We start from the raw sequence: 57,671 nt of genomic DNA, 5'->3' as shown, positions 1-57,671 counted from the left end.
AATCCATAATGTAAACGAATGACCCTACCAAAGCCACCTGCATAAGAAATGGCTCTGTTTAATGATTGCTCATTAATTATTTCTTCTTTTACAGGATGGTAAACGAATAAATCTTTCTTAAAGATTCCGATATACCCTTCTTTCATACCACGTAGTACAAAATCAGTTTCTTCTCCTGCTCCATAAATTGTTCCAGAACCTACACCTAAATCTTCATCAAAAGTTCCTACAGTTTGTACAAATTGTTTCGTGAAGAATAACGTAAAGGATGGGCCCATAAATCCGTATTTGTTATTTAAAGTGATATCCGTTTCTGGAGCGTGCACTAATGAGCCTGTGCCTTCAATGTTTGTTGTATTAGTAGAGATGAATTGGATATCTTTATTATTTTGAAATGTTGTTGCGATTGTTTCTAATACGTTTGCTTCATAAATGCAATCGTCATCCGGGAAAGCGATATAATCACCATCCGCTACTTTTAACCCTGTATTACGTGCACGAGACAACCCTTTAATAGGTGTATAAATATAGTTAATAGCAAATTTTTCTTTATAGTCCTCAAATAAATCAGAGATTGGTGTATCATTTTGATCCACAACAATCAATTCGAAGTTTTTATATGTTTGCTTTTCAAGTGAGTTTAATAAATCAAGAATATCATCACGTCTGCCACAAGTGGCCATGATTAAAGAGAATTTCAACAAGAACAGCTCCTTTAAAATGTTTCAGCTAAGCATTATGCTTTTTTGAATTTATTTCTTACTTTATCTAAAAACAGGTTCAGAATTTCATCTTTTGTTATAAACAAGATGATTGCATAAGCCAATATGTTTACTAAAATTGTTATTGCTGTAAACGGTATTGGGTCTTTGAAAAATATGCTTACGACATATGTTAACGGAATGAATGGTAAAGAATAGAATAGATATTTTAGTTTATCTATATCAAAGAATGTGTAATTTACTTTTAAGTTTCTTTTTACGTAAACATACTCTAAAACAATCAATACACAGTTTGAAATGGTTGTTGTTAAAATCGCTGTTGCCGGTGTAAATACGTCAAAGTAAATTAAAGCGATATTTAATACAAGGTTTATAGCTCCACATATGAATAAGAAGCGAACTAAAATATGTTCTTTCTTTTTTACATAGATAATTTGGTTTGCGAGGATGGACTCAAGACCTAATGAAACCATGTACAATGCAAAAATTGCTAATGTATCTCCTGCGTATGCAAACTCTGCTCCCCCATAAATAACAACGGCACTATGTGCAATTAAAATTAAACCAAGTGCAGATGGGAACAGTGTAATGAAATATACTTTTGAAATTTTGTTTAATAGTGTTTCGTATTCCCGTTCATTCGCATTCCCGGATAAATAAGATAATCTTGGGATTGTAACTTGAATTACGCTCATCATTAGCGTATTAATAATGGTCATCATTTGAAATGCCATCACGTAAAAGGCAACATATTTGGGACCTAAATATTCGAATAGTAAAAAACGATCTAACTGTGTGTATAAAATGTTTGCGTTTGAAAAAATAACAACAAGTAGTAACGGCTTTAAATGCGGGATAATTGTAATGTTTGAAAAATCAAATCTCACCCTGCGTTTAATATAGACGAAACTAATGAAATGATTTAAAAATGTTGAAAGTGCTAATAGCCCTGCAAATTGCATGTAATCTTCTGATGTATGTACAAGAAGAAATAGCAATACAACATAAGTTAATCGTACAAATATCGTTTTAATTGTGATAAAGTCATAATTTTCATGGGCTTCATTTAACCATTCAACATAAAACATGTTTGAAATGAAATTAAAACCGAAAATAACTAAAACTGGAAATACTGCTTCGTTACCGTAACCAATGTAACTGAATGACAAAAATGCAACTAGTGCGAGAAGACTAGTTGTTATATTAATCATATATAGGCTTGTAAATAGCTGATTTACTTTTTTAGTGTCATGCTTAATTAAGCTTACTTCACGTAATCCATATTGATAGATGCCAAATACAGCAAAAATATAGAAATAGTTAAAGATTGTATCAGCAGAGTTTACAGTCCCCATTGATTGAGCTCCTAATGCGCGGTACGCGTATGGACCAACAAGTAGGGGGAGAATAACGTTAAAGATATTCAGCGTAATTTTATACAAAATATTTTTGAAAATTGATTTTTGCATAACTGGACCCTTCTCTATAATTTAAATTGAAATATATTCTACATTTTGTAATTATACGATTGATTTCCTATTGGGAGCAAATTTTTGTGAAAAGAACGTGCAATCACATTAAAAATGATAGAGGAGAAGGAATGAAGTATAGGCCGTTCTCTTCCTTACATGTAAGAAAGAGAACGGCCTAATTGTTTTTACACATTCCAAGGTTTGTTTAATGTCAATACTTCAGCCATTTCTTTACTTTTGACGCGGTTTAGTTTCCTCTTTTCTGCTCGGTCCTTACCTGTTTCGTATAACCAATGTTCTTCTTTTGTTTCCGCGATAACACCAGGAACAGCAGACGGTTTTCCATCTTGTAAGGCAACAAAAGTAATAAAACAAGTAGCAGCAATGCGGCGATCCCCTGATAATAAGTTTTCAGCAATAACTTTTACGAAAACTTCCATAGAAGATTTGCCTGTGTAGCATACAAATGATTCATAGCAAACGGAATCTGTTTGATGAAGAGGAGTTAAAAAGTCGACAGAGTCAATAGAGGCTGTTACACAATGTTTACGGCTATGACGAGCTGCTGCAATTGAAGCGATGCTATCAATTTCTGATAATAACTTCCCACCAAATAATGTTTGATGATTATTTAAATCATTTGGAAATACTCTAGTTGTTTTTATTGCTCTTGATTCTCGCATGAATTTTTTGTTCATAATAGTTTACTCCTGTTGTTTCTATTTTTGTATAGGATTATTCCTTTGTGAAAATATAATTTGAAGATTTTTTTATAAGTACGGTGAATGGTTCATATGTAGTGTAGTTTAAAAGAAAATTTACTTATATTGCAAGAGAAAGGTAATTTATATTTTACTTTGTTAGTTATTGTTTCTTATAAAACGAGGAAAGATGTCTCAATTGGGTTCTATTCTTATTTTATCTCGCTATTTTTAGACTCTAAGGCCTTTTGTTTAAAACCTAAGGGAAATGAAGAAGTTTAGGTGGGAGTTTTCAATCAGCGGGAGGGAAGAAACCCCCACCGATTGAAATTTCAATTTGTAGAAAAGAGTCCGCTTTTTCTTATTTTTCTTGATGTAGCTGTACCATCAGGTTATCAGCTGTTGAGGCAATCTTTAACGAAGCTTCTTCAATATTTTTAATCACATGTGTTATCGTTTCAAGTTCATCTTCAATTTTTTCATTTTGTTCTTTGGAACAGTGCATATCTTCTACAATTTTTTCAAAGTATGTATCAGTTTCTTTCATGCTACTTGTACCTTCTGAAACGAATTCATTGATTTTTTCTACAGAAGAAGAGACATGTGTAATTTGTTCATTTGTTTTTTTGATGAGACCTGTAACATTAGAAATCGATTCTTTTGTTTGCTCCGATAATTTACGAACTTCACCAGCAACAACTGCAAATCCTTTTCCAGCTTCACCAGCACGTGCAGATTCAATAGCTGCATTTAGAGCAAGTAAATTTGTTTGATCAGCAATAGATTTAACAATATCAATAATTTCGTTAATTTGTTTTGAGTTTGCCAGAAGCTCGTTTGTCTCCTTAATAATCGAATCCATATTCTGCTTCATATTTTTCATTTGTTCGTGCTGGACATTCAATTGCGTTTTTCCATTGTTTGCTTTTTGTTCAGATTGAGTTGCTAATGATGTTCCTGTTTTTGCTATTCCTACAATGGTTTCTGATTGTAATAATAATTGTTGGACAGAAGCACTTGTTTCTTCGGATAAAGCTGCTAATTCTGTAGCGACATGACTCATCTTCATTTGGGAGTGTTTCTTTTCTTCCTCATGTTGAAGTCTAATCTTTTCATATTCTGCTTCATAGGCTGCAATTACAATTTCTTGTTCTAAGGAAAAGAGCTTATTTAATACTTGGATTACATGTGAAAAATCTTCAACCTGTAAGATTTTTGTTTCAATAATTTTAATGATTGAGCGAAATAGTCCTTGGTAAGCCGCTGTATACCACTTACGATGTAGACCAATCTTTACATGCATTTTTGCAATAGCGATGCGATGAGAGATAAAAGAGTCATCTATCACACCGTCAAATAGTTGCATAATATGCTTTTTTAGTGTTTGCTTCAATCGAGGGATAGAACTGTGTGTTTCAATAATTTCAAGTAAGTTTGGTTGATCTACAATACCTTCGTAAAATTGCTCTGTTATCCAATCTATTTTTTCATATATGAAGGGTTGTAACACTCTTACTACTTGTAAATTTTCTTTTGTAAAACAAGATAATTTTAACTGGGCCTCTAACTCTGAATTCTTTGTTACATTGAAAGTGACCGATTGCTGTTTACAAAGTGCATTTAAGTTAAGTTTGTTATCTTTTGTTTCCGTTGTTTTGAATAGTCCTAACAAAACGCTCTCTCCTCTTAATTTTCCGAATTTTTTTAAAAAACTTACTTCATTATAAATATTGTTAAGATAAATATCTATAAATTTCTATTTCTATATAAATTAATTATATATGAGTCATTAGGACTTTAGTAACTGTAATAAAATGAAACACCAATTAATGGGAGTTTTCCAACTTTATGGATTGTAAGCCTATAAATACGGGATAAAAACAAAAAAGAGAACTCAAATTTGAATTCTCTTGGAGTATGATATTATGAATGTCCTTTAGGTGTTTTCTCATATGTTTTGAAGAAAACAGGGAAATGAACATTGTATATAACCGTAACGACACGTATTGTAAAGGTTACGAAAAGACAAATGTAAAATGCTAGTACTTGCGCCCCCATTTCATATGTAATGAGGAAGCTAATTGCTCCTAGAATAGAAGCAACTGCATATACTTCTTTTCGGAATACATAAGGAATATCTTGTGTGCAAATGTCGCGTAAAATGCCACCGCCAATTCCTGTAATTACGCCCATAGAAACAACTAAGAACGAAGCTTCCATATGATGATCCATCGCAGCGTTTGCTCCAATAGCCGTAAAGACGCCTAGGCCAATTGCATCTGAAAGCATAATGACAGTTTGAAGCTTGTTAATACGTTCAAAAAACATACAAGTAAATAGAGCGGTTAATACGCTAATAAAGAAATAAATGGGTTGTATAAATGCAACAGGAGGTAAGTGACCAATTAAAATGTCACGAATAATACCGCCGCCAAGAGCTGTGGTAACAGCTAAACAAAGAACACCAAACAAATCTAGCTCCTTTTTTAAACCAACTAATGTGCCAGAAATAGCAGCTGCAATAATACCAAGAAACGTAAACACTTCAATTAAAAACATAGCCCCTAATCCCTTCCTCTGAAAGATATTCCAGAGAAAAAATATACACTAAAGTTATCAAAATAACAATTATTGTTTTGTTACATGCAGAAAAAACAAAACAATAAGAAAAGAAAGCGTTTGAAGGTACGTTATTTAAAGGTTACAGTAAGCGGTTTGATCCCGCATTAATAGCTCGTAAAAGCCCGATTGTTAGTTGAACTTTATTACTTTTCTTTTTATATAAATGAAAAGGTTAAAAATAGAAAGTAGTTTATTGATAAATTATGTTATAATAAGTGTTTGAGACGACTGAGATTCTATATTAGTATGACATAAATTAGGATAATGTAATGACACTTATGGGGGTTTGAGATGTTAGGGAACAATAGTTTAAGTAATAAATTTGAAAATTTTATTCTCATTTTTATTTTACTACAGCCAATTATAGACTTGCTAACGTCACTTAGCATTCAAGTATTAAAAATTAATACAACAATTGGCGTCGTATTCCGTTTATTTGTTATGGCACTTGCTGGAGTATACATTTTACTTCAGGCGAGGGAAAAAGAAAATCGAAAATATGTTATCTATTTACTGATAGTTGCAGTGGTATTATCTATCGGTTTTATAAATAACTTCTTCATTAAATCGCCAATTTTATTAGGAGAAGAATTAAAGTTTTTAGCGAAATCTGTTTATCCTTTAGTCATGCTAACTTGTTATATCTTTGTATTTAAGTCTGTAAAGGCAAAACAAGATATATATTCGAAAACAAAGAATTATATTATGTATGCGGCATTAGTGATTAATATTGTAATGGTTGTTTCAATTGCAACGAACACAGATTTTAAAAGCTATGAATGGGTTAAGCTTGGTTCTCGCGGTTGGTTTTATGCTGGAAATGAATTAGGAGCTATTTTAGCGATTGCTTTCCCGATTGTAATTTTATTCTCGATTCAAAAAACAACAAGTATTAAAAAGTTGTATTTTTGGATTCCAACTTTACTAACAATTTTCTCTCTATTTGCTATCGGTACAAAGGTAGGGTATGCGGCTATTGTTGGAGCTCTTGCTGTTGCAGTATTTATGTGTTTTGTACAAGCATTTATGCAAAGAAAAGATCCTAAAAAGAAGCTATACCTATTAAATGGTTTAATTGCGACAGTTGTTTTTGCTGGTGTTTTAGCATATACGCCATTTTCTCCAGCCTTTAAGAATATTGGATTCCATTTCCAAATTATTGATTATGAAGAAGATGTAAAAGAAGCGAAAGAGAAAGAAGAAGGTAAAGTAAAAGAAGAGCCTAAAACTGAAGAAGAAATTCAGCATCAAAAAGAAGTAAAGAAAGAAGAAGAAAAGCAAGCACTCATTTTCAGTGGACGTCAGTTATTCCAGCAAATGTACAAAGAATACTATGCTGAGGCTCCGATGTCTCAAAAGCTAATGGGTATGGGTTATTCAGGGAACTTCGAAGAATATCCAAAGTTAATTGAAAGGGACTTCCATGATTGGTTCTATGCTTTTGGAATCATCGGTTTTGCACTTATGTTAGTTCCATTCTTGTACTTTGGTATCCGAATCCTATGGGCGTTAATAACGAGATTTAAAGAGATATTTACAGTAAAGTATGCATTATTAGGATCTGCCTTAGGACTAGCGCTAGGGATGGCATTTATGTCAGGACACGTACTAACTGCTCCTGGTGTAAGCATTTATTTTGCTGTAATTTTAGCATATTTAATTGTTGATTTAGAAATTGAATGATAGAAAAATAAAAGCTAGCGTCACGTTAGCTTTTATTTTTTGTTATAGTAAAGAGAAGAGAACATGATGATGGAGGAAGAAATAGATGAAAGTGTTGCATATGAATGCTGGAGCAGAAGAAGGCGGCGGGAAAACGCATATTATTGCACTTTTGTCGCAGTTTCCGAAAGACGAAGTAGAATTAGCAGTATTTGAAGAAGGTGCAATTGCTAAAGAAGCAAGAGAACTCGGAATTAAAGTACATGTTTTTTCGCAATCATCTCGTTACGATATATCTATTCTTTCAAAAATACGCAAATTTATTAATGAAGAGCGTTTTGATATTGTACACACACATGGCGCAAGAGCCAATTTTTATATGTCCCTTGTAAGAGGCAAGATAAATGCTAAGTGGGTAACGACCGTTCATAGTGATCCAACGCTTGATTTTATGAAGCGTGGTTTAAAAGGTTGGATTTTCACAAAGTTAAATTTGCGTTCTTTTAAGAAAATAGATTTATTCTTTGCGATTACTGAACGCTTTAAGAACAATACAGTATCACTTGGAGTTCCGGAAGAAAAAATATGTACAGTTTATAATGGGATTGAATATGACAATGCACCAGCAAAACCGTATGATAAAAAAGAAGAATTTGATATAGAAGATGGTACATTCACAGCTATTCAAGTTGCACGTTTGCATCCTGTAAAGGGACATGAAATTTTATTTGAGGCGCTTGAGCGTATCAACATTCCAAATATAAAAGTATTATTAGCTGGTGATGGTCCAATCAAAGAGGAATTAAAAGAAATTGTGAAGCAAAAATCTTTAGAGGATAAAGTACTATTTTTAGGCCATCGTACAGATATAAAAGAATTATATGCATCTGCACATATTAATTTGTTAACATCGTATAGCGAGAGCTTCCCACTGGTATTATTAGAAGCTGCAAATCAGCGTGTACCTGCTATTGCGACTGATGTTGGTGATATGGAGAAATTAATAGTAGATGAGACATATGGATGGATTACTCCAAGTGGTGATGCGAGTGCTTTAGCAAGTGCATTACAGGAAGCGTATGAAAAATGGAATTGCGGACAGCTAGCGGAGATGGGTGAACGTCTATACGAGCATGCTTCTACTAATTTCTCGTTGCGAAATTTATACGAAGATACGCATCACGCGTATGAAAGGTTATTGTTAAGTACAGAAAGATAAGAAATAAATTGAAACTTTTGGGGTATCCCCTGCCGATTTTTATCCCGTTAATACGGGATGAAAATTATGTCATTTTGGACAAGAAGATATTTGAAATAGAGAGGGTTGTACAGATGGGATTACAAACAGTTGATATTTTAGGTGTTCCTTTTTCAACGATGACGATGGATGAAACGGTTCAATATTTAGTAAATGAGTTAGAAAAGGAACAAGCCCATACATTTCAAGTCGTAACAGCGAACCCAGAAATTGTAATGTGTGCCAAAAAAGATTCAAGCTTCCATAAAACTTTATTAGAAGCAAATTTAATTACGCCAGATGGTATTGGGGTTGTAAAGGCTAGTGCAATGCTAGGGGCACCACTTAAGGAGCGTGTAGCTGGTTTTGACTTAATGAACGAGCTATTTGCAGCCTTATCAAAACAAGGTAAAAAAGCATCTGTCTTTTTATTAGGAGCAAAGCCGCATGTTGTGGAAAGAGCTGCTAATACACTAACAGAAAAATATTCGGCGGTATCTATCGTTGGAACGCAAGATGGTTACTTTAAACAAGAGCAAGAAGAAGAGATTGTAGCACGTATTCAAGAGGCAAAGCCAGATCTTCTACTTGTTGCACTTGGATTCCCAAGGCAAGAGAACTTTATTCAAAATAACAAAAACCGTTTAAATACAAAACTAGCTGTTGGTGTTGGTGGAAGCTTAGATGTTTGGGCTGGAGAAGTAAAACGTGCTCCAAAATGGATCCAAGCCGTTCATTTAGAGTGGTTTTATCGTTTGTGCAGTAACCCAACACGCTGGCGTCGTCAACTTGTTTTGGCTGAGTTTTTAAAAGAAGTAGTACGTACAAAAAAATAGTTTTTACGTAAAAAGCGCCTGCGTATGAGGCGTTTTTTTTGTGGGAAAAGTAATGCTTGTAGAAACGATGTAAATACGTAATAAAGTATTTTACTTATATAATATACATGTGTAAAATAAAGTGTAAAGACACCTGTGTAAGGAGGGAATCTAGTGGAGAAAAATATAGGGATTTCCAACCGTAAGCTTTTAGGAATTGCTGGTCTGGGCTGGCTATTCGATGCGATGGACGTTGGAATCCTTTCATTTATTATGGCGGCACTGCAAAAAGATTGGGGTTTAACTGCTGAGCAAGTTGGATGGATTGGAAGTGTTAATTCAATTGGAATGGCAGTTGGTGCGCTTGTATTTGGAATATTAGCAGATAAAATTGGCCGTAAATCTGTATTCATTATTACGCTCTTATTATTTTCTGTTGGTAGTGGTTTAACGGCCTTTACAACAACATTAGCGATGTTTCTTCTGCTGAGATTTTTTATTGGAATGGGACTTGGGGGAGAGTTACCAGTTGCTTCAACACTTGTATCAGAAAGTGTTGCGCCTCATGAACGCGGTAAAATCGTTGTATTATTAGAGAGCTTTTGGGCTGGAGGTTGGCTCATCGCAGCGCTTATTTCTTACTTCGTTATCCCGACATATGGTTGGCAAATGGCAATGATCTTAAGTGCATTACCGGCTTTTTATGCATTATACTTACGATGGAATTTACCGGATTCACCTCAATTTGAAAAAGTAAAGCAACGACCATCTGTATTAGAGAATATGAAATCTGTTTGGTCAGGAGAATACAGAAAAGCAACGATTATGCTGTGGATTTTATGGTTCTGTGTTGTCTTTTCATACTATGGGATGTTTCTTTGGTTACCGAGTGTCATGGTGCTAAAAGGATTTAGTTTGATTAAAAGTTTTCAGTATGTATTAATTATGACATTAGCCCAGCTGCCAGGTTACTTCACAGCAGCTTGGTTTATTGAGCGTCTTGGTCGTAAATTTGTACTTATAACATATTTACTTGGCACAGCAGGTAGTGCTTACTTGTTTGGAGTGGCTGATTCATTGGCTGTATTACTAACAGCAGGTATGTTATTGTCCTTCTTTAACTTAGGAGCGTGGGGAGCCCTTTATGCATATACACCGGAACAGTATCCAACGGTAATTCGTGGAACAGGTGCAGGAATGGCAGCATCCTTTGGCCGCATTGGTGGTATTTTAGGGCCGCTATTAGTAGGTTATTTAGTTACAACAAACGCACCCGTTTCTGTAATCTTTACGATTTTTTGTGTCGCTATTGTTGTTGGTGCATTAGCAGTACTTATACTTGGTCAAGAAACAAAACAGCGTGAGTTAGTATAAAAGAGAAGCGAGTAGCTTCTCTTTTTTTATGTAGTAAAAAAATGTTATATTTTATATGAATATACTATTAAGAAAAGGGATTGTTTACCAAGAGGGCGAATGTATACAACAAAGAATATGGAGAATTAGGTGGTTGGGGAGTAATGAAAATTTTACTTGTAACAGAGTCAGAAGAAAATAGGAAACAATTACGAGAACTGTTTACAGAAAATATTCGAAATATAGAATGTTTTGAAGCGAAAACAGGAATGGAATCATTACAGATGGCAAAAAGGTATGTTCCTGATTTTATTTTTTTAGATGTCCATTTAGCAGATGGAACAGGCTTTGAAATTTCAGGTTTATTACATGATATATCTTCGCATACAAAGTTTGTCTTTATAGGTGCAAATGTAGAAGAGGCAGTTGCATCGTTTCGTTTTCATGCTTTTTATTATTTATTACAGCCGTTTGAACAAGAAGATTTGCAATTTTTACTGCATACAATTGAACAAGAAAAAGAGAAGAACGAGAAGAGTCGTTTAAGAAAACTTCCAATTGAAATGCATGATGGAATTTCTTATATCTTTCCAAAAGACATTGTGTATGTGAGCAAAAATAAAGAAAATAAAACAGTTTCAATTTATACAACGAATAACCAATACATTTCAACATATACGCTTCAGGAATTAGAGGGGAAATTAGCGGTATATGATTTTTTACGCGTGCATAAAAGCTATCTCATTAATGTGACTTATGTACAAGATTTAAAACCATATTGTAATGGAACATATAATTTATATTTAACAAAATATGATGAACAACCAATACCAGTTAGCCGTAACTATGTAAAGAGGCTCCGAAATAAAATTGAGTTATAAAATGAAATTACCATAAGGATCTTCTTATGGTAATTTCATTTTATGGATGAATTTGAACATGTTGGAAATGAAATGGTTCATCATAGGTTGTATATAATTAAAATATTTAGAAAATTTAGTATAATTCCCACTAAGGCATCTTATTAGGGGGGATTCGTAGTGAAGGCATTAAAGTCGATTTTACTTTGGGGGCTTATTGCGGCAGTAGGAGCAGCAGGATTTGCAGTATTAGCGTTATCACGAGGAGAAACGATTAATGCAATTTGGTTGTTAGTTGCAGGAGTTTCTGTATATGCAATTGCCTATCGATTTTATAGTAAATTTATCGCACAAAAAGTATTTGAGCTAGATAATAAACGGAAAACACCAGCTGAAGTTTTAAATGATGGAAAGGATTATGTACCAACAAATAAATGGGTACTATTTGGCCATCATTTCGCAGCAATTGCTGGAGCAGGCCCGTTAGTAGGTCCAATTTTAGCAGCACAAATGGGATATTTACCGGGGACACTTTGGATTATCGTTGGGGTAGTATTAGCTGGAGCGGTCCAAGATTTCGTTATTTTATTTGCTTCTACTCGTCGTAACGGAAAATCATTAGGAGAGATGATAAAAGAAGAGATTGGCCCTGTAACAGGGTTCATTGCAATGGTTGGTATTTTAGGAATTATGATTATTTTATTAGCTGTATTAGCACTTGTCGTTGTAAAAGCTTTAATCGGAAGTCCATGGGGAATGTTTACAATTGCGGCAACAATTCCAATTGCCTTTTTTATGGGTGTTTATATGCGTTATATTCGTCCGGGACGCGTTGGTGAAGGGTCAGCTATCGGAATTGTACTTCTCCTTTTATCAATCGTTGGAGGGCAGTATGTAGCGGAGCATCCAACTCTAGGTCCAATGTTTACATTTACAGGTGAAACAATTGCAATTATGCTAATTGCTTATGGATTTATCGCTTCTGCACTACCAGTTTGGTTATTACTGGCACCACGTGATTACTTAAGTACGTTTTTAAAGATTGGAACGATTGTTGGGCTTGCGCTTGGTATTTTAATTGTAGCACCGGACCTACAGATGCCAGCTGTTTCACAATTTGTAGATGGAACAGGACCTGTATTCTCTGGTAGCTTATTCCCATTTTTATTTATTACCATTGCATGTGGTGCGGTATCTGGCTTCCATGCACTCATTTCATCTGGTACAACGCCAAAGATGATGGAACGAGAAGGTCATGCTCGTCCAATCGGTTACGGAGCAATGCTAATGGAGTCATTTGTTGCTTTAATGGCGATGATTGCAGCTTGTGTATTAACGCCAGGAACATACTTTGCGATTAATAGTCCAGCTGCCCTTATCGGTGTAGATGTTGCACAGGCTTCACAAGTCATCTCTTCATGGGGCTTTACAATTACACCAAATGAATTAAAAGAACTCGCAGCAAATATTGGTGAACAAACTGTATTATCTCGTACAGGAGGTGCACCAACGCTAGCGATTGGAATGGCATATATTTTCTCACAAGTTATTGGTGGACAAGCACTGATGGCATTTTGGTATCACTTTGCGATTTTATTTGAAGCGTTATTTATTTTAACGACAATTGATGCGGGGACGCGTGTTGGACGTTTTATGATTCAAGATATTTTAGGCCATGTATATAAGCCGCTTGGAAGAACAGATTCTACAATTGCGAACGTTATTGCAACGACACTTTGTGTATTAGGTTGGGGTTATTTCTTGTATCAGGGTGTTGTCGATCCGCTTGGAGGTATTAATACGTTATGGCCATTGTTTGGAATTGCCAACCAAATGCTAGCTGGAATTGCGCTTTTACTTGGAACAACCATTCTATTTAAAATGGGGAAAAAAGCATATGTGTGGGTTACGCTCGTACCAACAATAGGGCTACTCGTTGTTACGATGACAGCAGGCTATCAAAAGCTATTCCATGAAAATCCGAAGATTGGTTTTCTATCTCATGCGAAAGTATTCCAAGATGCTTTAAATAAAGGAGAAGTGTTAGCACCAGCGAAAGATGTCGCTCAGATGAAACAAATTATTTTCAATGATTACGTAGATGCAGCACTATGTGGATTGTTCATGGTCGTTGTAATTACTGTTCTAATTTCAGCAATTCGTTTATGGATAAAGGTACTACAAAATAAAGATGTTCCACTTAAAGAATCACCATATATTCCACGAGATGGAGGAGAGGCACGCGATTATGCGTAAAAAAATAGCAGAAGTTTGGAAGTATCGAAAGCAATTTATTAGTTTACTTGTTGGAGTGCCAAGCTATGAAAAATATGTTGCACATATGAAGGAACATCATCCAGAAGAACCTATCCTTTGTCAAAAGCAATTCTTTTCTGAAGCACAAGAAGCAAGGTTTAACGCAAAGGGTGGGAAAATTTCAAGATGCTGTTAAGTTTCACGTGAAACAAATTCGTTACATTGGCTAATTGTATTAACGATAGGTACTGCAAAATAGCTCTTACTATACGTCAAAGTATAGTAAGAGCTATTTTTGTAAACTTTGCAATCGCATTGTTTTATCCCGCATTAACGGGCTGTAAGAATCCCACCTCAAAACTTGAGAAAAAGCGAAGGAGTTTAGGTGGGAGATTAAGAAAATCCTCACTGAGTGAAGTTTCACTTTATTGGATTTTTAACAAAAAATAGGCATTTTGCATAAATTAACTTTATAGGTCTTTAAAAGTAAGGAGGGATTGTAATGAACGAAGGGTTTCAAGAAGCCTACGGCACATATATAACATTAGGTGGTTTAGCTTTACTTTTAATTGGCTCACTTGGTGCAGCATTCATAGCTTATCAATCCTATGAACATGTATTACAAACATTAGCATGATTAAAAAATGGCCCCTAAGTCGATGATTACGACTAGGGGCTATTTTTTAATGAAATCTCTTATACAAGCTCTTTTCCAACGCCATATTTACGGTAAGCGCCGTGATGTGTTGGGCCAACATATTCGTTTAACTTGAATGAGTGGCGAATTGCAGCTGTGATGAATTCTTTTGCAACTTTCACTGCTTCTTTTACAGATTTTCCTTTTGCAAGTTCTGCTGTAATTGCTGCAGAGTATGTACAGCCAGCGCCGTGTGTATATGTTGTATCAATTTTTTCAGATTCTAAAATTTCAAATGTTTCTCCATCAAATAGTACATCGATTGCTTTTTCTGTTCCTAATTTGCTGCCACCTTTAATTAATACATATTTTGCACCTAATGCATGAATCTTTTCAGCAGCCTCTTTCATATCGTCTAGAGAGTTAATTTTCACACCACTTAATTGATATGCTTCAAATAGGTTTGGTGTTACAACTAACGCTTTTGGAACAAGGACGTCGCGTAAGCACTCATTTGTTTCTGGGTGAAGTGCTTCGTCAGCACCTTTACATACCATAACCGGGTCAACCACTACATTTTTGAAATTGTGTTTTTCAATCGCTTCAGCTACCATCTCGATAATTTCTACAGAACCAAGCATTCCTGTCTTTAATGCATCAACGCCAACACCTTCAATTGTCGTTTCTAATTGTGGTTTTAGCGTAGAAGCTGCAATAGGAAATACGTTGTGTGCCCAGCCGTTGTGTGGGTCCATCGTTACGATTGTCGTAAGAGATGTTACACCGTAAACGCCAAGCTCCTGAAATGTTTTTAAGTCTGCTTGAATACCAGCCCCTCCGCTTGTGTCAGATCCGGCAATCGTAAGTGCTTTATTTAGTGTCATTGCGTAATCCCCCTTAGTTATCAACTACATTTTTCAATTTATCCCGCTATTTTCGGGCTGTAAGACTCCCACCTCAAAACTTGAGAAAAAGCGAAGAAGCTTAGATGGAAGATTGACAGCCCACAAAAGCCCGATTGGTCGGGCTGACACTCAGTGGGGGATGAAGAAACCCCCACTGAGTGAAGTTTCACTTTATTATATCAATGTTAGCAATAAGTACAAAGTGAAAAAGAACGATGTAGGTTTTACTTTTTATTTAGTTTGGTACAATAATGAAAAATAAAGGTATACGAAGCTAGGGGATGTATTATGTTTCGAGAAAGTCGAACGAATGAATTAATCATATTAAAAGAAATAGCGGAAACGTTAAATGCGTCTAACGATACATATGGCGTATTGGAAGCAGTATTAAAAAAATTATTACAGGTAACAGGGTTAACGACGGGATGGATTTTTCTTGCTGATGAAGAGGGGCGTTACACAAAAATTATCGATTATAATTTACCACCTGCACTTTCTTTTCAAAATAAGAAGCCGATGTGTGAAGGAGAATGTTGGTGTTTGCGCCGCTTTGTTGATGGAAAGCTAGAGCGTGCGGTTAATATTATTGAATGCAAACGGATTGTGACTGCAATTGAACAAAACTGGGGAGATACAAATGGAATTCTTCATCATGCGACGGTCCCACTTAAGGCTGGTAATGAAGAGTTTGGATTGCTAAATGTGGCAAAACCAGAAAAAAATCATTTTAATGAGGAAGAATTAGCGCTTTTGCAGTCAGTTGCATTGCAAATTGGAACGGCCTTAAAACGTGCGAAGTTGTATGAAAGTGAACAAAAAAGAGCGAGTTATTATGTGAAGCTAGAACAGGTCATTCAGCATATTGGAAAAATGCAAACTCGTAGCGAATTGCTTGTAGAAGCAGTCAAGCAAGTTGGTATTGTGTTCTCATGGCCATCTGTTACTTTCTTTATAAGACAAAACAAGAAAGTAACCATTCATACCTCTTATGAAAAAGGTATGTTACATGAAGAAAGTCGAACGATTTCTAAACAACAATTACAAGTCATTCAAGCGGTAATAAATGAAGGGAAATCAATACATGTTACACATGATGAGGTGGTAGGAGAGGCGTCCTTTTATAAATCGGCAGCTGCTGTACCGATTTTCATTCAGAATCAAATTTTTGGTGTGTTATTTGTAAGTAGTGTGAGAAAGTATGAGTTTGATCATCATGATATGGATATTTTACAGGTGATTGCAGAGCATATCTCACTGGCACTTGAAAACATACGTTTAAATGAGCAACATCATGAACTTGCACGGATGGAAGAGCGGAACCGATTAGCTCGGGATTTACATGACTCGGTTTGTCAAAAACTGTTCTCACTAACGTTAATGGCAAGAGGGATTGAAGCGTTAGTAGGAAAGTCAAATGGAGAGGTGGGCGAATCACTTCATGATATGCAGCAACTGACGAAAGAGGCATTGCAAGAGATGCGGACGCTCATTTGGCAACTGCGACCAGCTGGTTTAGAGAATGGATTGTTGCTTGCATTAAAACAGTACGGAGAAGGATTAGGTCTAAAGATACTTCAGCATGTAGAAGGCGTCGTAGATTTACCAAGAGCAGTAGAAGAATCACTTTGGCGTATTGGACAAGAAGCATTTAATAACGTTACAAAGCATGCTAATGTACGTGAAGTAGCCGTTTATATGAAAGTGACAAAAAGAGGAGTAACGATGAATATTGTCGATTATGGGCAAGGTTTTGATATTTTACCTGTAAAAAAAGGAACACTTGGTATGACAACAATGCATGAGAGAGCACAAATGCTTGGCGGACATGTTACGATTGTCAGTCAACCAGGTGAGACGAATGTGAAAGTAACAGTACCACTGTAAACGTTATATAGAAAATGAGGGAAGCACGTGAACATAAAAGTATTGTTAGTGGACGATCATACGGTTGTGCTAAAAGGTTTATCCTTTTTCTTAAAAACACAAGAAAACATTGAATTAGTCGGGGAAGCAAGTAATGGAAAAGAAGCGTTGCAAAAAGCGAAGGAGACAAATCCAGATGTTGTTTTAATGGATTTATCTATGCCGGAGATGGATGGTATTGAGGCAACAAAATATATAAAAGAAGATAATCCAAGTATAAAAGTATTAGTTTTAACAAGCTTTTCAGATCAAGATCACGTTTTACCAGCATTGCAAGCTGGAGCGAGTGGCTACATTTTAAAAGATGTAGAACCGGATCAACTTGTTGAAGCGATTCGAAGTGCCTACAAAGGAAATATACAACTTCATCCAGATATTGCAAATGTATTGTTATTACAAGGTATGCCAAAACAAAAGAATGAAATGCAATTTGAATCATTAACAAGTAGAGAAAATGAAGTATTAAAGTTATTGGCAAAAGGAATGAGTAATAAAGAAATTGCAGCGGTGCTTACAATTACGGAAAAGACAGTGAAAGTGCATGTAAGTAATATTTTAAATAAATTAGATGTAGCTGATCGTACACAGGCGGCATTATATGCTGTGAAACATGGTATGGAATAAGACAAAAGTCGTAGGACGAAAAGACAAGCTTTTTTATAAAAAGATACGTCTATATACGGAAGAAGCTCCTTTTTTGAAAAGATATAATGTATGTATCAACAACAAAGTAATCGTCTTTTCATAGGAGGAAGATTAACATGACAACAGTTTTATTCGTAAAAGCAAACAATCGCCCAGCTGAACAAGCTGTAAGTGTAAAATTATATGAAACATTTTTAGCAAGTTATAAAGAAGCAAATCCAACTCATACAATTGTAGAGTTAGACTTATATAAGGAAGAGCTACCATACGTTGGGGTAGATATGATTAATGGTACGTTCAAGTCTGGAAAAGGATTTGCTTTAACAGAAGAAGAAGCAAAAGCAGTAGCAGTTGCTGATAAATATTTAGATCAATTTCTTGCAGCTGATAAAGTAGTATTTGCTTTCCCTTTATGGAACTTAACAATTCCAGCGGTACTTCATACGTATATTGATTACTTAAACCGTGCAGGTAAAACATTTAAATATACAGCAGAGGGCCCAGTAGGTCTTGTAACAGATAAAAAAATTGCATTATTAAATGCGCGTGGCGGTGTTTATTCTGAAGGGCCAGCAGCAGAAGTTGAGATGGCTGTAAAATACGTAGCTGCAATGATGGGCTTCTTCGGTGCAAGAGATATTGAGACAGTTATTATCGAAGGACATAATCAATTTGTAGATCGTGCTGAAGAAATTATTGCAAATGGACTTGAAGAAGCTGCAAAAGTGGCAAATACATTTTAAGTGAGAGAGGGGAATAGCCCTCTCTTTTGTTATTTCCGTATAATACCTTGAAACTTTCCTTCTAACACCTTCTTATCATGTTGGTTGAAACATTCTGCTTTTGAAGCCATGATAATTCTATCCTCTTGCTCTTCATAATGAATAAGCGTTACTTCACACCGAATTGTGTCTTCTGTAAAAACAGGGCGTAAAAATGTGAAATCTGCATTGCGGGCGATAAAATTTAAATCACCACCAATTTTAGTTGGTAACGTTGCAACAAGTAAGCCTTGAACCATGACACGACCATTTTCATCGGGCGTAACGTGATGTTCACCTGCGTCCCCAGAAATTTTACTGAAAATCTCAACGTCTTCTTTCGTAAATCTTTTTTCAAATGTGATAATATCCCCGATTTTCATATAACCAACCTCCTGATTAAATTATGAATGGTTATTCATTCATAATTTAAATGTATAGAATTTTTAGTTATTCGTAAATATTTGTTATTAAAAAATATTCAGAAAAATAATTGACGCTTTAAAATTATTGTTATACAATCTGTCTTAATTGCATAAGTCTTATCAAGAAAAGGTGGAGGGACTAGGCCCTATGAAACCTTGGCAACAGCCGCGAAACGGAACTGTGCCAAATCCTACAGGTAACATCCTGACAGATAAGAATCAGCGAATGGTAGATCGTGTGTCAAAGCTGCATCTTTCTTATTTAGGGGGATGCAGCTTTTTTATTTTTAAAAAGAAAGGGGACTGCAGAGTGGAGGAGTCATGGGGAAAAGGAACCATTTGTGTACAAGGTGGTTATACACCAAAAAATGGAGAGCCACGTGTTTTGCCGTTATATCAAAGTACGACCTACAAATATGACACATCCGATGATTTAGCAGCACTTTTTGATTTGCAAGCAGAAGGATATATTTACACACGCATTGGGAATCCGACATTAGCTGCATTTGAACAGAAATTAACGGATTTAGAAGGTGGAGTTGGGGCAGTTGCAACAGCGTCAGGGCAAGCAGCAATTATGTTAGCTGTTTTAAATATATGCAGCAGCGGAGATCATGTACTTTGTTCATCTACAGTGTATGGTGGCACATTTAACCTGTTTGCAGTGAGTTTAAAAAAGCTTGGGATTGAGGTGACGTTCTTTAATCCAAATATGACAGCTGATGAAATTGTCGCTCTTGCAAATGAGAAAACGAAACTAGTATATGGGGAAGCGCTCGGAAATCCAGCGATGAATGTTTTAAACTTTGAAGAGTTTTCGAAGGCAGCGAAAGAGTTAGAAGTTCCGCTTATTGTGGATAACACACTAGCTACACCGTGCTTATGCAATGCGTTTGAACATGGAGCAAACATTGTTGTACATTCTACAACAAAGTATATCGATGGTCACGCCACGTCTTTAGGTGGTGTTGTAATTGATGGAGGGAACTTTGATTGGACAAAGGGGAAATTTCCAGAACTTGTTGAAAGAGATGAAAGTTATCGTGGCGTTCGCTATGTACAAGACTTTGGAGCGGCAGCTTATATAGTAAAGGCACGTGTGCAATTACTTCGGGATTATGGGAACTGTATGAGTCCGTTTAATGCGTACTTAAGTAACATTGGGCTTGAAACACTTCACTTACGAATGGAGCGCCATAGTGAAAATACGCTTGCTGTCGCAAAGTGGCTTTCTTCTCATGAACGCGTTGCATGGGTGAATTATCCAGGACTCGCGGATAATGAGCATTATGCTTTGACGAAAAAGTATTTACCAAAAGGCGCAAGTGGTGTATTAACATTTGGCATTAAAGGCGGATTACAAGCGGCCAAAGAGTTTATTAGCAATGTAAAGTTAGCAACATTAGTGACACATGTAGCTGATGCAAGAACGTGCGTAATTCATCCAGCGAGTACAACGCATCGTCAATTAACAGAAGAGCAACAGTATTTAGCTGGTGTAACATCAGATTTAATTCGTATATCAGTCGGTATTGAAGATGTAAAAGATATTATTGCAGATTTAACAGAAGCATTAGCCGGGGGAAGAAAAAATGCCAATTATAATTGATAAAGATTTACCTGCTTGTAAAATATTGCAAAGTGAAAATATTTTTGTCATGACAAAAGAGCGGGCAGAAACACAAGATATTCGAGCTTTAAAGATCGCGATTTTAAATTTAATGCCAACGAAGCAAGAAACAGAAGCGCAGTTGCTTCGCTTAGTTGGGAATACACCGTTACAATTAGATGTTCATCTTCTTCATATGGAATCACATACGTCACGTAACGTAGCACAGGAGCATTTAACAAGCTTTTATAAAACGTTTCGGGATATTGAAGAAGAGCGATTTGATGGGCTCATTATTACCGGTGCGCCTGTTGAAACACTTCCATTTGAAGAGGTCGATTATTGGGAAGAGCTAACGAAAATTATGGATTATTGCAATAAACATGTAACATCAACACTCCATATTTGTTGGGGTGCTCAAGCTGGGTTGTATTATCATTACGGTGTTCCAAAGTATCCACTCGAGGAGAAGATGTTTGGTGTGTTTGAACATGAAGTGAAAGAAGAACATGTGAAGTTATTAAGAGGTTTTGATGAAACGTTTTTTGCACCACATTCCCGTCATACAGAAGTGCGTGTACATGATATTGAAAAGGTAAAGGATCTTCAATTGTTAGCAGTATCTGAAGAAGCAGGGGTGCACCTCGCCAGCAATCATGATGGAAAGCATATTTTTGTACTCGGTCATAGTGAATATGGCCCTTGTACGTTACAACAGGAATATGAAAGAGATATTCAGAAAGGGTTACCAATTCAGGTTCCGAAAAATTATTTTAAATATGATAATCCATCAGAAAAGCCAATTGTAAAGTGGCGGAGTCATGGGAGTTTACTTTTTTCAAATTGGCTTAATTATTATGTCTATCAAGAAACCCCCTATATTTTATAAAGTGAATGTGGTATTTGGTAGCGTTTTCTTTGTATAGGAAATGATATATTTTTCAAAATGTTCTAAATATATTGTCTTTAATAGAGTTAACTTATATAATTTCATCTAACTATAAATTTTTTAAGGGGTGGACAGTAACATGAATGAAATTCGAGTAGGTTTATTAGGACTAGGAACAGTAGGCAGTGGTGTCGTACGAATTATTACCGATCATCAAGATCGTCTTATGCATCAAGTAGGATGCCCTGTAACCGTAGCAAAAGTATTAGTACAAAATATAGAAAAAGAACGAGATGTCCAAGTAACCCCAAATCTATTAACAACAAATCCAAGTGAAATTATAGATAATCCAAACATCGATGTTGTGATTGAAGTGATGGGCGGTATAGATGAAACGAAAGCATATATTTTACAAGCATTAAAGAGTGGTAAACATGTTGTCACTGCAAATAAAGATCTAATGGCACTGCATGGTGCAGAGCTTTTAATGGTGGCAAAAGAAAATGGAGCGGATTTATTTTATGAAGCAAGTGTTGCAGGCGGAATTCCAATTTTACGAAGTATTGTTGAAGGGTTATCCTCTGACCGCATTACGAAGATGATGGGAATTGTAAATGGGACAACAAACTACATTTTAACAAAAATGTCCGATGAAGGGAGGGCGTATGACGACGTGTTAAAAGAAGCGCAGCAGCTTGGATTTGCAGAAGCGGATCCAACATCAGACGTTGAGGGCTTAGATGCGGCAAGAAAGATGACAATTTTGGCGACTCTTGGCTTTTCAACAAATGTAGAACTAGGCGATGTAAATGTAAAAGGAATTACGTCGATTACAGAAGAGGATATTACATATAGTAAAAGCCTTGGATATACAATTAAATTAATTGGCGTAGCAAAACGTGATGGCGAAAAATTAGAGGTAACAGTAGAGCCTACACTTCTTCCCAATTCACATCCACTTGCAGCTGTTCAAAATGAATATAATGCTGTGTATGTATATGGTGAAGCGGTTGGAGAAACAATGTTTTACGGACCAGGAGCTGGCAGTTTGCCAACAGCAACAGCAGTTGTATCGGATTTAGTAGCTGTGATGCAAAATGTACGCCTTGGTGTAACAGGAAATAGCGCAGTTTCCCCTCAATATGAGAAGGTGTTAAAGGATAGCGATGATATCTTTGTGAAGAAGTTTTTACGATTACATGTAAAAGATGAAGTTGGTGTATTTGCAAAAATCACTTCTTTATTCTCAGAGCGAAGCGTAAGCTTTGAAAAGATTATTCAAATGCCATTACAAGAAAAAGGCGCGGCTGAGATTGTAATTGTTACACACCGAGCGTCCCTTGCTGACTATCAATATATTTTAAATAAGCTAGAAACATATGAAGAAGTGGATTGTGTGAAGGCCAATTACCGTATTGAAGGGGATGCTCGCTAATGTGGAAAGGGCTACTTGACGCATATAAAGAGTTTCTACCTGTTAAAGAGCATACGCCAGCGCTAACGCTACATGAGGGAAACACGCCGCTTGTATTGTTAGAGAATCTTTCAGAAAAGTGGGGCGTAACGATTTACGGAAAAATAGAAGGAGCTAATCCAACAGGGTCCTTTAAAGACCGTGGTATGGTAATGGCGGTTGCAAAAGCAAAAGAAGAAGGAAGTAAAACTGTCATTTGTGCTTCTACAGGAAATACATCAGCATCTGCAGCAGCTTATGCTGCTCGTGCTGGTTTATCTTGTATTGTTATGATTCCAAATGGGAAGATTGCTTATGGAAAGTTAGCGCAAGCTGTTATGTATGGTGCTGAAATTATTAGTATTGATGGGAATTTTGATCATGCATTGCAAATGGTTCGGAATTTAAGTGATGACTCGCCAATTACGCTTGTAAACTCTGTAAATCCGTACCGTATTGAAGGTCAAAAAACAGCTGCATTTGAAATTTGTGATGCACTTGGGGCGGCGCCAGATATTTTGGCAATTCCAGTGGGGAATGCTGGGAATATTACAGCGTATTGGAAGGGATTTAAAGAGTATAATGCAAAGTGTGCGACAGGTTTACCAGAAATGCGTGGATTTGAAGCGGAGGGAGCAGCAGCAATTGTAAGAGGTTATGCGATTGAGGAGCCAGAAACAATTGCAACAGCTATTCGAATTGGAAATCCAGCAAGCTGGGATAAAGCGGTGGCAGCAGCAAACAATTCCGGTGGGAAAATTGATCAAGTGACAGATGAAGAAATTCTTCATGCATACGAATCATTAGCAAAATATGAAGGGATCTTTGCAGAACCTGCTTCTTGTGCATCAATTGCGGGTATTTATAAGCAGGTGCAAACGGGAGAAATTCCAAAGGGAAGTCGTATTGTGGCTGTATTAACAGGGAATGGGCTTAAGGATCCAAATGTTGCAATTGATACGAAGAATATTCAGCCAGTTGTGTTGCCAAATGATGAAAAAGTTGTGTTTGAACACATTCAAGGAGCTGTTGTAAGGTGAAGTTAGCTCCGATGTTTACAATTCGTGTTCCAGCCAGCACAGCCAACATTGGTCCAGGGTTCGATTCTATCGGTCTTGCAGTTAGCAAATATTTAACGGTTAAAGTGTTCTCTCATCATAAATGGGAATGCCAGGCGAAAACATCTATTTTACAAGGTATTCCAGAAGATGAAGGGAATTTATTGTTTCAAACAGCATTAAAAGTAGCAGCCCGTTATAAAAAAACATTGCCGTATTGTAAGCTTCATCTTTTTAGTGACATTCCACTTGCAAGAGGGCTGGGCAGCAGTGCATCAGCTATTATTGCTGGGATTGAACTTGCGAATCAACTTTGTGAATTGCAATTAGCTGAAAGTGAAAAATTGTTAATTGCAACAGAAATGGAAGGTCATATCGACAATGTTGGTGCGGCGTTATACGGCGGATTAATCGTTGGTACATATGACGGAACGAATATTTCGTTTCTAGCAAAAAGTATTCATGAAATTGAAGTTGTTGCGGTTATTCCTTCTTATGAGCTGAAAACTGTACATGCAAGAGATGTATTGCCAAGTAGATTATCATATGTAGAAGCTATTCGCGGCAGTAGTATTGCAAGTGTACTTGCTATTGCTTTATATAAAGAAGACTGGGAGCTTGCTGGTGAAATGATGCAGCAAGATTTATTCCATGAACCGTACCGGGAACAACTTGTCCCAGAACTGAAAGCACTTCGCGGATTACAACATCCAAATTTATATGGTGTTTCATTAAGCGGTGCAGGTCCAACTGTACTTTGTTATGTACAAAAGGGAGAAGGACATCATATAAAAGAATGGTTACAAAATCAATTTTCACACTGCATGATAGAAGTATTACAAGTTGTAAATGAAGGTTTACAAGTGAAGATTGGTGCAGAAGAGTCTATCGAGAGCATGTAGTTCTTGGTAGACTCTTTTCTTTATCCCGTAAAAGCCTGATTGGTTCAACTAACACTCAGAGGGGGGGAAGAAACCCCCCCCACTGAGTGAAGTTTCACTTTATGATTGAAGGCGTCAAAAATCGCTTTTCAAAAAGGCGTTTGGTATAATTAGGGACAATCTAGAAGGAATAAAAAGGGGTTGTGACATGGGTTCAAAAGTCGTAAAAGGAACGTTGTTTGTTACTATCGTATCTTTTTGTTTATTTGCTTATGGTTTTATCATGAGTGTGAAAGATGTGCTGTATCCAACACCTTCAAATGTAGAAAAATCTACTGAAATGCAAGAGGTAAAAGGAAAGCAATCATCAGGTACATTGAATATTGTTAGTTTAGGTGATTCGTTAACAAGAGGTGTTGGTGATAAGGAAGGTACTGGGTATATTGGCAGACTGAAAGATAGTTTGCAGCATGATTATAAGCAAAAGGTTTCCCTCACAAATTTAGCGGTAAGCGGGGCAAAAACAAAAGATTTACTAACGCAACTTGAAAGTAAGGGAACGACTTATTCTATTCAACAAGCAGATATGATTGTGTTAACGATTGGTGGAAATGATTTGTTCCCAGGATTTGAGAGTATGAGCAATATCGATTTAACGACATATAAACCAGACACAGAGACGTTTCAAAATGATGCAAAGCAAATTTTATCTAAGCTCCGAGAGTTAAATTCAGACAGTCCGATTTTTTGGATGGGGTTATACAATCCGTTTGAAGATGTTGAAGGGTTAAAAGGATCTTCACCTATGGTCGTTGATTGGAATTCTTCTTTAGAAAAGATAGCATTAGATTATCCCAATGTATATATCATTCCAACATTTGATTTATTCCAAAGTAGAGGAAGCGACTTATTATATACGGACCATTTTCATCCAAATGAAAAAGGATATGAGTTTATGGCAGAACGTTTAGTCCAAAATATAGTGAGTAAACTAGAGATTGACGGGGGTGAAGAGAAGTGACCGCAGTTTTATCTGTCCGAAACGTAAAAAAAGTAATTGGTAAAAAGACGCTCGTGAAGAATATTTCGTTTGATGTAAGGCAAGGAGAGGTCTTTGGTTTTTTAGGGCCAAATGGTGCTGGTAAAACGACAACAATCCGAATGATTGTTGGGCTCATTCGTACAACAGAAGGCGAAATTAAAATTAGTGGTTATAACGTGAAAGATAACTTTCGAGAAGCGATGAGTCAAATTGGTAGTATCGTTGAAAATCCAGAGCTTTATACATATTTAACAGGATGGGAAAATTTAAAGCAATTTGCCCGCATGCTCGGCGGAATCTCTGATGAGCGGATTAAAGAAATTGCAAGAATGGTACGTCTGGATGAACGAATTCACGATAAAGTAAAAACGTACTCTCTCGGAATGAAGCAAAGGCTCGGTATTGCACAAGCTCTTCTTGGTGAACCGAAGTTACTTATATTAGATGAACCAACTAATGGATTAGATCCAGCTGGTATTCGTGAGCTTCGTGAGTTTATCCATCATTTAGTTCAAAAAGAGAATATGAGTGTATTTATTTCTAGTCACTTATTAAGTGAAGTACAAATGATCTGTGACCGCGTTGCAATCATTCATAAGGGGAGCATGATTACAGTTGCTCCTATTGAAGAACTTGTAAAGAAGACGAGTGACCACGTTGAGTGGCATGTTACGCCCGTTTCAAAGGCGAAAGCATTGTTAGAGGAAGCTGATGAAGTAAGTGAAGTGAAGATAGAGGACGAGCGTTTATTATGCAGAATGAACCCGAGTCGTATTAGTTTTTATAATAAACATTTTGTAGGGCATAATATAGAAGTTCATAGTGTGAAAGAAGTTGTCTTTACCCTTGAAGACTTATTTATTGAATTGACAAGGGGGGAACAACATGCGTGAGTTTGCCAATCTTGTATATAACGAATCGGAAAAAATTTACCGCAAGAAACGCATTGCTGTTGTTACTCTTATTCTCATTATTTTAATTCCGCTGTTTGTGTATGCACAGTATCGCGAAGTGCAAACGACAGTGAAACGCCTTGGAACAGATGATTGGAAAGTAGCTCTTCAGCAACAAATTGTTGATTCGCAAAATCGATTAAATAGTTCAAGAATACCAGAAGAATGGCGTGCCTGGTTAAAGGTACGTGTTGAGCAGCAACAGTACTATTTAGATCATGATATTAATCCAAATGCACCAGGGGCACCAACATTTATGCGTATATTCATTGAGCAAGCAATTACGTTGTTTATCCCACTTCTTGTTATGATTGTTGCTATCGATATTGTATCCGGAGAACGAAGTGATGGTACGATGAAAATGTTATTAACGCGGCCGATTCGGCGGTGGAAAATACTGCTTAGTAAGTATGTAACGATGGTTTTGTATGTATCACTTATATTGCTTCTCGTTGGTGTTATTTCCTATTTAATATCAGGTATTGTATTTGGATACGGAGGCTGGAATTTACCCGTGCTTACAGGATTTTCAGCGGAAAGTGAAACATTAAATACAAACTTTGTTCATCTTATTCCGCAGTGGCAATACATTTTAATGGCGTACGGATTGGCATGGTTTGTTGCGATTGTTGTTGGGACAATTTCTTTTATGATTTCTGTTTTAATTCGTAATACACCCGCAGGTATGGGGGTTATGCTCGCTGCGCTAATTGCAGGTGGTATTTTAAGTAGTTTTGCATCATCTTGGGAAGGTGCAAAATATATTTTTAGTGTCAATTTATCATTAATTGATTATTTATCTGGGCAGCTGCCAACGCTGCAAGGATTATCGCTTAGCTTTTCGCTATTAAACTTAACAGTTTGGGCAGTTGGATCACTTATTGTTGCGTTTGTTGTCTTTACAAAGCAAGACATGGTGAATTAAAGGAAATAGGAAGTGAAAAGATGATGAAACGATTACAAAATGATTGGACACCTTTATTGTCGACTGAATTTGAAAAGCCATACTATCAAAAGCTAGAACAGTTTTTAGATGAAGAATATAAAACACAGGTTATTTATCCAGCAGCTACTGATATTTTTAATGCGCTGCATTATACAAGCTATAAAGATACGAAAGTTGTTATTTTAGGACAAGATCCATATCATGGACCAAATCAAGCACATGGTTTAAGTTTTTCCGTGCAACCAGAAGTGAAAATTCCACCATCTTTACTGAATATGTATAAAGAGCTTCAAGATGACCTTGGCTATGAAGTGCCAAATAACGGGTATTTAGTCAAATGGGCTGAGCAAGGTGTGTTACTATTAAATACAGTATTAACAGTCCGTCAAGGTGAAGCAAATTCTCATAAAGGAAAAGGGTGGGAGATATTCACAGATCGTGTTATTGAATTGTTAAATGAACGTGAGAAACCTGTTATTTTTGTATTGTGGGGGCGCCATGCGCAAGCAAAGAAAAAGTTCATTACAAACAAACATCATTATATTATTGAGTCTGTACATCCAAGCCCATTATCAGCAAGGCGAGGTTTCTTTGGAAGTAAGCCGTATTCAAAAATTAACGGAATTTTGTCTAACATAGGGGAGAAAGAGATCGATTGGCGAATTCCTAATAGATAGAAAATATTAGGAGGTCTACTAGATGAAGAAGTGCCAATATTGCAATGCTGAAAATGCTGTACACGCGATGTATTGTGAAAAATGTGAATTGCTTATAGGTGATGTATATACACCTCCAGTAGAAGAAAGTGTAGAGAAGGATATGAATTGCCTTCGCTGTGAGGAAGTAAAAATGATATGCATTGGCGAACAAAAATTACAGCGAGGTTCAACTGTAAGTAATTTATTTTTTAATGATATAGGGCTACTGATTCATGGACAATTGAAAGTAGAGGCATATCAATGTCCAAATTGCCATCGCTTAGAGTTTTTCTCTCAAAATTTAATAAAAACAGAAACCGGCCGCTAAACGAACGCGACCGGTTTTGTATTATTTATTTTGTTCTTTCTTTAATTTTGCATCAAGTACGAATGTACCGAATGGGATGATAGAAGAAACGAATGCTCCAATTCCCCATACGATTGACTTACGATGAACAATCATCACTTGGATGACAGCGAAAACAAATAAAATAAATAGTACGCCATGTGCCATGCCTGTTACAGAAACAGCTTTATCATAGCCAGCCATATATTTTAACGGCATTGCTACAAATAAAAGTAGTAAGAAAGAAATACCTTCAATTAATCCAATAACGCGCAGACGTCCAATTGGTGTCGATAACATAAAATGTCCTCCTTTTAAGCAAAGCTTGTATATAGTAAAGTTTTATTCTTTTACATAAGAAACTAGACTTCTTTACTCTATTATATACGAAAACACACTTTGCACTATGATAATGGTATAAAGTTCAAAATATATTCACAAGCTAAAACAATCCCCTTTGAAAGGATTGACTTCAAAGGGGATTTGTGAACAAGTTATTATACAAGAACTTCAGTTTGTAGTACGAACTTCTCTACTACTTTTGCAACACCGTCGTTCATGTTTGTATCTGTTACATAGTTTGCGATTTCTTTAATATCATCAGGCGCATTGCCCATTGCAACGCCAAGGCCTGCAAACTCAATCATAGCAAGATCATTATAGCTATCACCCATGGCAATAACTTCTTCACGTGTAATGCCAAGCGTTTGAATTAATTGGTTTAAGCTTGTACCTTTCGTCACGCCAGCTTCTGTAAACTCTAAGAAGAACGGCTTAGAACGCATAACGCTCAGTTTACCTTCTAATTCTTTTTGTAATTTCTTTTCAACTTCTGCAAGATATTCTGGTGTTTCAACCATTAATACTTTCACAACAGGCGCTGTAATTGCCTCTTTAAAGCTAGGAACTTCTATAAGTGGCATACCAGTAATTTCAGCTTCAATATTTGTATATGGATTATTTGCTTCTGTTACGATATCATCGCCAATGTAAGAGTGAATGCCAACATTTTCAGTTTTACTAATATCATATAAACTGTGAACGATTTCAGCTGATAGTGTACTGCTGAAAAGTTCCTCATCTGTTGCACAGTTAATAATTTTTGCACCGTTATAAGATAAAATAAAGCTTCCGTATTCTTCTAAACGAAGCTCCTTTGCAATTGCACGCATTGCGAAGGTTGGGCGACCAGAAGCAAGTACAACCTTCACACCGCGGGCCTGAGCTTCCATTAACGCTTCTTTCGTACGTGGTGAAATCGTGTGATCGTCACGTAGTAATGTATCATCTAAATCTAGTACTATCATTTTATAAGACATATGGGAACGTTCCTTTCATAGGTGTATTCTCTCTTTCTTCTATCGTAACAACTACGAAAATAGAGTGCAACGTTAGAAGTTTTCCAAATTGTGAAATATGAAAAGAGCAAAGCGTGAAATTAGCTTTGCTCTTTTGCTTTAGAACGTGAAAATATAATCTCAAGTACAATTGCCATGACAGAACCAAGTACAAGTCCATTGCTTAAAAATGAAGCTAGTGATGGCGGAAGTGCTGAAAAAGCTTGTGCTGGAATAAACATTACACCTATTCCTGTAAAAATAGATAATCCAGCAACGCGGAATAATTGTTCCTTATTTTCTACCCGCTCATATTCACGAAATGCAATGCCAATCATGCTTGCAAATACAGGATAAATAGCGGCATAGCCGACTGCGACAGGAATAGCTGCAAAGAACGATGTTACTTTTGGCAATAAGCTAATAACAATAATGAGGCAAGAGCCTATTATAAATGGCAATCGTTTATAAATATTTGTTGTTGCAATAAAACCAGCTGAACCAGAAATAGCAACTGGACCAATTGCAGAAAACAATCCGCCAAGTAATTGATTAATACCTGTTACGATACCGGCCTGTGTAAAACGTTCTTGCGGAGTGTTTTCGTCATACTTTGAAACAATATGTTGTACAACACGAATACTTGCTAGCATATTTGTTAGTAATAGAAGTGTGATGAAGATGACAGTAATGACCATATTCCATTCTAAACGTGGCATACCAAAAGCAAAGATTTCCGGAAAGCGAATGATATCTTGCACAGGTGTGACTGGATTTGAAAGTCCAAAGTATGTAAAAAGTCCCCAGCCAATTATAATGCTGCATAGGACAGAGTACTGTCCGAGAACAGGTAACTTCATAAGGAAAAATGATAGTAAAATGACGATAAGAGAAAGAATAAATACGCTTCCTTGTACTTTCGTATGTTCACCATCTAATCCAAACATCCCTTTTAAAAAGGAACCACTTAATTGTGCGACGAGAAGAAATAAGTATGTTCCAACTACAGTTGGTGTGAAATAACGGACTAATTTCTCAACTAGTCCAAATAAGCTTAGTAAAATACAAATCATACCACTAAGTAAAAAAGCATATTGTAGGACGCGTAATGTTTCATCTCCTGAGCCAAATAAAACAACACCAAGGCTGGCATAAAGAGAGAAAATCCCCCACCATAGTCCAGCAGGACCTTCCTGAATTGGTAAGCGGTGTCCAAAAATTGCTTGTAATAGGCCGGCGAAGCCGAGAACAAATAGTGTTCGTTGTACAAAAGCAATTGCTTCTATATCAGCAAGTCCATAACTTGCTGCAACGCTAATCGGTACAATGAGGCTACCGGTTAAAATAAATAATGCCCATTGTAAGGCGGAAAGAAAAGTTTTCATGTTATCGACCTCTTTCTTATATTCCATTTACAGTATATAGGTAGTTTGTTCATTCTGGCAAAAATGAGGAATAAGAGAAAGGCTGGTATTATGAATAGTCACATATAGATGAGGAAAATCGAAGAGAACGTGATATGATAAAGGTAATTTGTTTCATAGAGAAGCAAGGGAAAGAATTACAATATGAGGTGAAGTAAGAATGCAAATATCTAGCAACAAGATTTTAAATAAAATGGCAAGTGAAATTTCAAAAGCACAAGGAAGCGAATCTCATAAGCAGAAAGAACATTTACTAGTAGTTCGTGCATTATGTGATTTATTACTTGAGGAGCAATCAGAGGGAACTACACATGTTCAGCCACCGGTACAATCACATATCATTTCGCAAAACACACCAGTTCAACCGATCTCTAACATGGCTTCTATACAAGGAGAGCCTGTATATGTGAAAGAGGAAGATGCAAACGGTAATTCTTTATTTGATTTTTAAAAAGAAAATTCTTTAATATAAAAATAAAAAGGGGAATTAGCATGAAAATTTTCTTATTATTAGGATGTATTATGGCAGCATTATCTGTTGTGCTTGGAGCGTTTGGTGCACATGGACTTGAAGGGAAGTTATCACAAAAGATGTTAGATGTGTGGAAAACGGGTGTTACATATCAAATGTTTCATGCAGGTGGATTATTTGTTGTTGCACTTTTAATGGAGAAATTTCAATCTTCACTAGTTAGCACAGCAGGGTGGTTTATGGTAGCAGGAATTATTATGTTCTCTGGAAGTTTATACCTACTTAGCACAACGGGGATTAAATTCTTTGGCCCAATCACACCGCTTGGTGGTGTTTGCTTTATCGTGGGCTGGGTACTACTTGGTACGGCGATTGCAAAAGGTTTATAAAAAAACAAAAGCTGGCGAGCGCCAGCTTTTTTCTATAGTCTTGGAGCGTAAGTTGCAGTTTGCCCTGGTAAATATGTAATTTCCTCAGGGAACTCTACATAATCAAGGTAAATCATAAGGAGTAAGTAACGTTTTCCCGTCTTTGGTTCGCTAATTACGATATGGTCACGTCCGGCCGCTTCAATAATACCAGTATAAGACTGTGTACCAAGCGTACTATTTCGTTCAAACGTCATAACAACTGTTGCTTGCTTTCCTTTATTTAAACGAAGAATGTTTTCAATATAAGACTGTTCGAGCGGTAGCATCCCTTGTTGCACCGCTTGTTGTGCTGCTACCATTTGTTGTTGCTGTGCTCCTGCTACTTGTTGTTGCTGTTGTTGTCCTTGCGGTGGTAAATACGTTCCAGACGGTTGATAAAAAGAGCCGTAGTACGGATTTTGTTGCTGTGCCATAATAAATCAGTCCCTCCTTAAAAATAGATAAGAGTTAACTAATAGACGCTTGGGCAATCGCTTCCGGATGGTTGGAAGAAACAATGTTTTTTAAAACGACCAGAATTTTGTTGATCATACCAAGTTGGAGGACAGGGGCCTTCTGGTCTGAAAAACCATAATGCAAAATTGGCTGGCCAAAAACGTTGACCTTGAATGTTCCGCCTTGCAAGAGCAATGTCGCTTTCCCGCGCTCGTTGATAAAAGTATCCTTTTTGCGTCGCTTCAAAACCACCAGGGCTTTGGAAAACCATTTGTTTTATACTTCGAATTTGTTTAAAGTCTAAGCAATTTCCTCGAACGCGGTTCACACCGACATTACCCACCATGAGCATACCTTGTTGTCCTTCACCTTCAGCTTCAGCTCGCATTAATCGTGCTAATAACTTTACTTCTTCTTCTGTGTATGCAATAACGCCCATATGTTTCACCTCTCTTTTCAGATTGCTGAAAGAGGATTTCGTAATAAACAAGATGAAAACTTACTAGTTCATACCTATGAGAAAAGAGAAGTATATATGACAACCAAACTATGTTTTTCAGACGAGGCTATGTAAATAAAGAAACAGGGACGATTTATCGTCCCTGTTTCTTTATTATACGTGTAAAAATTGTTCTACTTTTTCAGTTGGTAAAATATTTCCAACGAAGAATGTACCAAATTCACCGTAGCGTGCACTTACTTCATCAAAGCGCATTTCATATACAAGCTTTTTAAATTGAAGAACGTCGTCAGAGAATAATGTTACGCCCCATTCGTAATCGTCAAATCCGACAGAGCCAGTGATGACTTGGCGTACGATTCCAGTGTATTGACGACCAATTTTACTGTGGCTGTACATTAATTTCTTGCGCTCTTCTAGCGGTAACATGTACCAGTTATCTTCGCCTTGGCGACGCTTGTCCATCGGATAGAAGCAAACGTGTTTCGCTTTTGGTAAAGCCGGATATAAACGCGCAAGGATTTGCGGGTTTTGGTAAGGATCTTCTTCAGCTGGAAGATAGTTACTTAATTCCACAACAGATACATAAGAATATGTAGGAATCATATATTGTGCTAATGTTGTTTTGTTAAATTCTGTTTCTAATTCATTTAATTCTTCCATTGTTGGACGTAAAAGCATGAACATAATATCTGCCTTTTGTCCAACGATTGTATATAAAGCATGACTACCTTGTTTTTCTTCTTCTGTTCTATTCCACTTTTCAACGATGTTTAAAAATTCGGACATAATTTGTTGACGCTCTTCACTTGATAATGCTTTCCAAGCTACCCAGTCCATTGAACGGAAATCATGTAAACAATACCAACCATCTAACGTTTGTGCTGCTTCAGCCATTTTCTTCACCTCGAATAATCAAGTTTTACACGTTAACTATATCATATATGAATGTAAAACATATACTAAGAGTCTTGGGCGCACAAAATTGTCACAATTGATCATTTTAGAAAGAGGGAATCTATGACTTAATTTTGGGAAAATATAATCATTTTATTTTCGCCTATTTTTTAGGAGCTAAAAGTTTAAATTAAAGGTAAAAAGGATTATTCTTAGAGATAGAGCTTTTTATTACGTAGGAGGGTTTATTCATGAGCGATTTATTTACAACTGTAAAAGAAAAAGTTCAAGGAAAAGATATTTCTATCGTATTCCCTGAAGGAACAGATGAAAGAATTTTAGGCGCTGCAGAGCGTTTAGCAAAAGAAGAGTTAGTAAAACCAATTTTAGTTGGTAATAAAGAAGATATTAACGCAAAAGCTGCTAGCATGAACTTAACATTAGCAGGCGTTACAATTTATGATCCAGCTACATATGAAGAAATGGATGCAATGGTAGCATCTTTCGTTGAGCGCCGTAAAGGAAAAGCAACTGAAGAAGCTGCTCGCGAAATTTTAAAAGACGAAAACTACTTCGGTACAATGCTTGTATATATGGGCAAAGCACACGGATTAGTAAGTGGTGCAGCTCATTCTACAGCTGACACAGTTCGTCCAGCACTTCAAATCATCAAAACAAAACCAGGCGTTTCAAAAACTTCTGGCGTATTCATCATGGTACGTGGCGATGAGAAGTATGTATTTGCAGACTGCGCAATCAATATTGCACCAAACAGCCAAGATTTAGCTGAAATTGGTATTGAAAGTGCAAAAACTGCTGAATTATTCGGCATCGATCCACGTGTTGCAATGTTAAGCTTCTCTACAAAAGGTTCTGCAAAATCTTCTGAAACAGAAAAAGTTGTAGAAGCAACTCGCATTGCAAAGGAAATGGCGCCAGGACTAACATTAGATGGTGAGTTCCAATTTGACGCTGCATTCGTACCATCTGTAGCTGAAAAGAAAGCTCCAGGTTCTGTTATTAAAGGTGATGCAAACGTATTCGTATTCCCAAGCTTAGAAGCTGGAAATATTGGTTACAAAATTGCACAGCGCTTAGGTAACTTCGAAGCAGTAGGACCAATCTTACAAGGCTTAAACATGCCAGTAAATGACCTATCTCGTGGTTGCAACGAAGAAGAAGTGTACAAGCTTGCTTTAATTACAGCGGCACAAGCAATCTAATTGTAAGAAAACCCGGCATATGCCGGGTTTTCTTATTTATTCAAATGAAATGCTTTGTTGTTGCGTTCAATCATACGCTCTAAGTTTTGCTCGTATAAAGGCATTTCATCTACCATCAGTTGTGATGGTGTTAATTTTGTTGTAAATCGCTGCAATGTTTGTAGAAGACGCATCATTAAGTCGGTTACTGTAAGTTCTTCGCCGAGAAGCTCAGATAACGAAGCCATCGTACTTGGTATGATTTCTGGGTACGTAAATCTTGTTTCTTCTCCTTGAATCGCTAAGTTATAAAAGTCACGAATAAGTGCAGCGCGCTCTGAACCACTCTTGTCTGCGCATAAATAAATTTGTACAGCAACCCCGCCGCGAATACGACGCTGCGAAATACCAGCAAACTTTTTCCCATCGATACTTAAATCGTAACTGCCAGGGCAATAAGAACCGACGATCTCTTTTGCTTCAATTGTAATGTTATAATCATTTAGCATTTCTTTTACTAAATGCCACATCGTATCATAGCCAAGATCAATATCAATGCCTTTTTCCGTTTCACGGAATAAAAGGGAAACGTTTAATACGCCCTCATCTAACACAACGGCAAGTCCACCCGAATTACGAACGATGAAGTTGAATCCTTTATTCTTTAAAAATTCCATACCTTCTTGCAAGTGAGGTAAGCGTGTATCTTGAATGCCAAGAACAATTGTATTGTGATGAACCCAAGAGCGCATTGTAGCAGGTGAATTACCGTTTCCAACCGTTGTGCATAGTGTATCGTCCATTGCGAAAGATTGCAGTGCATGAAACTGTGGTCCTAAGCTTGATTGGTCAACGATGCGCCATTCCTCTTGAGATAAAATCGAACGAGAATCGCTCATATAACTAACCCCTTATCTGTAAAATAACAATATTTATTATAACAAAAATAGTATGAGGGATGATTATAAAAGAATGGGACAAAATAAAAAGGTCCTTTGCATAGGACCTTTTATTCTGCGATTTTCTCTAAATTTCCATTTCGATCCATTCGAAACGACGTTTGTGGACGTTCTTCATCATCAAGTGCTAGTTTACGTGCACGGTTCATAATTTTCATCAACGTTTCGTAATCTTCTTGAACAGTATGAGATTGTTGCTCTAACTTCTCTACTTTTTGTGTGAGCTCTGCATTTTCACGCATTTGCTGTGCGATTTGCTGTTTTAATCTCTCATTCTCTTTTTCAAGAGCATTTGCTTTTACATCAGATGTTCCCATTGATTGTAAGAAGGAAATGACATCCTGCATTGTAATAGAAGTGTTTGTTTTTGCTACTCTAATTGGCTCTGTTTGTACCGGTACCGACTGCTGCACATATTGCGCTGTTTCTTGTAAGATAGGTTCATCTTCTTCATCTGTAACGACCATTGGAGTTGGCGGTGTATATAGAAGGCGCTTTTTCGCTTGTTCGCCACCAGCGGCACGCATTTTTTCTTTCCTATATTTTTTTGCTACTTGTAGCGCTTGATCATAACTATAACGAACGACAGCGTTCCAACGAAAACCACATGCAGCAGAAGTGCGGTTCAGTTGATCGCCCACCTCTTCAAATGCATTTAGTTGTGTACTACCTTCACGAACGTGACGAAGTACCGTTTCAGCAAGTAATAAATCATCTTCTTCTGTCCAAGCATCTTGTCTTACTTTCATAGATTTATCTCCCTTTCTTTTTATGAATTTCCTATTTTTAGAATGGACAAAAGCGTTATTTTTTATACAAAGCTTTTAAAAATATGGTAGATTTTGATAAGGATTGTATAGGAGATTTCCTTATTGGGGAATTAGTAAGAAAACTTGCATCGTGCTTCAAAGAACGGTAAAATACGACTTAGTGTTTATTTTTATAATGTACTTGAGAAAAGTTTAATTATAGAGGAAGTGTTATATAAAATGGGAAACGAATTTCGTGTGTGTGATGATTGTCAGGCAACGAATATTAAGACGTTAGTACCGCGTTTGAAAAAGATAGACGATTGTGCGGATATTAAAATCGGCTGTCAGTCTTACTGTGGTCCAGGACGAAAAAAATCATTTGCCTTTGTAAATAATCGTCCAGTTGCAGCGCCAACTGAAGATGATCTAATTAAGAAAATCGAAGATAAATTAAATAAATAAAAAAGAAGGATACGATCGTATCCTTCTTTTTTATTTATTTAATGGTTGACAGAATTTAGTATGAATTTATAGAATAGGAGTAGATAATTTTGATAATGATTCTCAAGTTCATTTTATCTATTGTACAAGAGATAAAACTTTAGTTTGTTAAATATAGTTTTTGGTAAGGATGATGGTGTCAAAGTGGAAACCAGCGCAAGAGAATTACAACAAGAGAAAATACATGTTAAAGAGATTAAGAGTCGTCCGCTTATTGCTTCTATGATCTTAATAGTAGGAACAATTTTATTAGCGTTTAGTATGGCGGCATCAATCTCGTTTGGAGCAGCAAATATTAGCTTCGCAACGGTTTGGGAGGCTATATTCCAATTTGACCCTTCTGTAACATACCATAATGTTATTCAAGAAATCCGGTTACCGCGAGCAATTGGTGGTGTGGCTGTCGGTGCCTTTTTAGCGGTATCAGGTGCAATTATGCAAGGGATGACGCGAAATCCACTCGCTTCACCATCTCTTATGGGGATTACGGATGGAGCGGTATTTGGTATTGCAATTATGTATGCATTTTTCCCTAATTCTCCGTATTTGATGTTTGTTATTGCTTCTTTTGTTGGAGCGGCATTTGGAGCAAGCATTGTATATGGAATTGGTGCCGCATCTCCAGGTGGATTAACCCCTGTAAAGTTAGCGTTAGCTGGTGCTGCAATTAGTGCATTACTAGGAGCGATTTCTTCTTGTGTTGCCTTATATTTTAACCTTTCCCAAGAAGTGAGTATGTGGAATGCGGGCGGTGTTGCGGGCGTAAAATGGATTAGTATTGAAACATTGCTCCCGATAGGACTTGTTTGTCTTGTTATTGCAATTATGTTATCGAGGTACATCACTATTTTAAGCTTCGGTGAGGATATTGCGATTGGCCTTGGGCAAAATACAAAGCTGATTAAGTTTGTGGGAACAATTGTTGTTCTTGTTTTAACTGGATCTGCTGTTTCGATGGCTGGTTCTGTCGGTTTTGTCGGACTTGTTATTCCACACATTACACGTTTTCTTGTCGGTTCGGACTACAGGTGGGTTATTCCATGTTCAGCAGTCCTTGGTGGTTTATTAATTGAATGTGCCGATATGATATCGCGTCTTATTAATCCGCCGTTTGAAACACCAATTGGTGCGATTACAGCGATGATAGGTGTACCATTCTTCCTCTACCTAGCACGTAAAGAAGGGAGAGGAAAGATGTAATGCAAACTGTATTAACAAAAAAGAACGTTTCGATTTTAACGATTCTTACATTATTAATTTGTATAATTTTCTTAGTTAGTTTAAATATAGGAACATTTAAAATGTCTCCAGCCGAAGTGTTTCAAACATTAATTGGCCGCGGCGAAGATATGCAAGAAACCATTTTATTTGATTTCCGTATGCCTCGTATGATTATTGCGTTATTAGTTGGTTCCGCATTAGCGGTATCAGGTGCAATTATGCAAGGATTGTCGAGAAACCCTCTAGCTGATCCAGGGATTATTGGTATTAACGCTGGAGCTGGTTTGACGGTTGTCATTTTCGTTTACTTCTTCTTTGGAAAAGTAACGATGACATCCTTTTTATCTGTCTTTGTTTTGCCTCTGTTTGCTTTAGTAGGTGCAATCTTAGCAGCTGTTATTATTTATATGCTCGCGTGGAAAGATGGTGTTTCACCTACTAGGTTGATTCTTGTCGGCATAGCTGTGGCGGCGGGGTGTAGTGCGATTAGTATCGTTTTCTCGATGAAAATGACATCAAATGATTTTCGCTTTGCAACGATTTGGTTATCAGGAAGTCTTTGGGGAACAGATTGGAAATTTGTCCTTAGTGTACTTCCGTGGATGTTAATCTTTTTACCACTTGCGTTTCGCAAAGTTCACTTATTAAATGTCATGAATTTAGGCGATGGGGCAGCAACTGGTCTTGGCGTTGCTGTTGAAAAAGAGCGCCGAAAATTATTATTGATTGCTGTATGCTTAGCTGGTGCCTCTGTTGCTGTTGCCGGTGGAATTGGATTCATCGGTTTAATGGCACCGCATTTAGCACGCCGTTTAGTCGGGGGAAAACATCAAATTATGTTACCGACTGCGGCATTAATTGGGACAGTATTGTTATTGTTTGCTGATCTTATTTCACGCAGCTTACTACCAACATCCGAAATACCGGTAGGCCTCGTCATTTCTATTATCGGTGCGCCGTATTTCATTTATTTACTTGTTAAAACAAGATAAGGGGAGGCTTTCGTATGCCAACTTTAGCGGTCGATTCTGTATCTGTTGGATATAATGAAGCATTAATTATTGATGAATTATCAGTTGAAATTCCAGAAGGGAAAGTTACAACAATTATTGGCCCTAATGGATGTGGAAAATCTACATTGTTAAAAACAGCTTCACGTATTTTAAAGGCGAAGCGCGGTACTGTTTATCTTGACGGAAAAGCAATCGATAAACAACCGACGAAAGAAATTGCGAAAAAAATGGCGATTTTACCACAAACAGCGGAAGTACCGACAGGACTTACTGTGTTTGAACTTGTATCTTATGGTCGCTTCCCTCATCAAAAGGGATTCGGTACACTATCAGAAGAAGATTATAAATACATTAACTGGGCTCTTGAAGTAACGAACATGAAAGAGTTTGCGAACCGTCCAGCAGAAGCTTTATCAGGTGGACAGCGCCAGCGTGTTTGGATTGCAATGGCCCTTGCGCAAGGTACGGATTTACTTGTGTTAGATGAGCCGACGACATATTTAGATATGGCGCACCAATTGGAAGTATTAACGTTACTGAAAAAGTTAAACGAAGAAGAAGGACGCACAATTGTGATGGTTATTCATGATTTAAACCACGCTTCTCGTTTCTCAGACCATATGATTGCTTTAAGAGATGGTAAGTTATTAAGACAAGGAACGCCTGAAGAGGTTATGACATGCGAAACGCTTCGTGAAGTGTTTGAAATTGAAGCACAAATTGTTGCTTGTCCTGTTAACTGTAAGCCAATTTGTTTAACATACGATTTAATGATGATGACGCAAAAGACGCAAAAGATGCGTAAAGAAGCGTAAAAGAAACTTTTAAAACCCTCAAGACCTTTTCTTTTGGAGTGAGGGGAGAGTGGTTAGCTGAGCATGGTACTGATTCGTGTCTGTTTGAGCCGTGTACGCTGATTGAAGTGTAGTTAATGTGTGTTTACTGATAGGCGTTATATCATTTTATGTAACGCCTATCAATAAGGTTTTATATACATAAGTCATATACTTCACTAAATTTATATTTTATGAAGTGTAAAATACAACAATAGGGAGAGAGCAACATGAAAAAGTTTAAAGTAACATTACTAGCTCTAGTTTTAGCAATGACTTCTGTCCTGTTTGCAGCGTGTTCTTCTGGTGAAAAAGAAGAGAAAAAAGCTGATGCGAAAGCAGAAACTCGCGTTGTAAAACATAAAAAAGGGGAAACTGCTATTCCAGTTGAACCAAAGCGTATTGCTGATTTAAGTGGTGCAACAGAAGCACTATTAATTTTTGATATGAAGCCAGTTGTAACGGCAAACACATCACAAGAAAAAATCGATATTCATTTACAAGACCAGTTAAAAGATGTAGAACCAGTTGGTTCTTACTGGGGTGACCAAATTAATATCGAAGCAGTAGCAGCTGCGAAACCAGATTTAATTTTAATTAACAATCGTCAAGAAAAAATTTATGATAACTTATCTAAAATAGCACCAACAGTTATGCTTAGCACAGAATTAACAGATTGGCGTGGATTCTTTACAGAAACAGCTGAAGTGTTAGGAAAAGAAAAGGAAAAAGACGCTTGGTTAAAGCAATATGATGAAAAAGCGAAAAAAATCGGTGAAGAAATCGTTGCGAAAACAGGCGATGAAAAGTTCATGGTAATGGCTGCATATCCAAATGCATTCCGTGTGTACGGTAACTACGGTCATAGTGACGTGTTATTTAACGATATGAAGTTACCAGCTGTTGAAGGTACACCAGAGAAAGAACCTTTATTACAATTACAAAAAGAAGCATTAGTAGACTACAACCCAGATCACTTATTTGTGTTCACAACTGGTGATGGTTCAGCACGTTTAGAAGAATTCAAGCAAGAATCAACTTGGAAAAATATGAACGCTGTGAAAAACGACCGCGTTTACATGATTAGCCCAGAAGACTTAAATAAAGGTTATGCTCCACTAGGAAAAGAGATGTTACTAGAGGAACTTAAAAACCTTATTCTAAAAAAATAATAATGAGAAAATCACTTTCAATTTATGAAGGTGATTTTCTTTTTTATAAAGGAAATCCTTGATTTCAGCAGTCTTTCATTTCTTTCTCTTTTATGTTTCGTTTATAATAAAGGTATAAAACTCTGAAAGCTCTTAAAAGCTTTTCTTTTTGAGTGAGAAGAGAGGGACTGGCTGAGCATAGTAACGGTCAGTGCCCTTTAGAACCACGCGCGATGTTTGAAAAAAGGGAGAAGGTTTTATGATTAGTGAGTCCTTTTGTTAGTAAGTAAGAGTCGATATATAGTAATAAGCAATGCTCTTTTTGTCTGGCTTATATCAACATAGATAGATAGCGAAAAGAGCAGCATAAGTTTATAGAGAAAATATAAGAAAGACGAAAGGAGTGAGTCTGATGGCATATTTAAGCGATAAACTAAGTGAAACGAAAGTGTTTAAAGATCCAGTCCATAAATATGTGCACGTACGTGACCGTGTGATTTGGGATTTAATTGGGACAAAAGAGTTTCAACGTTTACGCCGCATTAAACAGCTTGGTACAACATTTTTTACATTCCATGGTGCGGAGCATAGTCGCTTTACTCACTCATTAGGTGTTTATGAAATTATTCGTCGTATGATTGATGATGTATTTGATGGCAGACCAGAGTGGAATGCAAAAGATAGATTATTATGTTTATGTGCCGCATTGCTTCATGATGTTGGGCATGGTCCATTTTCTCATTCGTTTGAGAAAGTATTTTCACTTGATCATGAAGAGTTTACAAAGCAGATTATTGTAGGCGATACAGAAATTAATAAAGTGCTTAGTCTTGTGGATAAAGAGTTTCCGGTAAAGGTAGCAGAGGTTATCGCAAAAACGTCTGATAATAAATTAGCGATTAGTATGATTTCTAGTCAAATTGATGCGGACCGAATGGATTATTTATTACGAGATGCATATTTCACAGGTGTAAAATACGGAAACTTTGATATGGAGCGTATTTTACGAGTGATGCGTCCTTACGGAAAACAAGTTGTCATTAAACAGAGCGGAATGCACGCTGTAGAGCACTATATTATGAGTAGATACCAAATGTATTGGCAAGTGTATTTCCATCCTGTAACGCGTAGTGCAGAGGTTATTTTAACGAAGATTTTGCATAGGGCAAAAGCACTTCATGAAGAAGGGTATACATTCTCTCATTATCCTGTTCACTTTTATTCTCTATTTGAAGAAGATATTAAATTGGAAGATTACTTAAAGCTCGACGAAAATATTATGTATTATTACTTCCAAGTATGGCAGGATGAAGAGGATGAAATTTTACGTGATTTATGTCGCCGCTTTATGAACAGGGATTTATTCAAGTACGTCGAATTTACCGAAGAGCATGGTCTTGATAATTGGGTGGAATTAAACCGTCTCTTTAAAAAAATTGGACTTGATCCAGAATATTATTTAGTTGTCGATTCTACATCTGATTTACCGTACGATTTTTATCGCGCTGGAGAGGAAGAGGAACGCTTACCAATCTTACTTCTTACACCAAGCGGAGAGCTTCGTGAACTATCGCGTGAATCCGATATTGTGGAAGCAATTACTGGGAAGAAGCGAAAAGATAAGAAATTATTCTACCCACATGATTTAATTTATACAGACGGTAGAAGAGGGAAGTACAAAGAGCGGATTATTCAGTTGTTAGAAGGAAAAGCATAAGAAGCAGTATGAAAACTGCTTCTTATCCATTATTGGTCGCTTAAACGCTTACCGCCAACTGCATAATGATTTTTTGACATTTCTTCGATGAACACAACGATTTTCTCTTCTGGAGCACCAGTTGTTTCACTTACTGCAGCTGTAACTTTCTCAGCAAGGGCTTTCTTCTGCTCTTCTGTGCGTCCTTCTAACATTTTTACTGTTACGTATGGCATATATTTCGCTCCTTTGTATGTAAATTACAATATTATTATAACGGATTATGGAAGAGAACAATCAGAAAAACGAATATTTTCTTTTTAGATATAGATGAATAAGGAGATGAATTATGGAACACTTTTTTGCATATCCATTAGAGCAAATCCCGTTGTTACTTTTAGCAATGGCTGCAGCATTATCTGTGCATGAATTTGCTCACGCTTACGTTGCTTATAAATTTGGCGATCCGACAGCGAAAAATCAAGGGCGTTTAACGTTATCACCGCTGTCACATTTAGATCCACTTGGTACGATTGCCATTTTATTACTAGGATTTGGTTGGGCTCGCCCTGTACCAGTGAATCCATATAACTTTAAAAAACCGCGTCTTGCTGGTATTTTAGTTTCTGTGGCAGGACCGATTAGTAATTTAATTTTAGGAACAATTGGACTTGCGATTTTATATGCGCTTGCTACTTTCGGCATATTAGATCTAACACCGCGTTCTTTCGCTGAGACACTTGTACTATTTTTCCAAATCTTTATCCAATTAAACATTGTGTTATTTATCTTTAACTTATTACCATTCCCACCACTTGACGGATATCGTATTCTTGAAGACTTAATGCCTTCAAATATAAGGGCAAAAATGACGCAATACGAAAAGTATGGTGTTATTATTTTCTTAATTCTTGTAGTTACACCATTAGATCAATATACAATTCATCCGATTTTTAATACGGTGATTCCAGCTGTATTGAATGTGATGCACAGCATAGTTGCACCGTTATTCGGACTATTTTAATAAATAGGGAGGAATTTCCATGGCGGAGAAAAAGAAAACAATTGGTTTTAATATTATTAAAAACGACTCAACAGACGGACATGGTGGATTTGGGGTTGGAGCGCTTAGCCTAGAAAACATCTCACCAGTTTTTGTTGACGTTGAAGAAGGAACAGCATTTGTTGATATCGGTGCGATGCACGCGCGTAGCGTCGTCGAAAAAGGAATTAAGTTTTTACCAAATAAAGAAGAAGTACCAAACGGAAAACCGTTCTGGCTTGTATGGGTAACAATCGAGCGTACAGCAAAAGGTGCTTACTACGCTGGTGTAACTGCTTGCGAAATGACGGTAGACCGTGAGATTCGTCGCGGTTATAAGTCGCTTCCTGAGCACGTAAACAAAATGGATAAATCCCTAAAGCGATACATTATGGTAGATCACATGGATGCACCTTCGAAAAAGGTACTTGGTGAGTTTTTAAAAGGCCATAACGAAGAAGTATGGAACTTTTCTAGTGAGAAGTTGCGTAGTGAGTTGTTAGGGGAATAGAAGAAAACACCGGAATTTCCGGTGTTTTTTTGTTTTTAGGTAAAAAGAAGTAGAATGGCCGAAAGAGTGCACAGAATGGCCGATAAAGATGAAAAATAGCCGAAAGAGTGCACAAAATAGCCGATAAAAATAAAAGTAGCTGAAACCACCAGGGTTTCAGCTACCACGGAAAATACTTCTTCCACCAGTTCTCTTTTTCTTGTTTTTTCTCTTTTAAAGCATCTTCAAATTCGTCATGGTCATTAACGTGATCCATGCAGTGTTCTGTTGGTTCGGTACCTTTTACGAAATACATCTTTACTGCAAGTTTGCATTCTTTTGTAGCGATTTTTCCGTTCGTTGGGTCGATGTTTACTCCAATAACGTTTGCTGGTTTTTTCGTTTTTTTCTTTGCTTTGTCTTCTAGACCTTTTTCCATTACACTTGCCCAAATATGTTTGGCGTAGCCTTGCTCTGCTGTATTAGAAATCGTTTTTGGGATATCATATCCTGTCCAAACGCCTGTTACAAGCTGAGGTGTGAAGCCGACCATCCAGCTATCTGTTTCCGTTGAGCCAGATTTTCCCGCATATGTGTGCGATAGCTCAGGGAGTATTGATTGTCCTGTTACAGCTGCATAACTGCTTAGCTTCTTATTAAACATTCCTTTCATCATCTCTTGCATGACAAATGCATTGTCTTTATTTAACGCTTGTTTTTTTTCTAAATGAGCGTCGTATAACACATTCCCTTCATGGTCAACAACACGTTTAATAAATGTTGGCTTCACTTGTTTTCCACCATTTGCGAACATACTGTAGGCGTTCACCATTTCAATTGGTTTTACAGGAGATGTGCCAAGCGCAAGGGAAGGGACATCTTTCATTGCACTTTTAATGCCGAATTTCTTCGCTGTTTTGACGAGTGTTTCGTCACCTAAAAATAAATGTGTCTTTACGGCATATATGTTATCTGAAACAGCGAGTGCTTGTGTCATGGTGACAAAATCATCTGCGTAGTAATTTTTATAGTTTGTTGGTTTATATTTTGAAACTCCATCTCCTAAAGTGAATACAGTGTATTCGCTTTTTAAGCGCGTTGCCGGGGTAAATCCTTGCTCTAAAGCAGCGTAGTATAGAAATGGTTTAAAAGTGGAGCCGGGCTGTCTATAAGCTTGTGTGGCCCGGTTAAACTGACTTTCTTTATAATCACGTCCACCAACAAGTGCTACAACTTCACCTGTTTTTGGATTCATCGATACGACAGCCGTTTGTAGCGTTGTTGTATCTGGGATAATTTCAGCTACAGCTTCCTCGGCAATCGTCTGTAATTTTGGATCGAGCGTTGTATATACGCGTAATCCACCGCGCTCTACTGTTTGTTCATCAAGTCCAGCCTCTTTTACTAGTGCAGATTGAACCGCATCTTGAAAATAAGGTGCAATTTCTGCAACTTCTTCCTTTTCGAAGGGGGCAAGAGCTAATTGCTCTGCCTTTGCTACTTGTGCCTCTTCTTTTGTAATATATCCTTGGTCTTGCATCTCACGTAAAATAAGCATCTGTCTTTCTTTTGCCCGTTCCTCATTTAAGTACGGTGAATAGATGCTAGGGCCTTTTGGAATACCAGCTAACATACTTGCTTCTGCAAGGGTAAGGTCTTTTGCATCTTTATCGAAATAAAGGCGTGAAGCAGCTTCAATGCCGTAAGCGCCATGTCCATAGTAAATCGTATTTAAATATCCTTCTAAAATATGATTTTTACTGTAGTTCACTTCAAGGCGAACGGTGTACATTGCTTCAAGTATTTTTCGTTTCCACGTTTTATCGTGGTCTAAATATAAATTGCGTGCATATTGCTGGGAGATGGTACTTGCTCCTTGTACTTTCGCCATTGCTTTTATATCAGCGATAGCTGCCCCTAATATACGCTTTAAATCAAAGCCGTGATGCTCATAAAAGCGCTGATCTTCAATTGAAAGAGTCGCATTTTTGATGTGCGGTGAAATCTCACGAAGAGAAACATGATAGCGGTTTTGAGCACCGCGGCTCTCTCCAATGATTGAGCTATCATTTGCATAAAAAACGGTTGTTTGTGGTGTTGTTACAGGAGGAGGTCCCATAATTTTTGCAACGACAATCATAATAAACATAGTAAGTACAAAGAAGATTACACATGATAGACAAATAGTAAGGAGCAGGCGTACATATTTCTTCTGCTTTTCATTTGCTGTTAGCTCCATCTTTCTCATTCCCCTCGTATTATATGTTTTTAATTAGTATTGAGGGTTTTGAAAGATTTTAAACAGAAAAAAGAGCTTCTCTGCTAAGAAAGAAGCTCAAAGGCACGTGATGGCCAATCTGTAATGATAACATCAACACCATAGTCTATCATTTTTCGTAAATCATCATATTCATTAATCGTGTAAGGACGGAACACAAACCCTTGTTTTTGTGCTTCTCTTACAAATTCTTTTGTTAGTAAAGTAAAGTTTGGATGAAGTCCGGTTGCTTCACGTTCTTTCGCCTCTTTCATTGGATAAGCAAGAGGTTCGTCGTATAAAATAGCACGCGGAATTTCTGGTGCGAGTTCAGCTAATACTTGAACGGAATCATGATTAAAAGAAGAGAAAACAATACGGTCTGCAAAATGGAATTCTCGAACGAGATCAACGACTTTTTCTTCTAAACCAACATAACGAATGACGTCTGTTTTGAGCTCAATGTTTAGTTGTAAGTTTGTTGTAGAGAGCCAAATAAACACTTCGCGAAGTGTTGGAATTTGAGCTTCATCAAAAGAAGAGTCTTTATAACTTCCTGCATCTAATGCTTGTAATTCATCTGTTGTGAGCTCGCATACAAGTCCAGTACCGTTTGTTGTGCGGTCGACAGTTTCATCATGAATGACAATAATTTCACCATCTTTTGATAGGTGAACATCAAGTTCGATACCATGTGCCCCTACGCGTTCAGCTTCTTGAAAAGCAATCATCGTATTTTCAGGGTGGGTACTTTTGACGCCGCGATGGGCAAAAATAAGCGGTTGTTCCATAGAAACGCTTCCTCTCATATTTTGTTGCTTTCATTATGAAACTGAAGAAGTGAAAATACAACTTCCTGTTAGAAAAATTTACAAATATATAACAATGATAAAAAATTCAAGTTTTGGAATACAAATCTGTATTTGGAAAATTATTTTGCTAGCATATATTTTTTTGTATTTTTTTATTTTTAACTATACTTTTTACATGTTTTGTTTTATTTTTGTATGGGGACATTAAGGATGTCCGAGAAAAATTGCAATGAAAGGCGTGATCGCAAAATGGAACTATGGTTTACTGAAAAACAAACAAAAGATTTTGGAATTACTGCGCGTATTAACCGCACATTACATACGGAGCAAACAGAATTTCAAAAGTTAGATATGGTAGAAACAGCTGAGTTTGGAAACATGCTTATTTTAGATGGCATGGTTATGACAACACAAAAGGACGAGTTTGTATATCATGAAATGGTAGCACACGTACCTTTATTCACTCATCCAAACCCTGAGAACGTTCTTGTTGTTGGTGGCGGTGATGGTGGTGTTATTCGTGAAGTGTTAAAACACCCAAGCGTAAAGAAAGCGACTCTTGTTGAAATCGATGGAAAAGTTATCGAGTACTCTAAAAAGTACTTACCAGAAATCGCTGGTGAATTAGACAACCCTCGCGTAGAAGTAAAAGTAGGCGACGGTTTCATGCATATCGCAGAAAGTGAAAATGTATACGATGTAATCATGGTTGACTCTACTGAACCAGTAGGACCAGCTGTAAACTTATTTACAAAAGGATTCTACGCTGGAATTTCAAAAGCGTTAAAAGAAGATGGTATCTTCGTAGCGCAAACAGATAATCCTTGGTTCACACCAGAGTTAATTACAAACGTTTTCAAAGATGTAAAAGAAATTTTCCCAATTACACGCTTATATACAGCGAGCATTCCAACGTATCCAAGCGGACTTTGGACGTTCACAATTGGATCTAAAAAGCATGATCCATTAGAAGTAAGCGAAGAGCGTTTCCACGAGATTGAAACGAAATATTATACAAAAGACTTACACAAAGCAGCATTCGTACTACCGAAATTCGTAGGCGACTTAATTAAGTAATTTTAAAGGCTCAGAAGGTAATAGAGCTTTTCTTGATATCGATAAAGAGGAGTAGATAAGCTCCAAATTTGAGAAATAATGAAAGGTTGGGATACCTTAAGTTCCACATAAGGAGGAAAAGAATATGCGTTTTGATGAAGCTTATTCAGGTAAAGTATTTATTAAAAGTCATCCAAGTTTTGAAGAGTCTGAGGCAGTGATTTACGGGATGCCAATGGACTGGACAGTAAGTTACCGTCCTGGTTCTCGTTTTGGCCCAGCACGTATTCGTGAAGTATCGATTGGATTAGAAGAGTATAGTCCATATCTAGATCGTGAACTAGAAGAAGTGAAATATTTTGATGCAGGAGATATTCCACTTCCTTTTGGTAATGCACAACGTAGTTTAGACATGATCGAAGAATATGTAACAAAACTATTAGATGCAGGTAAGTTTCCACTAGGTCTTGGCGGTGAACACCTAGTGTCTTGGCCAATTTTCAAGGCAATGGCAAAAAAATATCCAGACTTAGCAATTATCCATATGGATGCTCATACAGATTTACGTGAATCGTATGAGGGAGAGCCGTTATCTCACTCTACACCAATTCGTAAAGTGTGTGATTTAATTGGTCCGGAAAACGTATATTCTTTTGGAATTCGTTCTGGAATGAAAGAAGAATTCGAATGGGCAAAAGAAGTAGGCATGAACTTATATAAATTTGATGTGCTAGAGCCATTAAAAGAAGTATTGCCAAAACTAGCTGGACGCCCAGTGTATGTTACAATTGACATCGATGTATTAGACCCAGCACACGCTCCTGGAACAGGAACACTAGAAGCTGGTGGTATTACATCAAAAGAGCTATTAGATTCCATTGTTGCGATTGCAAATTCAAATATAAACGTAGTGGGAGCAGACTTAGTAGAAGTGGCTCCTGTATATGATCACAGTGATCAAACACCAGTAGCAGCCAGCAAATTTGTGCGCGAAATGTTGCTTGGTTGGGTGAAATAAAAGCGGAAGCGGCTTGCTCAGCTCTGACCGGCTAAGGTTCTTTCGCATAAAAGGCGCTCTTTGCCTTTTTATGCGGAAGGTTCTTAGACGCGAAGAGCTAGCCGCTGGAGCTGGATATCAATAAAAACGAGATGAAAACAAAAAGAATCCCACGTAACCTTCTGTTTTAAAGGTTTGCGTGGGATTCTTTTTCTATGCTGCATTTTCTTCTTCAGAAGTACCGCGAATTTCAGCCGCTGTACGGATTGGATATTTACGGAAGACGATCGTTCCAATATAACCAATAATCGTGGTAACGATACCACATAAAATAGCTGCAATTGTTACTTTTAGTGCATCGTTAAATCCATACAGAACAAGTAATCCTGGAATTGGTGAAGCTGTACCAGGCGCGTTGTTAACTATTTGGAATAGTGATGTGATGATACCAGCAAGTGCACCGCCGACGAAGTTCGTTGCATAAATCGGGATTGGGTTTGCTGCTACAATATCTGCTTGTGTTAAAGGTTCGATTGCGACTGCAATTGTATCTTTTTTCGAGCAAATTTTTAAACGTTTAAAGAAAATGTAATTCATCGGTGCAGAGGCTGCGACTGCTAAACTTCCAATTGCCATTGGTAACCCAGTTAGTCCAAGCATAGCTGTTAAAGCCATTGAGCTTAGTGGGGAAGTAGAAATAACGGTAATAAGTCCTCCAAGCATAATCCCCATAACAATTGGGCTTTCTGTTGTTGCGACAGAAATCATATTTCCAATATTTCCAAGTGTTGCATTGACAATTGGATCCATAATCATAGCCATTCCGCGTGAAAGTGGAGCTGCGATAAATAAAATAGCTAAAAATTCAACGCCGGCAGGTAATTTTCGCTCTAAAAACTTTACAACGAAAGCAACGGTATAACCAGCGAAAAATCCAGGTAAAATGCCGAACCCACTACATGCAATACCGATTAATACGGCATACACAGGAGATACCCCAATTGCAAATGCAACTAAAATTGCCGCGGCTACGCCACTCATACCTCCAGAAGCTTCTCCGACGCCTTGTAAAAACTCATTGTGGAGCATTTCACCACCGATATAAAAGTGGAAAGCTTCAATAAGAAAGCTGGCAATTGCTGCACCTGCAAGAGCTCCCATTGCTTTCATTCCATAAGGGGCACGGTAGCTAAATAGTGTAAAGAGAAAAAGTACGAGAAGTAATAGTGATAATCCTTGTAAGATAACCATAAAATGGTCTCCTTTTTCGTTTAGTATAAAATTTTGTATTATTCAATAATAATACAAAATCGATTGAAACGGAAAATTTTTTTATAAGGAAATTCCTTCAAATCGACTATAAAAAAGACGCTTCTTTTTAAGGAGGCGCCTTATTAGTGTTCTAATATAGTTAATTTCGTATGCTTTGCACTTGCAAGCAAACTTGCTTTTCCCCCAATTGGGAATGTGAAAATGGGTGTTGTATGTCCAAAATTCGCATTTGCGATAATTGGTAGGTGAGATAGCTCCTTTTTTGTAGCGATAATATCTCGTAAGTCTTCTATAGAAATATGTGCCCCTCGCTGAAACTTCCCAATAATGATGCCACGTACATGTTCAAAGTTTGGCTGCTGCACGAGAGATTGTAAGTAACGGTCGAATACTTTGAGAGTGGCATTACCGGTTAAGTCATCTTCCTCTAAAAATAATATACAATCTTGTAAGTTAGGCATGTATGCTGTCCCTTGCAAAAGATGGAGTGTGCTCATATTCCCTCCAACAATCGTTCCTGTTGCCTCGCCTTGTTGTATTACAATATAGCCTTCATTGGAGAAGAAGTTCCTATTTTCTTGCTCACGGTGCCAAGAATCATCACTCCATGTAGCAGAAGGTGTAATAGAAAACGGCTTTTCTGACATGAAACATTTTTGGAAATAGTCTATTGTATACGCAATTCCTTTTTCCATCGCAAAGGAAGAAAAAAATGGACCAGAGTATGTGATAACACCAGTTTTTGCATAAATGGCATTACTTAGCGCTGTAATATCTGAGTAGCCACACAAAATTTTTGGATTATGTCGGATGAGTTCGTAGTCTAAATGATGTAGTAATTGATTTGCATTATAGCCACCAAGTGTTGTGATGATTGCTTTTACGTTAGGGTCAGCGAATGCATCGTGTAAATCCTGTACCCTTGATTGAATAGAAGAAGAGAAAAAGCGATCTATTTCTTCAGCATGTGTAGAGAAGGTGACATAAAAGCCCATTTCTTTTAATTTTTTAGTAGCAAGTGCTTTATTTTCTTCTGAGACGATACCGAGGCTACTGGATGGTGAAACGATTCGAATTTCATCTCCTTGCTTAAGCTTTGCTGGAAACATGATACCAACTTCTTTCTGTATATTCTGAAAAAATAATTGTAACATGAATATGAAGAATTTCTCTACTATGGATGTGAGACAATAAGCGTTACCTTTCCATGAATATGAAAATTCCCTAAGTTGTATGGAAGTATAAAATGATCTCCTTTTTGAAGTTGGTAGTTCATATGTGCAGATTTCAATACGCCATCTCCATTAATTACACTTACTAATAAAAATGGCTGATCCTGTATAAATGTTGCCTTTTCGCATATATCCCATTTATAGACGGAGAAATATGGGCTTTGAACATACGTTGTGATGCTATAACCTAAAAAGTGCTCCGTTTTTGCTTCTATTTTTTCATGTGCAAAAGGGACTGTTATGACATCAATCGCCTTTTCGAGATGAAGCTCTCGTTGTTTTCCATCTTTATCAATACGATTGTAGTCGTATAAACGATATGTAGTGTCAGAGCTTTGCTGCGTTTCAAGAATTAACGCCCCTTTGCAAATAGCATGAATTGTACCAGCCGGAATGTAAAAGAAATCCCCTTGTTTAATTTTGATGCGTCTTAATAAATGCTCCCAATTTTCATTTTCAATATAAGAAAGTAATTCTTTTTTCGACGTTGCTCTATGTCCAATAATGAGCTCAGCATCCTCTGCACAATCAATAACATACCAACATTCATTTTTTCCGTAGGAGTCATTTTCGTATCGGTGTACATATGCATCATGTGGATGTACTTGCACTGATAAATCATCATTTGCATCAAGTATTTTTGTTAAAAGAGGAAATTGATTGCTATCAAAATTTCCAAACAGATGTCGACGATGGTTCCACAAATCTTGTAAGGAGTACCCTTGAAATGTGCCTGATTTTACGAAAGTTTGACCGTTCGAGTGAGCAGAAATTGCCCAGCATTCTCCTGTTTTTTCGGAAGGGATATCGTATTGAAACACATTTTTCAGTACGCTGCCACCCCATATGCGCTCTTGGAAAGTAGGTGTTAAAAACAGCGGTTCTGTTATATTTGTTTTCTGCAAAGCATCAATTCCCTTTTTCAATCGATGTAGCCCTTCAAGCAATTTTGAAGAGGGACAACCAATGTTCATTCGAATAAAGTGTTTGCCGGCAGCTCCGTACGTATCACCACGCATAATTGCAACCTCACCATGGTGCACAAGCGCATGCTGCAATTCGTCCATGTTGTAAGGCAGTTGTGAAACATCAATCCAAGCGAGGTATGTTGATTCTGGAAGTGTGAGTGTTACTGTTGGTAAATACTTTCTTAAAAAGTTTTGTACAATGAGGAAGTTTTTTCGAATATACGTATTTTGTTCATCTACAAAATTTGCACTGTTGTTGTAAGCTGCTATCGTAGCACTTATGCCGAATATAGGGGCGGAGGATAGCCCATCTCGTTGTTTTAATAACGTAAGATACTGTTCTCGAACAGCGTCATCAGCAATGATTATGTAAGAACCCCCAAGACCAGGTGTGTTAAATGTTTTACTAGCTGATGTGCAAATGAAAACACGATTTACATCGTGCGCTACGTCTACAATTGGTGTATGCGGGTGTGAACTATGAACAACATCCATATGAATTTCATCTGAAATAATATAAACGTTATGTTTTTCGCAAAGTAAAACAATTTGTTGTAGCTCCTCATTTGTCCAGACGCGTCCAGTTGGATTGTGCGGACTGCAAAGGAGGAGAATTTTCGTTTTCTCTTTTGATAGTTTATCTTCTAAATCAGAAAAGTTAATTGTATATCGTCCTTTATTTAATAGAAGTTCATTACAAAGAAGTGAGCGCTCGTTCTTCTCAATGACAGGAAAGAAGGCGTCATAGGCAGGAGTTTGCACCACAATATGATCACCTTCATCCGTTAATAGTTCAATAAGACGAGAGATGGAATATAAAACTGATGGACTATATACAATCCAGTTTTGCTCAATATGACAGGAAAACCTTGTTTGAAACCAGTGCTGAATGGCACTTTTAAAATCAGTATGGTTCCATCTTGTATAACCGAAAATACCGTGGTGCATCCGCTTTTCTAAAGCTTGTAATATCTCAGGTGGACAGGAGAAATCTGTATCTGAAATAGAAAATGGTAAGATATCTTTTTTACCAAAGCGGTCTTCAATATAGTCCCACTGTGTACAATGCGTGCCGGAGCGATCTATTACTGCATCAAAGTTCATCTGTATCACCTCTTACAAAAGTTGATCGAGCTCAGATTTCAGTGCACCAACTTGCATGCCGATTATAACTTGTAGGTTATGAGCATCTAATTTAATGATGCCAATTGCACCGCAATTTCTTAAAGTTTCGTCATCTATTATGTTCATATCTGTTACAACGAGGCGTAAACGTGTTACGCAATTATCAAGTGATTGTATATTCTCTTTTCCACCTAAAGCAGCAAGGATTTTTATTGCGTTTTCAGGAGAGTCTTTTTTGATAGATTTTTGTTTTTCATCAGGTTTATGCTCTTCGCGCCCTGGTGTTTTTAAGTCGAATTTCAAAATAGCAAAGCGGAATACGAAATAATAGATAGCAAACCAAATGCCTCCGACAACTAAAACGAGGTACCATTTTGTATCCATGCCTTGCATAACACCAAAAATGACAAAATCTAAAATTCCACCATCTGTATTTCCAATCGTTACATCTAAAAGCGCCATCACCATAAAGCCAAGACCTGTCATGACGACGTGAAGTAAGTATAAAAGCGGTGCAATAAATAAGAACAGAAATTCAATCGGTTCAGTAATTCCAGTTACAAAAGTAGCAAGCACACCAGATAACAAAAGGCCTTTAATTTTCTTGCGGTTTTCAGGATAAGCTGTATGATAAATTGCTAGTGCAACAGCTGGTAATCCAAACATGAAAGTTGGCATTTTTCCTTGTGATAAAAAGGCAGTTGCGCTTGGGCTAAATGGTGCGCCGCTCTGAAGTTGTGCATAGAAAATATTTAAAGCACCAGATACGGTTTGACCATTTACTACTTCCGTACCGCCAGCTTCTGTAAATCGAATCATAGCTACGAGGATATGGTGTAATCCAAATGGTAGTAATAGACGTTCGCCAGCACCAAATAAAAACGGACCAAATATGCCGGCATTTTGAATGAGTGAACCAATGCTGTTAATTCCAAGTGCAAAGATTGGCCAAATGATTGGTAGTAATAAGCCAACGATTGCCATTGTAAAGGATGTAATGATTGGGACGAAGCGCGCACCGCCAAAGAAGGCAAATGCATCAGGCAGCTTTACTGTATAAAATCGATTATGGAGAAGATAAACGGCAATACCAGCAATAATCCCGCCTAACACTCCCATCTCAATCGTTTGAACTCCCATTACCATACCTTGACCAGCTTGGCGCATTTTTTCTGCGTCAACAAGCTGTTTTGTTTCTGCTAAATAAAAATGAATAGATAAATGCATGACAACATAACCGATAAAGCCCGAAAATGCAGCGACTCCTTTTTCATAGCGAACAAGACCAAGTGGAATCGCCATTGCGAAAAGGACTGGTAAATATGTAAATGCAAATCCACCGATTGTTAACATGAACTTGAAGATAAGCTGCAAGATAGGGTGCCCGAAAAATGGAAAGGTCTCAATTGTAGAAGGGCTTGTAAAGGAGCTGCCAATACCGAGTAGAAGTCCCATAAAGGCTAATAAAGAAACAGGTAACATAAATGTTTTTCCAAGTCCTTGAAAGAACTCCCATAGTTTTGTTTTCATTATGAAAAATCCCCCTTTCTCATTTAAAAGTAATCGGTTTGAAAAAGGGAAACAAGGTGTTTCACATACAATGTAAGGGGATACATTTTTTGTATGGAGAATACAAAAAAGAACCGGCCATTTACTGGCCGGTTTCTCTATGTAAGTAGGAGAGGATAATAAAATCTAGTACAACACTAAGTGGAAAACGGGAACTCATATCAATATCATCATAATAGCAGTGGGTGACATGTGCTTGTAGAGATAAGTGAACTTCTTTTTGTAAGTGGTTATTATGTTGTCCTGTTATAGCGATAGTTTTCACATTACGTTCTTTTAAAATATGTGCGAATTCTAGAATAGATGATGTTTCGCCGCTATAAGAGACGAGAATTGCTAGATCGCTCGCATTTAAACGATAGGCGGCATTTCTTAGTTCATCCCAATCGCTTCGCGCATTACACAGCTTTCCAGAAGCGGTTAGCTTTCTGGCAGCATCTACACAAGGGGGAAGAGAGTTGCCTACTCCAAAAAATTCTACATGTCTACTTTCTTCAATATAATGCACAGCTTTTTCAATCTTTTCTTCGTGAATGAGCTGGAGTGTTCGGTCCATCTCATTTTGTATTCTTTCCATATGTTTAGAAAAGAGAGAGGAGGAAGGAGTAGTGATATGGACAGGTTCTTGCTGCTTATATGTATGCAAAATATATTTCATGTCTTGAAACCCTTTAAATCCGAGTTGTCGACACGTCCTGCTAATTGTAGCTGTAGAGACGAATAGAACTTTCGAAAATTCGTCTATACTGATGTTTATGACGTGATTTGGGTTTTGTATAATATAGTCGAGCACTTGTGTTTCTAGTTGACTTAAACGATGGCGCTCTTGTGATAAACGTTTGAAAAAGATGTGCATAATATCGCCTGCCTTATGAATAAGTTTATTTATTAGAAAATTCTGATTTAAAATAAATTTTACTATGATTTCCATCTGTAGGAAAGAGAACGGTTTCTTTTTTGTTTCCTCATTTTTCAGCAGACAGAAACCATCTATTTTTGATATGATAGAAAAAGTGTTTTATTTTTAGAACAGCTTTAGCGACTGCTTTAATTGCTGAAGTTAGACAAAATTATCGTGAAAGGTGTGCAAGACGTGGAGAAGCAACTTGCAGGCTTACCAGTACAAGTTCAATTCGTCACAGAGATTCGAGAAGGCGCACGGAAGGAAACTATTTCTTTTGATGCAAATGGTCTAT

At 37.1% G+C, this 57,671-nt stretch carries 58 protein-coding genes, 2 pseudogenes and 1 riboswitch (2 of these 61 only partly in view); of the genes and pseudogenes, 35 read left to right on the top strand and 25 right to left on the bottom strand.

Features of this window, described 5'->3' with window-relative positions; genetic code table 11:
• From BAMA_RS01815 to BAMA_RS01795, 6 genes and pseudogenes are all read right to left on the bottom strand, one after another.
• Positions 1-701 carry the 5' portion of a glycosyltransferase family 2 protein gene (locus BAMA_RS01815; RefSeq protein ID WP_034635546.1) on the bottom strand. 121 nt of this gene lie to the left of the window's left edge, so only the first 701 of its 822 coding nucleotides appear in the window; the start codon lies at positions 699-701; the stop codon falls past the left edge of the window.
• 35 nt (positions 702-736) lie between these two features.
• The gene (locus BAMA_RS01810; protein WP_034635544.1) at positions 737-2,191 is read right to left on the bottom strand and encodes an oligosaccharide flippase family protein; all 1,455 of its coding nucleotides are present in this window, start codon (positions 2,189-2,191) and stop codon (positions 737-739) included.
• 188 nt (positions 2,192-2,379) lie between these two features.
• Positions 2,380-2,892, bottom strand: coding sequence for an acyl-CoA thioesterase (locus tag BAMA_RS01805; protein ID WP_034635541.1), 513 nt, complete (start codon positions 2,890-2,892; stop codon positions 2,380-2,382).
• Between the two features lie 364 nt (positions 2,893-3,256).
• Entirely contained in the window at positions 3,257-3,958 is a 702-nt protein-coding gene (locus BAMA_RS25595) for a methyl-accepting chemotaxis protein (RefSeq protein WP_415782861.1), read from the bottom strand.
• A 60-nt stretch (positions 3,959-4,018) separates the two neighbouring features.
• A pseudogene (locus BAMA_RS25590) lies at positions 4,019-4,567 on the bottom strand (protoglobin domain-containing protein); the annotation flags it as partial.
• Positions 4,568-4,818: 251 nt separating this feature from the next.
• Positions 4,819-5,454 carry a trimeric intracellular cation channel family protein gene (locus BAMA_RS01795; RefSeq protein WP_034635539.1) on the bottom strand — a complete coding sequence of 212 codons (636 nt, stop codon included), beginning with the start codon at positions 5,452-5,454 and terminating at the stop codon, positions 4,819-4,821.
• Between the two features lie 354 nt (positions 5,455-5,808).
• Between BAMA_RS01795 and BAMA_RS01790 the strand changes: the two genes are divergently transcribed.
• From BAMA_RS01790 to BAMA_RS25345, 8 genes are all read left to right on the top strand, one after another.
• The gene (locus tag BAMA_RS01790; protein WP_034635538.1) at positions 5,809-7,200 is read left to right on the top strand and encodes an O-antigen ligase family protein; all 1,392 of its coding nucleotides are present in this window, start codon (positions 5,809-5,811) and stop codon (positions 7,198-7,200) included.
• A gap of 85 nt (positions 7,201-7,285) precedes the next feature.
• Complete coding sequence (locus BAMA_RS01785) at positions 7,286-8,398, top strand: glycosyltransferase (protein ID WP_034635536.1); 1,113 nt, start codon at positions 7,286-7,288, stop codon at positions 8,396-8,398.
• 113 nt (positions 8,399-8,511) lie between these two features.
• Entirely contained in the window at positions 8,512-9,252 is a 741-nt protein-coding gene (locus BAMA_RS01780; protein ID WP_034635535.1) for a WecB/TagA/CpsF family glycosyltransferase, read from the top strand.
• A gap of 153 nt (positions 9,253-9,405) precedes the next feature.
• A complete protein-coding gene (locus BAMA_RS01775; protein ID WP_034635534.1) occupies positions 9,406-10,605 on the top strand; it encodes an MFS transporter in 1,200 nt (399 codons plus the stop codon).
• Between the two features lie 143 nt (positions 10,606-10,748).
• Entirely contained in the window at positions 10,749-11,465 is a 717-nt protein-coding gene (locus BAMA_RS01770) for a LytR/AlgR family response regulator transcription factor (RefSeq protein WP_034635533.1), read from the top strand.
• 159 nt (positions 11,466-11,624) lie between these two features.
• Positions 11,625-13,700, top strand: a complete 2,076-nt coding sequence (locus BAMA_RS01765; RefSeq protein WP_034635532.1) for a carbon starvation CstA family protein — start codon at positions 11,625-11,627, stop codon at positions 13,698-13,700.
• The gene (locus BAMA_RS01760) at positions 13,693-13,896 is read left to right on the top strand and encodes a YbdD/YjiX family protein (protein ID WP_034635531.1); all 204 of its coding nucleotides are present in this window, start codon (positions 13,693-13,695) and stop codon (positions 13,894-13,896) included. The genes BAMA_RS01765 and BAMA_RS01760 overlap by 8 nt, the downstream gene beginning before the upstream one ends.
• Positions 13,897-14,202: 306 nt before the next feature.
• Positions 14,203-14,337 carry a hypothetical protein gene (locus BAMA_RS25345; protein ID WP_265182700.1) on the top strand — a complete coding sequence of 45 codons (135 nt, stop codon included), beginning with the start codon at positions 14,203-14,205 and terminating at the stop codon, positions 14,335-14,337.
• A 59-nt stretch (positions 14,338-14,396) separates the two neighbouring features.
• On the opposite strand, the gene pdxK is transcribed toward BAMA_RS25345, so the two are convergent.
• Positions 14,397-15,221, bottom strand: coding sequence for a pyridoxine/pyridoxal/pyridoxamine kinase (pdxK, locus tag BAMA_RS01755; RefSeq protein WP_034635530.1), 825 nt, complete (start codon positions 15,219-15,221; stop codon positions 14,397-14,399).
• 309 nt (positions 15,222-15,530) lie between these two features.
• Here pdxK and BAMA_RS01750 point away from each other — a divergent pair, with 309 nt between their 5' ends.
• The 3 genes from BAMA_RS01750 to BAMA_RS01740 all read left to right on the top strand — a co-directional run bounded on the left by BAMA_RS01750 (position 15,531) and on the right by BAMA_RS01740 (position 18,553).
• Complete coding sequence (locus tag BAMA_RS01750) at positions 15,531-17,126, top strand: GAF domain-containing sensor histidine kinase (protein ID WP_034635529.1); 1,596 nt, start codon at positions 15,531-15,533, stop codon at positions 17,124-17,126.
• Positions 17,127-17,153: 27 nt separating this feature from the next.
• Positions 17,154-17,789: a response regulator gene (locus tag BAMA_RS01745; RefSeq protein WP_034635527.1), complete on the top strand. Its 636-nt coding sequence runs from the start codon at positions 17,154-17,156 to the stop codon at positions 17,787-17,789.
• A 137-nt stretch (positions 17,790-17,926) separates the two neighbouring features.
• On the top strand, positions 17,927-18,553 hold the full coding sequence (locus BAMA_RS01740) for an FMN-dependent NADH-azoreductase (RefSeq protein WP_034635525.1): 627 nt from the start codon (positions 17,927-17,929) through the stop codon (positions 18,551-18,553).
• Between the two features lie 29 nt (positions 18,554-18,582).
• Here BAMA_RS01740 and BAMA_RS01735 read toward each other — a convergent pair whose 3' ends face one another.
• Positions 18,583-18,954 carry a hotdog family protein gene (locus BAMA_RS01735; protein WP_034635523.1) on the bottom strand — a complete coding sequence of 124 codons (372 nt, stop codon included), beginning with the start codon at positions 18,952-18,954 and terminating at the stop codon, positions 18,583-18,585.
• Between the two features lie 156 nt (positions 18,955-19,110).
• Positions 19,111-19,215, top strand: a riboswitch (SAM riboswitch).
• Between the two features lie 91 nt (positions 19,216-19,306).
• Here BAMA_RS01735 and BAMA_RS01730 point away from each other — a divergent pair.
• The 10 genes from BAMA_RS01730 to BAMA_RS01685 all read left to right on the top strand — a co-directional run bounded on the left by BAMA_RS01730 (position 19,307) and on the right by BAMA_RS01685 (position 28,853).
• Entirely contained in the window at positions 19,307-20,605 is a 1,299-nt protein-coding gene (locus tag BAMA_RS01730) for a bifunctional O-acetylhomoserine aminocarboxypropyltransferase/cysteine synthase (RefSeq protein WP_034635621.1), read from the top strand.
• Positions 20,589-21,494, top strand: coding sequence for a homoserine O-acetyltransferase MetA (metA, locus tag BAMA_RS01725; protein WP_034635521.1), 906 nt, complete (start codon positions 20,589-20,591; stop codon positions 21,492-21,494). The genes BAMA_RS01730 and metA overlap by 17 nt, the downstream gene beginning before the upstream one ends.
• Positions 21,495-21,633: 139 nt before the next feature.
• Positions 21,634-22,929, top strand: a complete 1,296-nt coding sequence (locus BAMA_RS01720) for a homoserine dehydrogenase (protein ID WP_034635520.1) — start codon at positions 21,634-21,636, stop codon at positions 22,927-22,929.
• On the top strand, positions 22,929-23,987 hold the full coding sequence (thrC, locus tag BAMA_RS01715; protein ID WP_034635519.1) for a threonine synthase: 1,059 nt from the start codon (positions 22,929-22,931) through the stop codon (positions 23,985-23,987). Before BAMA_RS01720 ends, thrC begins: the two co-directional genes overlap by 1 nt.
• Positions 23,984-24,907: a homoserine kinase gene (gene thrB / locus BAMA_RS01710; protein WP_235184407.1), complete on the top strand. Its 924-nt coding sequence runs from the start codon at positions 23,984-23,986 to the stop codon at positions 24,905-24,907. Before thrC ends, thrB begins: the two co-directional genes overlap by 4 nt.
• Positions 24,908-25,094: 187 nt before the next feature.
• Entirely contained in the window at positions 25,095-25,907 is an 813-nt protein-coding gene (locus BAMA_RS01705) for an SGNH/GDSL hydrolase family protein (RefSeq protein WP_034635518.1), read from the top strand.
• A complete protein-coding gene (locus tag BAMA_RS01700) occupies positions 25,904-26,821 on the top strand; it encodes an ABC transporter ATP-binding protein (protein WP_034635516.1) in 918 nt (305 codons plus the stop codon). The genes BAMA_RS01705 and BAMA_RS01700 overlap by 4 nt, the downstream gene beginning before the upstream one ends.
• On the top strand, positions 26,814-27,806 hold the full coding sequence (locus BAMA_RS01695; protein WP_034635514.1) for an ABC transporter permease: 993 nt from the start codon (positions 26,814-26,816) through the stop codon (positions 27,804-27,806). The genes BAMA_RS01700 and BAMA_RS01695 overlap by 8 nt, the downstream gene beginning before the upstream one ends.
• Positions 27,807-27,826: 20 nt before the next feature.
• On the top strand, positions 27,827-28,504 hold the full coding sequence (locus BAMA_RS01690; RefSeq protein WP_034635512.1) for a uracil-DNA glycosylase: 678 nt from the start codon (positions 27,827-27,829) through the stop codon (positions 28,502-28,504).
• Positions 28,505-28,526: 22 nt separating this feature from the next.
• Entirely contained in the window at positions 28,527-28,853 is a 327-nt protein-coding gene (locus BAMA_RS01685) for a hypothetical protein (protein ID WP_034635510.1), read from the top strand.
• A gap of 21 nt (positions 28,854-28,874) precedes the next feature.
• Here the strand turns inward: BAMA_RS01685 and BAMA_RS01680 are convergent, their stop codons facing one another.
• The 3 genes from BAMA_RS01680 to BAMA_RS01670 form a co-directional block, all read right to left on the bottom strand.
• On the bottom strand, positions 28,875-29,171 hold the full coding sequence (locus BAMA_RS01680; protein WP_034635509.1) for a DUF3817 domain-containing protein: 297 nt from the start codon (positions 29,169-29,171) through the stop codon (positions 28,875-28,877).
• A gap of 197 nt (positions 29,172-29,368) precedes the next feature.
• Positions 29,369-30,190, bottom strand: coding sequence for a Cof-type HAD-IIB family hydrolase (locus tag BAMA_RS01675; RefSeq protein WP_034635506.1), 822 nt, complete (start codon positions 30,188-30,190; stop codon positions 29,369-29,371).
• A 119-nt stretch (positions 30,191-30,309) separates the two neighbouring features.
• Positions 30,310-31,593 (bottom strand): purine/pyrimidine permease, encoded by a 1,284-nt coding sequence (locus BAMA_RS01670; protein ID WP_034635504.1) that lies wholly within the window; start codon positions 31,591-31,593, stop codon positions 30,310-30,312.
• 199 nt (positions 31,594-31,792) lie between these two features.
• On the opposite strand from BAMA_RS01670, the gene BAMA_RS01665 reads away from it, so the two are divergent.
• Both BAMA_RS01665 and BAMA_RS01660 read left to right on the top strand, forming a co-directional pair.
• The gene (locus BAMA_RS01665) at positions 31,793-32,083 is read left to right on the top strand and encodes a YwdI family protein (RefSeq protein ID WP_034635502.1); all 291 of its coding nucleotides are present in this window, start codon (positions 31,793-31,795) and stop codon (positions 32,081-32,083) included.
• Between the two features lie 41 nt (positions 32,084-32,124).
• Entirely contained in the window at positions 32,125-32,493 is a 369-nt protein-coding gene (locus BAMA_RS01660; RefSeq protein WP_034635501.1) for a DUF423 domain-containing protein, read from the top strand.
• 32 nt (positions 32,494-32,525) lie between these two features.
• Here the strand turns inward: BAMA_RS01660 and gerQ are convergent, their stop codons facing one another.
• From gerQ to hemQ, 3 genes are all read right to left on the bottom strand, one after another.
• Complete coding sequence (gene gerQ, locus BAMA_RS01655; protein WP_034635500.1) at positions 32,526-32,948, bottom strand: spore coat protein GerQ; 423 nt, start codon at positions 32,946-32,948, stop codon at positions 32,526-32,528.
• 38 nt (positions 32,949-32,986) lie between these two features.
• A complete protein-coding gene (locus tag BAMA_RS01650) occupies positions 32,987-33,409 on the bottom strand; it encodes a cell wall hydrolase (protein WP_034635499.1) in 423 nt (140 codons plus the stop codon).
• A 174-nt stretch (positions 33,410-33,583) separates the two neighbouring features.
• Entirely contained in the window at positions 33,584-34,327 is a 744-nt protein-coding gene (gene hemQ, locus BAMA_RS01645) for a hydrogen peroxide-dependent heme synthase (RefSeq protein ID WP_034635498.1), read from the bottom strand.
• A 251-nt stretch (positions 34,328-34,578) separates the two neighbouring features.
• Between hemQ and pta the strand changes: the two genes are divergently transcribed.
• Positions 34,579-35,550, top strand: coding sequence for a phosphate acetyltransferase (gene pta / locus BAMA_RS01640; RefSeq protein WP_034635497.1), 972 nt, complete (start codon positions 34,579-34,581; stop codon positions 35,548-35,550).
• Between the two features lie 32 nt (positions 35,551-35,582).
• Here the strand turns inward: pta and lipL are convergent, their stop codons facing one another.
• Both lipL and BAMA_RS01630 read right to left on the bottom strand, forming a co-directional pair.
• A complete protein-coding gene (gene lipL / locus BAMA_RS01635) occupies positions 35,583-36,428 on the bottom strand; it encodes an octanoyl-[GcvH]:protein N-octanoyltransferase (RefSeq protein WP_034635494.1) in 846 nt (281 codons plus the stop codon).
• A 110-nt stretch (positions 36,429-36,538) separates the two neighbouring features.
• Complete coding sequence (locus tag BAMA_RS01630) at positions 36,539-37,237, bottom strand: RsfA family transcriptional regulator (RefSeq protein ID WP_034635492.1); 699 nt, start codon at positions 37,235-37,237, stop codon at positions 36,539-36,541.
• A gap of 240 nt (positions 37,238-37,477) precedes the next feature.
• On the opposite strand from BAMA_RS01630, the gene BAMA_RS01625 reads away from it, so the two are divergent.
• The 6 genes from BAMA_RS01625 (at position 37,478) to BAMA_RS01600 (ending at position 43,676) form a co-directional block, all read left to right on the top strand.
• Positions 37,478-37,702 carry a YuzB family protein gene (locus BAMA_RS01625; protein ID WP_034635619.1) on the top strand — a complete coding sequence of 75 codons (225 nt, stop codon included), beginning with the start codon at positions 37,478-37,480 and terminating at the stop codon, positions 37,700-37,702.
• Between the two features lie 183 nt (positions 37,703-37,885).
• Positions 37,886-38,941 carry a FecCD family ABC transporter permease gene (locus BAMA_RS01620; protein ID WP_034635617.1) on the top strand — a complete coding sequence of 352 codons (1,056 nt, stop codon included), beginning with the start codon at positions 37,886-37,888 and terminating at the stop codon, positions 38,939-38,941.
• Positions 38,941-39,954 carry a FecCD family ABC transporter permease gene (locus tag BAMA_RS01615; protein WP_034635491.1) on the top strand — a complete coding sequence of 338 codons (1,014 nt, stop codon included), beginning with the start codon at positions 38,941-38,943 and terminating at the stop codon, positions 39,952-39,954. Before BAMA_RS01620 ends, BAMA_RS01615 begins: the two co-directional genes overlap by 1 nt.
• 14 nt (positions 39,955-39,968) lie before the next feature.
• Positions 39,969-40,790, top strand: coding sequence for an ABC transporter ATP-binding protein (locus tag BAMA_RS01610; RefSeq protein ID WP_034635490.1), 822 nt, complete (start codon positions 39,969-39,971; stop codon positions 40,788-40,790).
• A 248-nt stretch (positions 40,791-41,038) separates the two neighbouring features.
• Positions 41,039-41,980, top strand: coding sequence for an ABC transporter substrate-binding protein (locus BAMA_RS01605; protein ID WP_034635489.1), 942 nt, complete (start codon positions 41,039-41,041; stop codon positions 41,978-41,980).
• A 391-nt stretch (positions 41,981-42,371) separates the two neighbouring features.
• Entirely contained in the window at positions 42,372-43,676 is a 1,305-nt protein-coding gene (locus BAMA_RS01600; protein WP_034635488.1) for an HD domain-containing protein, read from the top strand.
• 29 nt (positions 43,677-43,705) lie between these two features.
• Here the strand turns inward: BAMA_RS01600 and BAMA_RS01595 are convergent, their stop codons facing one another.
• A complete protein-coding gene (locus BAMA_RS01595) occupies positions 43,706-43,891 on the bottom strand; it encodes a 2-hydroxymuconate tautomerase (protein ID WP_034635486.1) in 186 nt (61 codons plus the stop codon).
• Between the two features lie 113 nt (positions 43,892-44,004).
• Here BAMA_RS01595 and BAMA_RS01590 point away from each other — a divergent pair, with 113 nt between their 5' ends.
• Together BAMA_RS01590 and BAMA_RS01585 are read left to right on the top strand one after the other, a co-directional pair.
• Positions 44,005-44,679 (top strand): site-2 protease family protein, encoded by a 675-nt coding sequence (locus BAMA_RS01590; protein ID WP_034635483.1) that lies wholly within the window; start codon positions 44,005-44,007, stop codon positions 44,677-44,679.
• Positions 44,680-44,698: 19 nt separating this feature from the next.
• Positions 44,699-45,208, top strand: coding sequence for a YwhD family protein (locus BAMA_RS01585; RefSeq protein ID WP_034635482.1), 510 nt, complete (start codon positions 44,699-44,701; stop codon positions 45,206-45,208).
• A 160-nt stretch (positions 45,209-45,368) separates the two neighbouring features.
• On the opposite strand, the gene BAMA_RS01580 is transcribed toward BAMA_RS01585, so the two are convergent.
• Entirely contained in the window at positions 45,369-47,426 is a 2,058-nt protein-coding gene (locus tag BAMA_RS01580) for a transglycosylase domain-containing protein (protein ID WP_034635481.1), read from the bottom strand.
• Positions 47,427-47,509: 83 nt separating this feature from the next.
• Positions 47,510-48,235, bottom strand: a complete 726-nt coding sequence (locus tag BAMA_RS01575; RefSeq protein ID WP_034635478.1) for a glycerophosphodiester phosphodiesterase — start codon at positions 48,233-48,235, stop codon at positions 47,510-47,512.
• 270 nt (positions 48,236-48,505) lie between these two features.
• Between BAMA_RS01575 and speE the strand changes: the two genes are divergently transcribed.
• Entirely contained in the window at positions 48,506-49,333 is an 828-nt protein-coding gene (gene speE, locus BAMA_RS01570; RefSeq protein WP_034635615.1) for a spermidine synthase, read from the top strand.
• A gap of 124 nt (positions 49,334-49,457) precedes the next feature.
• Positions 49,458-50,330 (top strand): agmatinase, encoded by an 873-nt coding sequence (speB, locus tag BAMA_RS01565; protein WP_034635476.1) that lies wholly within the window; start codon positions 49,458-49,460, stop codon positions 50,328-50,330.
• A 192-nt stretch (positions 50,331-50,522) separates the two neighbouring features.
• Here speB and BAMA_RS01560 read toward each other — a convergent pair whose 3' ends face one another.
• The 6 genes and pseudogenes from BAMA_RS01560 to BAMA_RS01540 all read right to left on the bottom strand — a co-directional run bounded on the left by BAMA_RS01560 (position 50,523) and on the right by BAMA_RS01540 (position 57,331).
• Entirely contained in the window at positions 50,523-51,560 is a 1,038-nt protein-coding gene (locus BAMA_RS01560) for a PTS sugar transporter subunit IIC (RefSeq protein WP_034635473.1), read from the bottom strand.
• 143 nt (positions 51,561-51,703) lie between these two features.
• Positions 51,704-52,690 (bottom strand): S66 family peptidase, encoded by a 987-nt coding sequence (locus BAMA_RS01555; protein ID WP_034635613.1) that lies wholly within the window; start codon positions 52,688-52,690, stop codon positions 51,704-51,706.
• Positions 52,691-52,755: 65 nt separating this feature from the next.
• Entirely contained in the window at positions 52,756-53,703 is a 948-nt protein-coding gene (manA, locus tag BAMA_RS25585; protein ID WP_200874658.1) for a mannose-6-phosphate isomerase, class I, read from the bottom strand.
• Positions 53,704-53,736: 33 nt separating this feature from the next.
• Positions 53,737-54,885 (bottom strand): annotated as a pseudogene (locus BAMA_RS25580) (MalY/PatB family protein); the annotation flags it as partial.
• Positions 54,886-54,897: 12 nt separating this feature from the next.
• Positions 54,898-56,436 (bottom strand): maltose/glucose-specific PTS transporter subunit IIBC, encoded by a 1,539-nt coding sequence (gene malX, locus BAMA_RS01545; RefSeq protein ID WP_034635471.1) that lies wholly within the window; start codon positions 56,434-56,436, stop codon positions 54,898-54,900.
• A 121-nt stretch (positions 56,437-56,557) separates the two neighbouring features.
• On the bottom strand, positions 56,558-57,331 hold the full coding sequence (locus BAMA_RS01540) for a MurR/RpiR family transcriptional regulator (protein ID WP_034635611.1): 774 nt from the start codon (positions 57,329-57,331) through the stop codon (positions 56,558-56,560).
• Between the two features lie 237 nt (positions 57,332-57,568).
• On the opposite strand from BAMA_RS01540, the gene BAMA_RS01535 reads away from it, so the two are divergent.
• Positions 57,569-57,671: the beginning of a YwiB family protein gene (locus tag BAMA_RS01535; protein WP_034635468.1), read on the top strand. The gene runs 338 nt beyond the window's last position; only the first 103 of its 441 coding nucleotides appear in the window; its start codon is at positions 57,569-57,571; the stop codon falls past the right edge of the window.

Origin of the sequence: Bacillus manliponensis (assembly GCF_000712595.1) — a bacterium.
GTDB lineage: Bacteria > Bacillota > Bacilli > Bacillales > Bacillaceae_G > Bacillus_A > Bacillus_A manliponensis.
This window is presented reverse-complemented; position numbering and strand designations above follow the sequence as displayed.

Coding starts and splice junctions, on each gene's coding strand:
- speE (WP_034635615.1), top strand. CDS start 48,506: ATGGAACTATGGTTTACTGAAAAACAAACAAAAGATTTTGGAATTACT.
- BAMA_RS01630 (WP_034635492.1), bottom strand. CDS start 37,237: ATGAAAGTAAGACAAGATGCTTGGACAGAAGAAGATGATTTATTACTT.
- BAMA_RS01740 (WP_034635525.1), top strand. CDS start 17,927: ATGACAACAGTTTTATTCGTAAAAGCAAACAATCGCCCAGCTGAACAA.
- BAMA_RS25595 (WP_415782861.1), bottom strand. CDS start 3,958: ATGAGTCATGTCGCTACAGAATTAGCAGCTTTATCCGAAGAAACAAGT.
- BAMA_RS01790 (WP_034635538.1), top strand. CDS start 5,809: ATGTTAGGGAACAATAGTTTAAGTAATAAATTTGAAAATTTTATTCTC.
- hemQ (WP_034635498.1), bottom strand. CDS start 34,327: ATGGCTGAAGCAGCACAAACGTTAGATGGTTGGTATTGTTTACATGAT.
- BAMA_RS01810 (WP_034635544.1), bottom strand. CDS start 2,191: ATGCAAAAATCAATTTTCAAAAATATTTTGTATAAAATTACGCTGAAT.
- BAMA_RS01785 (WP_034635536.1), top strand. CDS start 7,286: ATGAAAGTGTTGCATATGAATGCTGGAGCAGAAGAAGGCGGCGGGAAA.
- BAMA_RS01650 (WP_034635499.1), bottom strand. CDS start 33,409: ATGGGCGTTATTGCATACACAGAAGAAGAAGTAAAGTTATTAGCACGA.
- BAMA_RS01540 (WP_034635611.1), bottom strand. CDS start 57,331: ATGCACATCTTTTTCAAACGTTTATCACAAGAGCGCCATCGTTTAAGT.
- BAMA_RS01575 (WP_034635478.1), bottom strand. CDS start 48,235: ATGGAACAACCGCTTATTTTTGCCCATCGCGGCGTCAAAAGTACCCAC.
- BAMA_RS01705 (WP_034635518.1), top strand. CDS start 25,095: ATGGGTTCAAAAGTCGTAAAAGGAACGTTGTTTGTTACTATCGTATCT.
- BAMA_RS01795 (WP_034635539.1), bottom strand. CDS start 5,454: ATGTTTTTAATTGAAGTGTTTACGTTTCTTGGTATTATTGCAGCTGCT.
- BAMA_RS01695 (WP_034635514.1), top strand. CDS start 26,814: ATGCGTGAGTTTGCCAATCTTGTATATAACGAATCGGAAAAAATTTAC.
- BAMA_RS25345 (WP_265182700.1), top strand. CDS start 14,203: ATGAACGAAGGGTTTCAAGAAGCCTACGGCACATATATAACATTAGGT.
- BAMA_RS01610 (WP_034635490.1), top strand. CDS start 39,969: ATGCCAACTTTAGCGGTCGATTCTGTATCTGTTGGATATAATGAAGCA.
- BAMA_RS01675 (WP_034635506.1), bottom strand. CDS start 30,190: ATGTCTTATAAAATGATAGTACTAGATTTAGATGATACATTACTACGT.
- gerQ (WP_034635500.1), bottom strand. CDS start 32,948: ATGGCACAGCAACAAAATCCGTACTACGGCTCTTTTTATCAACCGTCT.
- BAMA_RS01750 (WP_034635529.1), top strand. CDS start 15,531: ATGTTTCGAGAAAGTCGAACGAATGAATTAATCATATTAAAAGAAATA.
- BAMA_RS01805 (WP_034635541.1), bottom strand. CDS start 2,892: ATGAACAAAAAATTCATGCGAGAATCAAGAGCAATAAAAACAACTAGA.
- BAMA_RS01660 (WP_034635501.1), top strand. CDS start 32,125: ATGAAAATTTTCTTATTATTAGGATGTATTATGGCAGCATTATCTGTT.
- BAMA_RS01670 (WP_034635504.1), bottom strand. CDS start 31,593: ATGAAAACTTTTCTTTCCGCCTTACAATGGGCATTATTTATTTTAACC.
- BAMA_RS01595 (WP_034635486.1), bottom strand. CDS start 43,891: ATGCCATACGTAACAGTAAAAATGTTAGAAGGACGCACAGAAGAGCAG.
- BAMA_RS01605 (WP_034635489.1), top strand. CDS start 41,039: ATGAAAAAGTTTAAAGTAACATTACTAGCTCTAGTTTTAGCAATGACT.
- thrC (WP_034635519.1), top strand. CDS start 22,929: ATGTGGAAAGGGCTACTTGACGCATATAAAGAGTTTCTACCTGTTAAA.
- BAMA_RS01555 (WP_034635613.1), bottom strand. CDS start 52,690: ATGTTTCCAGCAAAGCTTAAGCAAGGAGATGAAATTCGAATCGTTTCA.
- BAMA_RS01585 (WP_034635482.1), top strand. CDS start 44,699: ATGGCGGAGAAAAAGAAAACAATTGGTTTTAATATTATTAAAAACGAC.
- BAMA_RS01770 (WP_034635533.1), top strand. CDS start 10,749: ATGAAAATTTTACTTGTAACAGAGTCAGAAGAAAATAGGAAACAATTA.
- pta (WP_034635497.1), top strand. CDS start 34,579: ATGAGCGATTTATTTACAACTGTAAAAGAAAAAGTTCAAGGAAAAGAT.
- BAMA_RS01690 (WP_034635512.1), top strand. CDS start 27,827: ATGATGAAACGATTACAAAATGATTGGACACCTTTATTGTCGACTGAA.
- BAMA_RS01685 (WP_034635510.1), top strand. CDS start 28,527: ATGAAGAAGTGCCAATATTGCAATGCTGAAAATGCTGTACACGCGATG.
- BAMA_RS01580 (WP_034635481.1), bottom strand. CDS start 47,426: ATGGAGCTAACAGCAAATGAAAAGCAGAAGAAATATGTACGCCTGCTC.
- BAMA_RS01720 (WP_034635520.1), top strand. CDS start 21,634: ATGAATGAAATTCGAGTAGGTTTATTAGGACTAGGAACAGTAGGCAGT.
- BAMA_RS01780 (WP_034635535.1), top strand. CDS start 8,512: ATGGGATTACAAACAGTTGATATTTTAGGTGTTCCTTTTTCAACGATG.
- lipL (WP_034635494.1), bottom strand. CDS start 36,428: ATGAGCGATTCTCGTTCGATTTTATCTCAAGAGGAATGGCGCATCGTT.
- BAMA_RS01615 (WP_034635491.1), top strand. CDS start 38,941: ATGCAAACTGTATTAACAAAAAAGAACGTTTCGATTTTAACGATTCTT.
- BAMA_RS01735 (WP_034635523.1), bottom strand. CDS start 18,954: ATGAAAATCGGGGATATTATCACATTTGAAAAAAGATTTACGAAAGAA.
- BAMA_RS01560 (WP_034635473.1), bottom strand. CDS start 51,560: ATGGTTATCTTACAAGGATTATCACTATTACTTCTCGTACTTTTTCTC.
- BAMA_RS01590 (WP_034635483.1), top strand. CDS start 44,005: ATGGAACACTTTTTTGCATATCCATTAGAGCAAATCCCGTTGTTACTT.
- BAMA_RS01760 (WP_034635531.1), top strand. CDS start 13,693: ATGCGTAAAAAAATAGCAGAAGTTTGGAAGTATCGAAAGCAATTTATT.
- BAMA_RS01665 (WP_034635502.1), top strand. CDS start 31,793: ATGCAAATATCTAGCAACAAGATTTTAAATAAAATGGCAAGTGAAATT.
- pdxK (WP_034635530.1), bottom strand. CDS start 15,221: ATGACACTAAATAAAGCACTTACGATTGCCGGATCTGACACAAGCGGA.
- BAMA_RS01600 (WP_034635488.1), top strand. CDS start 42,372: ATGGCATATTTAAGCGATAAACTAAGTGAAACGAAAGTGTTTAAAGAT.
- speB (WP_034635476.1), top strand. CDS start 49,458: ATGCGTTTTGATGAAGCTTATTCAGGTAAAGTATTTATTAAAAGTCAT.
- BAMA_RS01625 (WP_034635619.1), top strand. CDS start 37,478: ATGGGAAACGAATTTCGTGTGTGTGATGATTGTCAGGCAACGAATATT.
- metA (WP_034635521.1), top strand. CDS start 20,589: ATGCCAATTATAATTGATAAAGATTTACCTGCTTGTAAAATATTGCAA.
- BAMA_RS01680 (WP_034635509.1), bottom strand. CDS start 29,171: ATGTTATCGACACCAATTGGACGTCTGCGCGTTATTGGATTAATTGAA.
- malX (WP_034635471.1), bottom strand. CDS start 56,436: ATGAAAACAAAACTATGGGAGTTCTTTCAAGGACTTGGAAAAACATTT.